Genomic DNA, 55966 nt, shown 5'->3' with positions numbered 1-55966 from the left:
GCCGCGAGCAGCGTCGCCGAGATGATCCGCGCGGCGTCCTCGGCGTCCAGCCTGCCCGCGGCGGTGTCTTCGGCTGCCGCGTGCATCAGGCTGAACACCGTGGTGACGAGCCATCTCTCGGGCAGGTCGTCGCGAAAGACGCCGACGCGTCGGCCGCGGTCGACGATCGTCTGGACCCGTCGCAGGATCCGGTCGTGGACGGCACGGATCCGTTCCGCGGGCAGTTCGCGTTGGGCGGCCTGAAGCACGGACCGGAACTGATGGACGATCTGCCACGAGGCGCCGACGAGTCGCGTCAGCGCCTGGCGTGGGTCACCGGTGGTGTCGGTGGCGTCGAGCGCCACGTCGGCCTGTTCGACGGTGCGCGTGAGTACGGCGTCGACGAGGTCCGCCCGGGTGCTGAAGTGCCCGTAGAGCGTGACCCGGCCGACACCGGCCGCCTTGGCGATGTCGGCGACGCTGGCGTCGGTGTCCCGGGCCAGGCACGACTGGGCCGCGTCCAGGATGGCCATGATGTTGCGCCGGGCGTCGGCCCGTCGTTCCGTGAGCGGCGTCGCCGCGCGTTGCGCGGACGACCTGCCGCCGGCGCCGCGCGGTGTGGCTGCCATCCCTACTCCTGTGCCGCATGAGCTGATGTCTCCGAGTAACTCGAACAGTGTAGTTCAGGTTGTCGCGCGTTCTCCCCGGCGACGGCGTCGGTGAGCTCCGCCCAATAACTTGAACATCAGTGTTCAACTTAGTGTGTTAGCTTGCAACTCGAACACGCATGTTCAGGTTGATCGGTCCGAGTCGATCGTGCATCGGGCTGTTGACATCAGAAGGAGCAGGTCATGGCGCCTACGTCACCGTCGCCGGTCACCGCTGACCGGGAGCACGGGTCGACCGGCCCGCACCGGTGGGGTCTGCTGGGGCTGTTGGGCGCCGCGCAGTTCATGCTCGTTCTCGACGTGACCGTCGTGAACGTCGCGTTGCCCGACATCAGCGCCGACCTGCCGCTGCACCGGGGAGCCGTGCCATGGGTGCTGACGGCCTACACGCTGGCGTTCGGTGGCCTCATGCTGCTCGGCGGCCGGGCCGCCGACCTGTTCGGTGCTCGCCGGCTGCTGCTCGGCGGTCTGGCGATCTTCGTCGCCGCGTCGCTGGTCAGCGGACTGGCAGTGGACGCGGCGATGCTGCTGGCCGGTCGTGCGGCGCAGGGCGTCGGCGCGGCGTCGATGTCGCCGGCGGCGCTGTCGGTGGTCACGACGACCTTCGCCGGCAAGGACCGGGCCCGAGCGCTGGGCGTGTGGGCGGGGATCGGCGGCGCCGGTTCGGCCCTGGGTGTGATCCTCGGTGGCCTGCTGACCTCTGGTCCGGGCTGGCGGTGGGTGTTCTTCATCAACGTACCGGCCGGGCTGATCGTCCTGGTGCTGCTGCCCATGGCGATTCCCGCCGGGCGGCGACACGGATCCGGAACCGCTCCGGCGGATGTCGCCGGTGCGCTCTCGGTCACGCTCGCCACCGGCGCCGCCATGTACGGGCTGATCAACGCCGGCGGACACGGCTGGCTCGCGGTGTCGACGCTCGCGCCGTTGGCCGCGGCGGTCCTGCTCTGCGGAGTGTTCGTGGTGGTCGAGCGCGTGGCCGCCGCACCGCTGATGCCATTGCGGGTGCTGACCCGTCGCCCGGTCGTGGCCGGGACGTTACTGATGTCGATCGCCACCGGCCTGATGGTGAGCGCGTTCTTCCTCGGGTCGTTCTACCTCCAGCGTCTTCATGGCCACAGCGCCGCGGGGACCGGCCTGGCCTTCCTGCCGATCGCGCTCGGCACCGTCATCGGGGCCCACGCCGGTAGCCGGGCCGTCACGAGATTCGACGGACGCGTACTCGCCACCGGCTCGTTGACCGTCACCGCGGCGGGTTACGGGCTGGCGGCCGGCGCCGGCGGTCCCGCCTGGCTCGTCGCGGGGCTCAGCGTGGCGGCGATCGGTGTCGGCGCCGCACTGGTCACGGCGGTCACCACGGCGCTGACCGCCGTCGCCCCGGGCGAGGCGGGAACGCGCTCGGGGATCGTGAACACCTCCCACGAACTCGGCGGCACGCTCGGGGTCGCCGTCCTGTCCACCGTCGCCGCCGGCGGCGTGGCCGGCGAGGTCAGCGCGACCGGCGTCACCCTGGCCTTCGCGGTCGGCGCCGTCGCGGCCCTGGCCGCCGCCGGGCTGAGCGTATTCGTCATGCCCCCAGGCGTCGCGCCCGCCAGCGCGACACCACACGCCCACTGATGCCGCGCGTCGGGCCCGCACCGCACCACTCGAACAACCGATGAGGAGAACACCGATGGATGCCCACCACCCGGCGCAACGCGAAGCCGGAATGACGACTCCCCACGGCGCCGTTGACCGACGCGACGCCGAGGACGACACCCGGTATGTACGGATGATGGTGAAGCTCACCGCGATGATCGGGGGGCCGCTGTTCCTGCTCACCGTCATCCTGCACCCGGCGCGCGACGGCCACGACATCGCGGCACATGCCGAGTGGTACGCGTTCACCCATTCCATGGAGGCCATCAGCCTGCTGGTGCAGGCGATCTGCCTGGCCGGTGTCCTGGCTCTGGGCCTTCGCGGGTTCGGTCCGCGCGGGCTTCCGGCGCTGTACACGGCTCTGATCGGCACCATCCTCTGGTTCGGCCTCATCGTCTTCGACGGCGGCCACAATCCGGTGACCGCCAGGTACGCGCCCGATCTCGTGCACACCTCCAAGGACCTGGACATCGAGGGCGGCATCATCGTGGTGGCGGCGAACGTCCTCTTCCCGGTGGGATACGTGATGCTCGCCCTGCTGCTCAACCGGTACGGACGGCGGTGGGCCGGCCTACTGCTGGGATTCGGTGGCGTGGTGTACGCGATCGGCGGCACCGCGGCGCTGTTCGGCTTCGGACCGCATTCGGTGGTCACGTCGGTCTTCGAGATCGCCGGCGCCGCACCCTACGCGTACGGATACGTGCTGCTCGGCCGCGCCTTCGGACGAGTCCGGAATCTGCCCGCCTGATGCCTGTCACGCCGTGTCACGGAATAGGGGACAAGGACGCGGGGACGATCATGGAGGCCCTCCTGGCGCCCGCGGGACGTACCGATCCTTTCCCGCTCTACGCGGAGGCGCACCGGATGGGACCGGTCTCGGCCATCGCCGACGGCCTGTTCCTGGTCTGCGGTTACGCGGCGGTCAACCAGGTGCTGCGCGATCCAGGGTTCGGGTTGCCCGACACGGCACCGCGCCGGCGGGAAGAGACCGATACCGCGGGTGATGACGCGTTGCGCTCGATGAGCCGGTCGATCCTGCGGGCCAATCCGCCCGACCATGAGCGTATGCGTTCCTTGATCTCCCAGGTGTTCACCCCCGCCGCATCATCTCCATGCGACCGGCGATCGAGGACGCGGTGGACGATCTGCTCGACCGGCTCGGCGAGGCCGGAGCAGACGGTCGGCCGGCCGACTTCATGAACGAGTTCGCCTTCCCGCTGCCGGTCACGGTGATCTGTGAACTGCTCGGCGTCCCCCGAGCCGACCGGCACCGTTTTCGTCCGCTGGCCACCGATCTGACCGAGGCGTTGGAACTGTCGGGCACCACCGTGGCCCCGGGGCCGGCCGATGCCGCCGCACGTGAGCTGGGCGGGTACTTCACCCACCTGATCGATGAACGCCGCGCGGCGCCAGGCGACGACCTCGTCAGCGTCCTGGTCGCGGTCCGAGACGCGGATGACGGCCGTCTGTCCGATGAGGAACTGCTCGCCAACCTCATCCTGCTCCTCGTCGCAGGCTTCGAGACCACCACCAATCTCCTCGGCAACGGTCTGGCGATCCTGTTCGGCCACCCCGGCGTCTCCGCGGCACTGCGCTCCGAGGAGATCGCGATATCCGCGTTCGTGGAGGAAGTACTGCGCTACGACTCCCCGGTGCAGGTGACCACCCGCCTGGCACGCGCCAGTGGCCTGGTCGTCGAAGGCATCCCCATTCCCGAAGGCAGCGACGTGATCCTCCTGATCGGTGCCGCCAACCGCGATCCCCACCGCTACCGCGATCCCGACCGCTTCGATCCCGCCCGCTCCGACATCAAACCCCTCAGTTTCGGCGCCGGCCCGCACATCTGCATCGGCAACAGCCTGGCCCGGCTTGAAGCATCCGTCGCCTTCCGCCGGCTCCTGGCCCGCTTTCCGACACTGTCCGCGGCACCCGCCCCGGCACGTACCCGCCGCGACCGGCTCGTCCTCCGCGGCTACGAGACCCTCCCAGTGAGCGGGCGGCGCCGACTCCCACATCAGAAAGGAGCGCGGGATGTCTGAACGCGCTGGAGAAGGAAGAATCACGACCGGCAGTCTCATCGCCGCACACGAGCTCGTCACCATAACGGGTGAGAGAATCGGCGTTCCCGACGCCGGACGGCTCGTTCACCTGCAGTTCCGGCGTTTCGCCGGCTGTCCCGTTTGCAACCTGCACATGCGGTCCATAGCGCAGCGGCACGACGAGATCGCCGCGGCGGAGATCAGGGAGATCGTGGTGTTCCACTCGACCGCCGAGGACCTCCTCGTTCACGCTGCCGAGCTGCCGTTCGCCGTCATCGCCGACCCGGACAAGCGGTTGTACGTCGAATTCGGCGTGGAGTCGGCGCCTCGGGCGCTGCTCGACCCGCGGGCCTGGATGCCGCTTGTTCGCGGATTCTCACACGACCTGTGGAAGATCATCCGCAGACGGCAGGCGGCCCCCTCCCTGAATCCGGAAGGGGGCAGTATCGGCCTTCCGGCTGATTTCCTCATCGCCGCCGACGGTCACGTTGTGGCATGCAAGTACGGCGAGCACGGCTATGACCAGTGGTCGGTCGACGAGCTGCTCGAACTCGCTCGTACGGAGAAAAGCCGGCCGAGATACCGGGAGAACGCGAGATGAGCACGGACTGGACCTTCGGTGGTCTGTGGCCGTACGAGCCGCGCTGGTTCGACACGGCCGATGGGCGTATGCACTACGTGGACGAGGGCCCGCGCGACGGGCGGCCGGTGGTGCTGTTGCACGGCAACCCGACCTGGGGCTTCCTCTACCGCGACTTCATCGGTCCGCTGGCCTCCGCCGGCCATCGCGTCATCGTGCCCGATCATCTCGGGTTCGGGCGCTCGGACAAGCCGTCCCGGCGCGAGAGTTACCGGATCGCCGAGCACGTACGCCGCATGGACGCTCTGCTGGAGTCGCTCGACCTGCGCCGGACCACCATCGTTCCTCACGACTGGGGCGGTCCCATCGGGCTGGCCTGGGCGGTCGCCCACCCGGACCGCGTACGCGGACTGTTCATCCTCAACACGGCGGCGCACGTCCCGAGGGAGAGATTCAAAGTGCCCGCCGCGCTCCATCTCTTCCGACTTCCCGGCATCGGTGCGGTGATGGTCAAGGGGTTGAACATGTTCCACCGGGCCTTCCTCTTCAGGGCCGGGGTGGTCGACCATTCGCGGCTGACGCCCGCGGTCAGAAGGGCCTATCTGGCACCCCATCCGACATGGTCCAGCCGGACCGGCGTGCTGGCTTTTCCGCGCGCCATTCCGATCACCCCGGCAGAGCAGCCGTGGGCGGCGTTCGCCGGGGAACTGGAGGCGGACCTGAAACGACACTTCCGGGACCGGCCCATACGGATCGTGTGGGCGATGCGCGATCCGTCCTTCGGCCCAGAGGTTCTCCAGTCGATGTGGCTGGACACCTTCCCGGACGCCGGCGTTCTGCGTCTTGAAAACGCCGGCCATTACCTTCAGGAGGACGCTCACGAACAGATCATCGGCGAACTGCTGGAATTCCTGAAAATGGATGCGTGAGGTGTCAATAGCGCGAAGTAACGCCCTATGAGCTGTCCGGATGGATGCCGTGGTGTCGTCAGGGTCAGTCGGCCCAGTTGAGCGAGTGGCTGAGGCCGAGTTCGATCTCGGCGGCGGCCTCCTGCACGACCGGGACCAGCGCCCGCATCTCCTCCACCGACTTGCGTCCGATGTGGGTGGACAGGTTGATCGCCGCGCGGGCCCGCCCCATCCGGTCCCGTACGGGCACGGCCACGGCGACGAGGCCCTCTTCGAGCTCCTGGTTGACCAGGGCGTACCCCTCCTCACGGACCTTGCGGAGCTCGGCGCGGAACTCCTTGTGGTCGGTGATGGTCCGGGGCGTGGAGGGCGTCAGCTCGTACGTGCTGAGGTAGTGCTCCAGCTCGGGCGCCGGCAGGTTGGCCAGCAGCACGCGGCCCATCGCGGTCGAGTGCGCGGGCCGGCGCGCCCCGACGTTCACCGAGATCGTCATCAGCGCCGGCCCGGGCACGCGCACGACGTAGACGACGTCGCCGCGGTCGAGGATCGACCCCTCGCTCGCCTCCGACGTCTGCGCGACCAGCTTCTCCAGGGTCGGCAGCGCGATGTCGGGGAAGGACAGCGCGGACAGATAGGAGTAGCCGAGCTCGAGGACCTGGGGCGTCAGCTCGTAGCGGTTGTTCCTCGTGTGGACGTAGCCCAGCTCGGACAGCGTCAGCAGGAAGCGGCGTACGGCGGCGCGGGTCAGGCCCGCCTCATGGGCGATCTCCGAGACGGTCATCGACGGCCGGTCGGCGTTGAACACGCGGATGATCGCCAGGCCGCGTTCGAGAGAGCGGACGAAGTCGCGCGAGCGTTCGTCCTCACCACCGTTGTCCAGGTCGTCGGACGGTGCGCCACGAACCACGAGATGACCTCCGGAGTGGGAAAGGGCCAGGCGGCGGACCACAGAGTGGTCATCTGATGTAGGAGGCACCGTTGATGTCCAATGTGGCCCCCGTGAGACTAGGGCATTCGCCGGTCGCGAGAAAAGCGACGAGAGAGGCGACCTCGCCGGCCTCGACGAGCCGTCCCATCGCCAGTCCGTCGGCGGTCGCGCGCCGGGCCGGCTCGTCCTTTCCGGCGACGGACATCCCGGTGTCGACGACCCCCGGCGCCACGATGTGCACCCGGAGGCCCTGCCGCGCGAAGTTGCGCGCGAACGTCTGGGCGAGGTTGCGGATCGCCGCCTTGGACGCCGCGTAGGAGGAGACGTCGAGTATGCGGGAGCCCTGTTCGGCGGCCCAGCTCGACAGCACGATGATGGTGCCGGACCCGCGCGCGGCGAAGTGCCGGGCCGCCTCGCGCATCAGGGCGCCCGCGCCGATGACGTTCACCTGGAGGGCGTCCTGCCAGCCGGCGTCCCACAGCTCGTCCGGCCCGTCGAACGGGGTGTCGGGGATCACCGCCGCGTTGAGCACCACGACGTCGACGTCGTAGTGCCAGGCGAGCGCCGAGCGCCAGAGGCCGCGTGCGCCGGCCGGCGTGCCGAGATCGGCCTGGAGCAGCAGCTTGCGGTCGTCCGGCAGCGCGTCGACCGCCTGTTCGGCGCCGTCCCGCTGCGTGCGGTACTGCGCGATGACGTTGGCGTCGGCGGCGGCGAGCGCGCGTGCGGTCACCGCGCCGATGCCACGGGAGGCGCCGGTCAGCAGGACGGTGCGGCCGGCGAGCGCGTTCTGGGCGAGGTACACGTGTCTCCTACTGGATTCCGCCGTCGACGTTGATCATCTGTCCGGTGACGCCCGACGACAGGTCGCTGGTGAGGAACGCGATCGTGTCGGCGACCTCCTCCGCCGTGGCGATCCGCCGGAGGGCGGTCGCCCGCGCGGCCTGGTCGAGCGCCTCGGTCACGTCCAGGCCGGTGGTCTCCCGGCGGCTCGCCATGCGGGACCGGAGAGCGTCGGTGGCGATCGGACCCGGTGCCACGGCGTTGACCCGTACCCCGTCCGGCCCGAGCGCGAGCGCCGCCGACCGCACGATGCCGAGCACCGCGTGCTTTCCGGCCGCGTACGAGGCGATGTTCGGGTCTCCCCGCCAGGCGTTCAGCGACGCCACCGCCGTGACGGTCGAGCCCGTGCCGAGCAGGGGAGCCGCATGCTTGATCGTGGCGGCGACGCCGCGCGCGTTGATCGCGAGCACCCGGTCGAAGTCCGCGAGGTCCAGGTCCGCGAGGCGTTGCCACGACGGGACGACGCCGGCCGCCGCGACGACCCCGTCGATCCCCTCCAGCAGCGCCGCCGACTCGGCCAGCGCCGCGCGCACCGAGTCCTCGTCGCGAACGTCGACCGCTGCCGCCTGCCAGCCCGGAGGCAGGTCGGACGGCGGCGCGGACGGCAGGTCGAGCACCGTGCCGCGCGCGCCCATCGCGGCGAAGCGCCGGACGACGACGGCGCCGATGCCGTTGGCGCCTCCGGTGACGACCACCCGGCGGCCCGTGAGCAGCGCCGCGGCGGTCATCGGGCGCCCGCCGCGTCGCGCAGGAGGTCGTGGTCCGCTCGCGCGTCGCCGTCCACCGGGTCGACGTCGACGATGATCTCGTCGACCCCGGCCCGGCCGAGGTCGGCGATCCGGCGGGCGACCTCCGCTGAGCGGCCGGTGGAGGCGACGAGCCGCAGCGCGACGTACAGCGACGACGGGTCGCGCCCCGCGCCGGCGGCGGTGGTGCGGATGGTCGCGATCTCACTCGCGAGCCGATCCGGGTCCAGTTCGGGTACCGCCTGCTGGGCGAGCCAGCCGTCGCCCAGGCGTGCCGCGCGCCGCAGCGCGGCCGGAGAGTGGCCCCCGACGTAGAGCGGAACGGCGTGGGCGGGCGTGGGCAGCACGATCGTTCCCGGCGGAAGGTCGTAGTGAGGGGTCGAGCGGCCGGCCGGGCGGCCCGTCCAGCACTCGCGCAGCAGCGTGATCCACTCCTCCATCCGCGCGGCGCGCCCGTCGAACGGCATGCCCAGTGCGGCGAACTCCTCGCGCATCCAGCCCGCGCCGACGCCGAGTGCGACCCGGCCGCCGGACAGCGCGTCGACGCTCGCGACCTGCTTGGCGAGCAGCACCGGGTTGCGCTGCGGGAGGACCAGCGCGGCGGTGCCGAGCCGGACCCGTTCGGTCACCGCGGCCGCGGCGGCCAGCGCGACGAGTGCCTCCACGTACGGGGTGTCCGTCGGCCAGGTCGCCCTGCCGTCGGCGGCGAACGGGTACCGCGACTCGATGACCTCGGGCTGCACGACGTGGTCGCTGACCCAGAGGGAGTCGAACCCGGCCCGTTCCAGCTCTCGCGCGCGCTCGGCCACCGAGGCCGCCGGCACCGCGGTGCCCGTGTGGGGAAGCTTGACGCCGATCCGCATGGTCACTGACCACGACCTTTCTCTCCGCGCCCGTGTCCGGCGCGGGGACGGCGGCGTCCTCGCGTGGTGTGCGTGAGCTGCGCCGATGTCGCCGCCGATGCGATGCCGGGCGGCCTGATGGCCCGTGATGCTAGTTACGGGGCGTGATGTGCGTCAAGCGCGCAAATGTTCGCTATGAATACCGCTGTGCGTCTTGCGTGCAATCAAACGATCTGCGAACATCGCCGGACATGTAGGGCCAGACGGTGCTGTAGCGACGTTTGCGCTGGTCCGACCGCCAGGAGGTAGCGGAAACAGTATGGTCACCACCCTTCGCAGACATGGGACGCTGGTCGGTCTGGACCACATCGGCATCGGTGTGTCGGACATGACGGCGTCGCTGGAGTTCTACGCAGAGCTGGGATTCACCGACGTCGCGTTCGACTACACGGGCCCGCTGCCGGGCCTGAGCGCGGTCACCGGGTACGACGAGACCGAGGCGCGGGTGGTCTTCCTCCGCACCGGCAACCCCACGGTCCTCGGCCGGGCGTCGATCAAGCTCGTGCAGATCACGAACCGGACGCAGCCGCCCGCCCCGGAGGGACAGGCGTGGGGCGAACCCGGCATCTGCGAGGTGTGCGTCCACGTCCACGGGCAGGAGGCGTTCTACCGCGACCTGGTGTCACGAGGGCACACCGGCCTGATGGAGCCGAACGAGTCCGACCTGCCGCCCTACGAGACCCACTGCGGCCTGTCCTACGTCGCCGACCCGGACGGCGCCAAGATCGAGCTGATCGAGTGGTCGACGCTCGAGGCCGGGTGGCCGGTCGAGCCCGGCCCGCAGGGCGTCAACCACGTGGCGTTCGGTGTGGCCGACATCGAGCGCACGCGGGACTTCTACCGCCGGCTCGGGTTCACCGGGCAGCTGTTCGAGTCCGACGGCTACTTCGAGCCGATGCGCCCGTGGTTCCACCCGCGCACGCCGCCGCGGCAGCGGATGATGCTGCTGACCAGCCCGTTCGGCGGAGCGCTCGAACCCGTCCAGCACTTCCCCCCGTCGCCGGACATGCGCGGCGAGTGGGGACACCTGGGCACCTTCGAGTTCGCGGTGGGCGCGCGGTGCATCGACACCGCCATCCGGCACCTCGCGGACGGCGACATCGCGCTCGTCGGAGACCCGGTCACCATCGACCTGGGCGACGGGGCGACCTGGCGCTACGCCTACTTCCGGGATCCCGACGACCTGTACGTCTGCGTCACGGAGGTCCGGGCGTGACCGGCGGGCGGCGCACGCGCGGAGAGCGAGCCGGCCGATGAGCGCCACCGACCGGACCGCGCCGATCGTCGAGCTGCGCGGCATCCGCAAGTCGTTCGGCGAGCTCGAGGTGCTGCGCGGCATCGACCTGGAGATCTTCGCCGGCGAGCACGTCGTGATCTTCGGCCCGTCCGGGTCCGGCAAGTCCACCGTGCTGCGCAGCATCAACCTGCTCGAACCGCCCACCTCCGGATCGCTGAAGGTCGCGGGCGTCGAGTACGGACCGGGCGTGCCCGGCGAGAAGGCCGGACGCCGCGGCAAGCCGTTGGAGCTACGCCGCACCGTCGGCATGGTCTTCCAGCAGTTCAACCTCTTCCCGCACCTCACCGCGCTGGACAACGTGGCGCTGCCGCTGCGGTCGGTCCGCGGGGTACGCCGGGCCGACGCGCAGGTGCGCTCGGCGGAGGCCCTGCGCCGGGTCGGGCTGCTCCAGCGCGCCGCCCACTATCCGCAGCAGTTGTCCGGCGGCCAGCAGCAACGCGTCGCGATCGCCCGCGCCCTCGCCCTCGACCCGAAGGTGATGCTCTTCGACGAGCCGACCTCGGCGCTGGACCCGGAGCTCGTGGGCGAGGTGCTCAAGACGATGCGGGAGGTGGCCGAGACCGGGATGACGATGGTCGTGGTCACCCACGAGCTCAGCTTCGCCAGAGAGATCGGGGACCTGAACGTGTTCATGGAGGACGGCGTCGTCGTCGACAGCGGCCCGCGCGGCTTCTTCGAGGAGACCACCAGCCCCCGGGCCCGTGAGTTCATCATGGCGGTGCGCTGATGTACGACTGGGGACTCATTTGGCAGCACCACGGCATCTTGGTGAACGGCCTCCTGGTCGCGTTCAAGGTGTCACTGTTCGCGCTGGTCATATCCGTCGTCGGCGGCCTCGCGCTCGCCATGATGCGGATGTCGCGGCCGCCCGTCTCCTGGATCGCGGTCGCCTACATCAACATCTTCCGCGGCGTGCCGGCGCTGGTCAGCGTGATCTGGGTGTACTTCGGCGTCTCGCTGCTGCTCGGCGTCGACTTCAGCGTCTTCGAGGCGGGCGTCATCGCCCTGTCGCTGCTGTACAGCGCGTTCATGGCCGAGATCTTCCGGTCGGCGCTCAGCGCCATCCCGAACGGTCACCGTGAGGCGGGACACGCCCTGGGCATGCGCCCGATCCGCGTGTTCTTCTCGGTCATCCTGCCCCAGGCCGTCAAGATCGCGCTGCCGAACATCGGCAGCATGTTCATCGGCATGCTGAAGGACACCTCGACCTTCACCGTCATCGGCCTGCTCGAGGTCGTCCGGGTCACCCAGAACCTCGTCTCCCAGACGTTCCAGCCGTTCGTGCTCTACACGGCGGCCGCGGCGATCTACGTCATCGCGGCGTTCCTCATCGACCTGGTGTTCCGCCTCATCGAAGGCGCGTACGCCAGCCCGCCGCGCGGCGCCGTCTCCCGGCTGCTGCGGTCCCGGCGGCAGCGGCGCATCCAGAGCCTCATGGCCGAACTCGGTTCGTGAGCCCGGCATCCGCCGGACCCTTCCATCCCTCTCGCCATCGAGCACTGAGCAACTCAGCACTGAGCACTGAAAGAGGAAACCCATGGTCAGAAGCATGAAGCCGTGGTCGGTGGCGAGGCGTGGCGCGATCGCGTGCGTCGCCGTCGTGTCGGCCCTCTCCCTGGCGGCGTGCGGCAAGTCCGGCGGTGACGGAGGCAGCGGCCTCAACCAGTCCGGCACGCTCACGGTCGGCATGAACCTGCAGTTCAAGCCGGAGATGTACCTCGACTCGGCGAACAAGCCGGCCGGCTACGACGTCGACCTGCTCAACAAGCTCGCCAAGGAGCTGAACGTCAAGCTCGTCATCAAGAACCTGGACTTCAACGGCCTCATCCCCGGCCTGCAGAGCAAGAAGTTCGACCTCGTCTCGGTCGGCCTGACCGCGACCGACGCGCGCAAGAAGGTCATCGACTTCACCCGGCCGTACGTGCCCTACACCAGCGTGCTCGCGGTCCGGCAGAACGACGACTCGCCCGCGCAGATCGCCACCTACAACGCCTCCGGCAAGATCATCACGGCGCTGCAGGGCTCCACGGGCGAGCAGCTCGCCAAGAAGTCCTTCCCCAGCGCCAAACTGCAGACCTACAACGACCAGAACTCCGCCCTGCTCCAGGTCGCGACGGGACGCGCGAACGGCAGCGTCCTGGAGGACTACATCCTCGCCCAGTACCAGAAGAGCAACCCGAACCAGCTGAAGAAGGCGGCCCTGCCCAAGCCGCTCGACCTGTCGTACGGGGCGTGGGCCGTGCAGAAGGGCAACTCGACGCTGGCGGGGAAGCTGAACGCCTTCCTGTGCAAGGCGCAGAACGACGGGTCGCTCGCCGGGCTGTACAAGAAGGACTTCGGGGTGACGGACGCTCCGGCCATGCCGGCGGGCTGCTGAACGATGCCGGTGAGCGATCAGAGCATCGACCTCCTCGTCGTCGGCGGCGGACCGGCGGGCATCTCGGCCGCCCGGTCCGCCGCCGAGGCGGGCCTGGACGTCCTGCTCGCCGACGAACGCCCGACGCTCGGCGGCCAGATCTACAAGCAGCCCGGCCCGGGTTTCACGGTCACCGACCCGGCCGCGATGGACCGCCAGTTCCGCCAGGGCAGGGCGCTCATCGACTCCCTCGACGGCACCGGCGTCGAGGTGCTCCTGCGCACGAGCGTCGTCGCCGTCGAGGATCGGCGGGTCGTACTGGTCACGGAGGGATCCGCGGCGCGGACCGTGACGGCGCGGCGGATGGTGCTCGCACCCGGGGCGCACGACCGGCCGGTCGCCTTCCCCGGGTGGACGCTGCCCGGTGTGATCACCGCGGGCGGGCTGCAGACGCTGGCCAAGACCCAGCGCGTCCTGCCGGGGGAGCGGATCCTGTTCGCCGGCTCCGGCCCGGTCGCGCTGGCCTTCCCGGCGCAGCTCGCCCACTACGGCGCGCACATCGTGACCGCGCTGGAGGCCGGACCGGCGCCCCGGGCCGGGGATCTGGTGAGGCTCGCCCGCGCGGCGCGCGGCAACGGCGCGCTCCTGCGCGACGCCGCCCGCTACCGCGGCATGCTGCTCCGGCACCGGATCCCCCTGCGCTACCGGCGGATCGTGGTGCGGGCCGAGGGCGACGGCCGGGTCGAGCGGGTCGTGCACGCGGCCGTCGACCCGGACTGGCGCGTGCTGCCCGGCACCGAGGAGACCGTCCGGGCCGACGTGCTGTGCGTCGGCTACGGGTTCGTGGCCTCGCTGGAGCTCATGCGCCTGGTGGGCTGCGAGTTCGACCATCGGGAGGACCTGGGCGGCCACGTCGTGCGCCGCGACGAGTGGCTCCGTACGACCGTCGACGGCGTCTACGCCGCGGGTGACGGCGCCGGAGTCGAGGGGTCCTTCGTCGCCATCGACGAGGGTCGCGTCGCCGGGCTCGCCGCGGCGATGGACGCGGGCGTGCTGAGCGCGGCCGACGCCGCCGCGGCGGCCGCGCCCGCGCGCCGCCGTCTCGACCGGCGCCGCGCGCTGAGCGCCGCCACCGCACGGCTGTACCGCGTCGGACCCGGCGTCTACGAGCTGAGCGACGACGACACGGTGATCTGCCGGTGCGAGGCGGTCCGCCGGCGGGACCTGGCGCCGGCGATCGCGTCCACCGACGACATCAACCTGGTGAAGGGCTACACCCGTGCCGGGATGGGGCCGTGCCAGGGACGGATCTGCCAGCGGCAGGTCGCCGGCCTCATCGCCCGGCACCACGGCCGTCCCATCGAGGAGGTCGCGCTGGCCACGCCCCGCATGCCGGTACGGCCGGTGCCGATCGGCGCGCTGGCCGACCACACGATCCAGGGCCCGACGCTGTTCCTCGCCGAGGACGCGGCGGCCGAGGACGGGACGAAGCCGTGACCGCCGGACCGCTGGAGTCCCGGCACTGGGTGCCGGCCGGGCACAGCCACGCGCCGCTGCCGTCGAGCACCGACGTGCTCGTCATCGGCGGCGGCATCGCGGGCACCGCGATGGCGTACTACCTCGCCCGGAGCGGGGTCGAGGTCACGCTCGTCGAACGCGGCGAGCTCAACCGGGAGGCGTCCGGCACCAACGCCGGCAGCTTCCACCTCCAGCTCGCCATCCACCAGCTCTCCGGCCAGGGCGCCGAGGCGGACCGCGAGCGGCTGCTGGACGAGGCGCGGCTCAGCCTGGAGGCGTACTCGGTCTGGAAGGAGCTCGGCGACGAGCTCGACGGCTCTCTCGACCTGCACGAGACCGGCGGCTGGATGGTCGCGGAGACCCCCGAACAGGTGCGGACACTGCGGGACAAGTACGAGCTGGAGCGTCTGGCCGGCATCGAGACCGAGGTCGTCACGGGCGCGGAGCTGCGGCGGCGCGCGCCGTACCTGGCCGAGACCGTCATCGGTGCGACGTACTGCCCGATCGAGGGCCACGCGAACCCGCTGGTCGTCGCGCCGCTGTACGCGCTGCGCGCCGTGGAGCACGGCGCGCTCATCCGCACCGGCACCGAGGTGCGGCGCATCGACGTGAACGGCGACAGCGGCGCGCGGCGTTTCACCGTGCACACCGACGCCGGGCGGATCGACGCGCACCGCGTCGTCGACTGCGCGGGCGCCTGGTGCGGCGAAGTGGCCGCGATGGTCGGCCTGCGGCTCCCCGTACGCAACGAGGGCCTGCACGTGAACGTCACCGAGCCGCGGCCGCGCCTGCTGACGCCCATGGTCCAGCACATCGGGCGGCGGCTCACGCTCAAGCAGACCGACCAGAACACCTTCATCATCGGCGGGGGATGGCCGACGCCGGACGCCCCGCGTCCCCGGCGTTATCCGACGAGCTGGCACAGCGCGGCCGGCAGCACGGCGGTGGCGGTGTCGGTCCTGCCGGCGCTCGCGGACGTACGGGTGGTGCGCACCTGGTCCGGAGTGATCGTGTTCACGAACGACTTCTCGCCCGTCGTCGGGGAGTCCGCGCTCGTGCCCGGCTTCCACGCCTGCGTGTCGTCGACCGGGTTCACCTTCAGCCCGTACTTCGCCCGCCGCCTGGCCGAGCAGATGACCTCGCCGGTGGCCTCGCCCTTTCCCGAGCGGTACTCGCTCGACCGGGCGACCACCGGCACTCTTCGAAGGGAGAATCGATGAATCGCGACGACGTCGACTGGCAGGGGTACTACCCGGCCTTCGTCACGCCGTTCACCGAGGCGGGGGACCTCGACCTGGACACGCTGCGCGCGCTCGTGGACCACTACGTCGCCGAGGGCATGCACGGCATCGTGGTCAACGGCACGTGCGGCGAATGGTTCTCCCAGACGCCCGAGGAGCGCCGGGCGGTCGCCGAGACCGCCGTCGAGCAGGCCGCCGGGCGGCTGCGCGTGCTCGTCGGCAGCACCGCCTACACGGCCAGGGAGACCGCCGAGTACGCGCGCCACGCGCTCGCGGCCGGCGCCGACGGTGTGCTGGCGTCGCCGCCGCCGTACGCCAAGCTCTTCCCGGACGAGGTGATCGCGTTCTACCGCGACCTCGACGCGGTGGTGGACGGCCCGATCGTCGTCTACAACTGGCCGCACGGCAGTGGCGTCGACATCGGCACGGAGCTGGCGGACAAGCTCGCCGACATCGACCAGATCGTGGCCATCAAGGACAGCACGCCCGACGCCGACCAGTTCTTCGCGACCTCGCGGCGCGTACGGGACCGGGTGCGCGTCTTCGGCCCGTACATGAGCGTCCGTGGCCTGGAGGTGCTGCGCACCGAGGGCGGCGACGGCACCGTCGGCGGCGGCTCGCTGTTCGGGCGGCCCGACCCCGCGTTCTGGGAGTCGTACTGGCGCGGTGAGTACGAGGGGCCGCGGGAGCACGCGGTGGCGAGTGACCGGCTCTTCCCGAAGCTGTGGCTGCCGGGCGGCTGGGCGGGCAAGTACGGCGCCTACCAGAGCCAGCTCAAGGCGCTGATGACGATGCTCGGCCAGCCCGCCGGGCACGTGCGCCGGCCACGCCTGCCCATCACCGACGCCGGCAGCCTGCGCACCATGCGCGCCGTGCTGGTGGAGGAGGGGCTGCTGGCGGAGGCGGCCGAGCAGTGACGATCGAACGGCCCCGGCTGCCCGCCGGGCACGGGCTGGAGCGCGGGCCGGCGGTGACCGTGACGGTCGACGGCCGGCCCGTGACCGCCTACCTGGGGGAGAGCGTCGCCGCGGCGCTGATGGCCGCGGGCGGCCTGGACACCCGGACGACCCGCGCGGGCGAGCGCCGCGGCCTGTTCTGCGGCATGGGCGTGTGCTTCGACTGCCTGGTGATCGTCGACGGCGTGCCGGGGACCCGCGCCTGCGTGACCTGGGTGCGCGAGGGGACGGACATCGCCCGGCAGGACGGTCCGGGCGATCGCCGTGAGACCGGCGACGGCCCGGACCGTGCCTGAGAGACCGGACGGCTCAGCCGACGCCGTCCACGCAGAGGTACTTCAGCTCGGTGAACTCGTCGATGCCGTGCCGCGAGCCCTCGCGGCCGAGCCCGGACTCCTTGACGCCGCCGAACGGCGCCCCCTCGTAGGAGATCAGGCCGGTGTTGACGCCGACGACGCCGAACTCCAGCGCCTCGCCCACCCGCCACGTCCGGCCCAGGTCGGTGGTGAAGAAGTACGCGGCGAGGCCGAACGGCGTGTCGTTGGCGATCGCGATCGCCTCGTCCTCGGTGTCGAACGCGATGACGGGGGCGACCGGGCCGAAGGTCTCCTCCCGGGAGATCAGCATGTCCGGCCGCACCCCGGTGAGCAGCGTGGGCTGGAAGAACGTGCGGCCGAGCTCGTGCCGTCCGCCGCCGGCCAGGACGGTGGCGCCGGCGCCCACCGCGTCGCCGATGTGCCGCTCGACCTTCGCGACCGCGGCCGGCGAGATCAGCGGCCCCTGCTCGGATCCCTCCTTGAAGCCGTTGCCGACCTTCAGCGCCTCGACCGCGACGCGGAGCCGCTCGACGAACGCGTCGTGCACGCCGGACTGCACGAGGATCCGGTTCGCGCACACGCAGGTCTGCCCGGCGTTGCGGAACTTCGAGGCCATCGCACCGGCGACCGCGGCGTCCAGGTCGGCGTCGTCGAACACGATCAGCGGCGCGTTGCCGCCGAGTTCGAGCGCGACCTTCTTGACGGTGCGCGCGCTCTGCGCCATGAGCAGCTTGCCGACCTCGGTGGAGCCGGTGAAGCTGAGCGCCCGCACCGCCGGGTGCGAGGTCAGGATCTTCCCGATCATCGCCGGCTCGCCCGACACGACGCCGAGCACACCGGCCGGGATGCCCGCCCGGACGCCCAGCTCGGCGAGGGCGGTGGCCGACAGCGGCGTCTCCTCGGCGGGCTTGATGATCATCGGGCAGCCGGCCGCGAGCGCGGGCCCGGCCTTGCGCAGGATCATCGCCGACGGGAAGTTCCACGGCGTGATGGAGGCGCTCACGCCGACCGGCTGGCGCACCGCGAGGAGCCGGCGGCCGGCCGCGTTGGTCGGGATGACGTCGCCGTAGGTGCGCTTGGCCTCCTCGGCGTACCACTCGACGAAGCCGGCGCCGTACAGGATCTCGCCGCGGGCCTCGGCGAGCGGCTTGCCCTGCTCGGCGGTGAGGATCGTCGCCAGGTCGTCGGCGTTCGCGACGATCAGCTCGTACCACCGGCGCAGGATCCGGGCGCGCTCGGGCGCGGTGACGCGCGCCCATCCGGGAGCGGCGGCCTTCGCCGCCTCGACCGCGCGGACCACGTCCGCCTCAGTGGCGGAGGCCATGCGGGCGACGACCGCGCCGGTCGCGGGGTCGAGGACGTCGGCGCGCTCACCGGCCGAGCCGGGCGTCCACTCGCCGTCGATGAAGAGGTCCTCGCGCAACAGGCCGGGATCGCGCAGACGAGTGCGGTCAAAGGTCGAGTTCACGGCGTTCGTCCTCCAAATCCGAAGCCCCGGCATGTCCCGCGAAACAGCAGCTTGTTCGCGGTTTGGCCGGATTGCGGGCAAGTGTACGCTTTGCGGCCATTCCTTGCTACATTGACCGCGCGGTCGCCGGCCCGGCGCCCGACCCGTCTCCTCTCCGACACCGACTCACACGAATGCGGGTGCCCATGACGATCGAGGACATCGACAAAGAGTTCTTCTTCCACCCGTTCACCCAGCTGCGTGAACACCAGCAGCACGGCCCGCTGACCATGGTCGAGGGGCACGGGTCGACGCTGACCGACACGCGTGGCCGGACCTACCTCGACGCGATGGCCGGCCTGTGGTGCGTCAACATCGGCTACGGCAACACCGAGATGGCCGAGACGCTGCGGGTCCAGACCGAGCGGCTGCCCTATTACCACACGTTCGCGTCGATGGGGAACGAACCGGTCGCGCGGCTCGCCCAGCGGCTCATCGCGATGGCGCCGGGGGAGATGTCGAAGGTCTTCTTCGGCAACAGCGGCTCCGACGCCAACGACACCCAGGTCAAGCTCGTCTGGTACTACAACAACGTCCTCGGCCGGCCGGAGAAGAAGAAGATCATCTCGCGGCGCCGCGGCTACCACGGCGTGACGGTGATGTCCGGCAGCCTGTGCGGCCTGCCCGGCATGCACGCCGGGTTCGACCTGCCGCTGCCGATGGTGCACTTCGTCCGTGCCCCGCACCGGCTGTGGGAGCAGCAGGAGGGCCAGAGCGAGGAGGAGTTCGTCCGTGACCTCGCCGACGAGCTGGAACGCCTGATCCTCGCCGAGGGACCCGAGACGGTCGCGGCGTTCATCGCCGAGCCCGTCCAGGCCGCCGGCGGCGTCATCGTCCCGCCCGCGTCGTACTTCCCGGCGATCCAGGAGGTGCTGAGCCGGTACGACGTGCTGCTGATCGCCGACGAGGTGGTGTGCGGGTTCGGCCGTACCGGCGACACCTTCGGCTCGGAGGTCTTCGGGATCCGGCCGGACCTCATCACGGTCGCCAAGGGGATCACCTCGGCGTACGTGCCGCTGTCGGCGTGCATCGTCTCCGCGCCCGTGTGGGACGTGATCGCCAGTGGCGCGGACAAGTACGGCGTCTTCAGCCACGGCTACACCTACTCGGCGCACCCGCTCGCCGCCGCGGCGGCCATGACCAACCTCGACATCATCGAGCGGGACGGGCTCATGCGGCAGGCCAAGGCGCGCGGCGACCACCTCGCCGAACGCCTGCGCGCCGAGTTCGCCGACCACCCGCTGGTGGGCGAGGTCCGCGGCTACGGGCTGCTCGGCGCGGTCGAGTTCGTCAAGTCCAAGGCTCCGTTCACGGCGTTCGACCCGGCGCTGAAGATGTCGGCCGCGGTCGTCCAGCGCGCCCGCGAGCTCGGCGTCATCAGCCGCGCCCTGCCGGCCTCGGACTCGATCGCCTTCTCGCCGCCGTTCGTGGTCACCGAGGACGAGATCGACGAGATGGCCGCGCTGGCCCGGCAGGCCCTGGACGACGTCGCACGCGACCTCCGCCTGCTGCCATGACCGAGCGAAGCGAGGGAATCGGAAGGCGCGTCCCAGTGGTCACTTCCTCCGACGTAGGAGGACTTATGACCGAGCGAAGCGAGGGAATCAGAAGGCGCGTCCCAGTGGTCACTCCCTCCGACGTAGGAGGGCTCATGACCGAGCGGAGCGAGGGAATCGGAAGGCGCGTCCCAGTGGTCACTTCCTCCGACGTAGGAGGGCTCATGACCGAGCGGAGCGAGCAAACGGCGTTCGCGGTCGCCGCCGTGGCGCGGGAGGGCGCGTGACGCCACGGCTCGGTCTCGTCGTCAACCCGATCGCCGGCATGGGCGGCCGGGTGGGCCTGCACGGGACCGACGGGCCGGCGCTGGAGGCGGCGGTACGCCGGGGCGCGGTCGCCGTCGCACCGCACCGCGCGCGCCGCGCGCTGGAGCGCCTGCGCGCTCTGGCGCCGGACGTCCCGGTCCTCGCCGCCGAGGGCCCGCTGGGCGGTGACCACGTGACCGGGGGAGTCGCCGAGATCCTGCCGCGGACGCGAACCGGCCCGACCACGGCGGAGGACACCCGCGAGGCCGTACGGCGGATGGCGGACGCCGGCGTCGCGCTGGTGCTGTTCGCCGGCGGGGACGGCACGGCGCGCGACGTCGTCGAGGCGGCCGGGACCTCGGTGCCGGTGCTCGGCGTGCCGTCCGGGGTCAAGATGCACTCCGGGGTGTTCGCGACCGGACCGGAGGCGGCCGGGGAGACCGCGGCCCGGTTCCTCGCCCGGCCCGGCGCCTGCCGCGACGCCGAGGTGGTCGACCTGGCCGGCGACGGGCCGCGCGTGTTCGGCGTCGCGCGCGTGCCGGACGCGGGGAGCGCGTTGCAGCGGGCCAAGGCGTTCACCGCGCGCTCCGGCGACGCCGACCTCGCCGCGCTCGGCCGCGAGGTGGCCGGGGAGATGCGCGACGACCGGGTCTACCTGCTCGGACCGGGCACCACCGTCGCGTACGTGAACGCCGCGCTCGGCCTGCCCGCGTCGCTGCTCGGCGTCGACGCCGTCCTCGGCGGGCGGCTGGTCGCCGAGGACGCGAGCGAGACCGAACTGCTGGCGCTGCTCGCCGAGCACCCGGCGGCGACGCTGGTGCTCGGCGTCGTGGGCGGCCAGGGCTTCCTGCTCGGCCGGGGAAACCAGCAGCTCAGCGCCACCGTGCTCGACGCGGTCGGCGCCGGCCACATCGAGATACTCGCCGACCGCGGCAAGGTCGCCGCGCTCGACCCGCCGGTGCTGCGGATCGACGTCGGCGACGAGCACGCGACCGCCCCGATCACGGGCTACCGCAAGGTACGCACCGGGCGCGGCCGGAGCACCGTCCTGCGGATCGTCGCCGAGGGCCTGTCTCGAAGTCCCGGTCCGTAGCAGTAGGACGCGGGGCTTTGAGACAGGCCCTAGCGGCGAACAACGTGCACAGAAAGGAGTGGGCGTGGCACATCCGTACATGCCGAACTCGACGCCGGACGCCAGGGCCGCGATGATGCGGGCGGCCGGCGTCACCGACGTCGACGAGCTGTTCGAGCAGATCCCGGCCGACCATCTCGCGGCCGAGCCGATCGCCCTCGGCGACGGCGTCCGCGCGGAGGCGAGCGTGCGCCGGCACGTACGGCGGCTGCTCGACCGCAACGACAGTTGCGCGGAGAACCTGAACTTCCTCGGCGCGGGTTGCTGGCAGCACTACGTGCCGGCCGTCTGCGACGAGATCGCCTCGCGCAGCGAGTTCCTGACCCCCGTCTGGGGCACGCCGTCCTCCGACCACGGCCGCAATCAGGCCTGGTTCGAGTACGCCTCGCAGCTCGGTGAGCTGGTCGGCATGGACTTCGTCGGCCTGCCGGTCTACAGCTGGGGCGCCGCGGCAGGGCACGCGATCCGGATGGCGGCGCGGATGACCGGCCGCCGTGAGGTGGTCGTGCCGGCCACACTCGACCCGGAGCGTCTCGCCGTGATCCGCACCTACTGCGGGGGCGAGGGCGGCGAGGCGATCGCCGTGGTCGTCGCCCGGCACGACCCGGACACCGGACGGCTGGACCTGGCCGACCTGGAGGCCAAGGTCGGCGACGCGACCGCGGCGGTGTACCTCGAGACGCCCAACCACCTCGGCGTGGTCGAGGCCGACGCCGCCGCCGTGGCCCGGCTCGCGCGCGGGCACGGCGCGGAGACGATCGTCGGCGTCGACCCGATCTCCCTCGGCGTGCTCAAGCCGCCGTCGGAGTACGGCGCCGACATCACGGTCGGCACCACCCAGCCGCTCGGCGTCCACATGAACGCCGGAGGCGGTGTCGGGGGCTTCATCGCCACCCGGGACGAGGAGCGGTACGCGCGGGAGTACCCGACGTTGCAGGTCAGCCTCGCGGACACGAGGGTCCCGGGCGAGCGCGCGTTCGGCATGACGCTGTTCCACCAGACCTCCTACGGATCGCGCGAGGAGGGCAACGACTGGACCGGGAACTCGGTCTACCTCTGGACGGTCGTCAACGCGGTCTACATGGCCCTGATGGGACCGCGGGGATTCGCCGACATCGGCGCGACCATCGCGGCGAACAGCGCGTACGCCGCCCGGCGCATCGGCACGGTCCCCGGGGTGAGCGTGCGGTGGCCGTCCGGGTTCTTCAAGGAGTTCGTCGTGGACTTCACCGCCACGGGCCGGACCGTGGCGCAGGTCAACGCGGCACTGCGCGCCCGGGGGATCTTCGGCGGCAAGGACCTGTCCGCCGACTTCCCCGAGCTGGGCCAGGCGGCTCTGTACTGCGTCACCGAGATCCACACGGACGATGACATCACCGCGCTGGTCAGCGCCCTTCACGAGGTGGTCGCCGCATGAACAGCTTCCCCCGCCGCTACCACGCCGCCGTCTGGGACGAACCTCTGATCATGGAGCAGGGCGCGCCCGGCCGCCGCGGCACCGTGCCGCCCGGCCCGATCGAGGCCGCCGGGGACCTGCTGCCGGAGGGCATGCGGCGTACGACGCCGCCGGCGCTGCCGGAGGTCGCCGAGCCCGACGTGCTGCGTCACTACCTGCGGCTGTCACAGCAGACCATGGGCATGATCGGCATCAGCCTGTTCGGCACGTGCACGATGAAGTACAACCCCCGCGTGGGCGAACTGCTCGCGGCACGCGACCAGCTCGCCGAGATCCACCCGCACCAGGACGACGCCGCCATTCAGGGGCTGCTCGAGATCGTGCACGAGTTCGACCTGATGCTGCGCGAGCTGTCGGGGATGGGACGGTTCATCTTCCAGGCCGGCGGGGGCGCGGCGGCCGCCTACGTCCACGCCTGCGTCACCCGCGCGTACCACGAGTCGCGCGGTGAGCTCGCGCAGCGGCGCGACGTGATCACCACCGCCCAGGCCCACCCGTGCAACCCGGCCACCGCGGCGGCCGCCGGATTCAACGTGATCACGCTGCCGGTGGAGCGGGACGGCTACCCGTCCCTGGACGCGCTGCGCGCCGTCGTCGGCGACGGCACCGCCTCGCTGATGATCAACAATCCGGACGACATGGGCATCTACAACCCGCACATCAAGGAGTGGGTGGACCTCGTGCACGAGGCCGGCGGCCTGTGCTTCTACGACCACGCCAACTTCAACGGGGTGATGGGCCGCATCCGGGCGGCGGAGCTGGGCTTCGACGCGTGCATGTTCATGCTGCACAAGACCTTCGGCGCGCCGAAGGGCGGCGGCGGCCCGGCCGTCGGTGCGTACGGCTGCACGCCCGAGCTCGAACCCTTCCTGCCGGGCCCGCTCGTGGTCCGCACGGACTCCGGGTACGAGCGGCGGGAGAACGAGGCGGGCGTGGGCCGGGTCCGCGAGTTCCTGGGGAACCTGCCGCAGGTCGTGAAGGCCTACTCGTGGACGCTGGCGATGGGCGCCGACGGCATCCGCGAGGCGGCCGACATCTCGGTGCTGGCCAACAACTACATGGAGACGCGACTGCTCGCCATCCCCGGCGTCACCAAGTCGTTCGACCACCTCACCGCCCGGCGGCTGGAGATGACGCGCTACAGCCTCGGCGAGTACACGGAGGAGACCGGCGTGACCGCCGTGGACGTCCAGAACCGGATGACCGACTACGGCGTGGACGCGTTCTGGCTCAGCCACGAGCCCTGGATCGTGCCGGAGCCGTTCACCCCCGAGGCCGGTGAGGGGTGGTCGAAGGAGGACATCGACTACTGGATCGACGTGCTGGCCCACGTGATGGAGGAGGGACGCACCGACCCGGAGCTGGTCAGGTCCGCGCCGCACAACCAGGTCGTGGCCCAGATCGACACCGCCTCCCTCGACGACCCGGCCCGTTGGGCGACGACGTGGCGCGCGTACCGGCGCAAGAACGAGCGACAGAACGAGCGAGAGGTCACGGCGTGAGCGACGTGTCATCGCCGGCCGTCACGGTCGTCGGCGCGGGCAGCATCGGGGTGGCGTGGGCGATCGTCTTCGCCCGCGCCGGCCATCGCGTCGCCCTGTACGACCTCGACCCCGGCCGGGTCGCGGCGGCGCGGCCGGAGGTGGAGCGCCGGCTGGCCGAGCTCGCCGGGTTCGGTCTCGCCGACGAGGCGGCGCTCGACCTCGTCACGGCGACGGCCGACCTCGGCGAGGCGCTGGCGGGCACCGCGTACGTCCAGGAGTGCGTGGTCGAGTCGCTGGAGGTCAAGCGGGAGCTGTTCGCCGAGCTCGACCGGCGCACCGGGCCCGAGGTGGTGCTGGCGAGCTCCACGTCGATGATCCCCTGCTCACGGTTCGCGGACGCGCTGCCCGGCCGGGCGCGGTGCCTCGTCGTGCACCCCGGCAACCCGCCGTACCTGTTGCCGATCGCCGAGCTCGCCCCGGCGCCGTTCACGGCCCCGGAGACGGTCGAGCGCGCCCGAGAGCTGCTGTCCGCGGCCGGCATGGTGCCGGTCCTGGTCGGCAGGGAGAACGAGGGCTTCATCTTCAACCGGCTGCAGGGCGCCCTGCTGCGAGAGGCGTACTGCCTGGTGCGCGACGGCGTCGCCACACCGGCCGACGTCGACCTCGTTGTCAACTCGGGGCTGGGCCGGCGGTGGTCCGTCCTCGGGCCGTTCGCGACCGCGGAGCTGAACACCCGGGGCGGGATCGAGCGCCACGCGGAGGTGCTCGGTCCGGCGTACGCCCGGATGGGCGCCGAACGCGGACAGCACGACCCCTGGACCCCGGACCTCGTCGCCCGCGTCGCCGCGGAGGTGCACGCGACCCTGCCGCCCGAGGACTGGGCCGACCACGTCGAGCGTCGCGACCGCGCACTGATGCGGCTGGAACAGGCACGCCGCGCCGACCCCGAGTCGTTCGGCGGGTTCTCTCCCTCCAGCTGAACCCCCGCGATGAGCCGGCGGTGCTCGAGGGAGTACGGACAGGCACCTTCCGGCACGCTCGGATCGACCCAGGGGCGGACTCCGGACAATCTGAACGATTTATGAAGATTCTCCTGGTCACAGGCATGCACATGGTTTGACACAGTGAGCCGGGTCCGCTCCCTCCGGGAGATCGGTGTCGATCGTTGGAGGTGCCGTGCCGGCCACGCGTACCGCACGACCGCAGGCGAGCCCGCACCCTCCGGGGGCGACGGCGGGCCTGCTTCCGAGGCCCGGGCACGTGTGGGAACGAATGCTCGTCCTGGTCATCGCCGCCGGGGCGGGAGCGGTGCTCGCCGTCTGGTGGCAGGACACGACGGCGGGCTCGCTGCACGGCACCGGTGACTATGTGACCGCGGCGGGGCGGATCGCCGGGATGCTCGGCGCCTATCTGTTGCTCGTGCTGGTGGCGTTGATGGCCCGCGTCCCCCTCCTGGACAACCGGGTCGGCTCCGACGTCGCGGCCCGCCACCACCGGGCACTCGGCGAGTACACGGTGATCCTGCTGGTCTCCCACGCTCTCCTGCTCGTGGTCGGCTACGGGATGCAGTCGGGCACCGATCCGGTCACGGAGACCGTCACGGTGGAGGTCTCCTACCCGGACGTGCTGATGGCCACGGCGGCGCTCGGCCTGCTGGTCATGGTCGGGGTCCTGTCGGCGCGGACGGTTCGCCGCAGGCTCTCCTACGAGACCTGGCACTTCGCCCACCTGTACGTCTATCTGGCGATGGCGCTGGCGTTCGCCCACGAGTTCGCCAACGGCGCCGACTTCTCCAACTCCGTACGCAACCGGGCCATCTGGTCGGCTGCTCACATCGCGGTCCTCGCCGCCGTGCTGGTCTTCCGTCTCGTCCTGCCGGTGTGGCGGTCGGTCCGGCACTCGCTGCGCGTCGCGGAGGTCGTGACCGAGGGGCCCGGCGTCATCTCCATCTACCTGACCGGCCGCCGCCTGGACCGGCTCGGCGCCGAGCCCGGGCAGTTCCTGCGGTGGCGGTTCCTGTCCCGCGGGCTGTGGTGGGAGTCCCACCCGTACTCCCTGTCGGCGGCTCCGACCGACCGTACGATGCGCATCACCGTCAAGAACCTCGGAGACGGCAGCGGGCGGCTCGAGCGGTTGCGGCGCGGCACCCGGGTGTGGATCGAGGGGCCGTACGGAGCGCTCACGGCCCGCCGCGGCGCGATCCGTTCCGGTCTGCGGCGCCCGACCCTGCTGATCGCGGGCGGTGTGGGCATCACACCGATCCGCGCGCTCTATGAGACCTTGCCGGGGTTCGGGGCGGACGTGATCCTGCTGTACCGGGCGGCGCGGCAGGAGGACCTGGTCTTCTGGCCGGAACTGCAGGCCATCGCCCGCAACCGGCGCTTCGGCCTCTATCCGATCGTCGGCGGGGACACGGTACGGGGCCGGAACCCGCTCGACGCCAGGGCGCTATTGAGAATCGTGCCCGACGCGGCCCGGCGGGACGTCTACCTGTGCGGGCCTCCAGGACTGGTCAAGGCCACGACCGAGCAGCTCAAGCGCGCCGGCGTACCCCGGCGCCGGATCCACGTCGAAGCCTTCGACCTGTGAGCCCGGCGGAAAGGTGAACAGACATGATCAAGGTAGCCGTCTCGCTGGTGTCCACGGCCGTCGGCCTGGTGCTGTTGCTGTCATTCAAGTCGCACACGGCGGGTGCGCCGAAGTCCGCGCTCGCCGGCACCGGCTCCACGCCCGCCTCGACCGCCGGACCGGGCGGTGCGGCCGCTCACTCCCCGTCGCCCCGGCGAACGAAGCGTCCCCGGGGAGCGCACGGCACCTTCACCGGTGATCCGATCGACACCCCGTACGGCACGATGCAGGTGGCGGCGGTCGTCTCCAACGGCAGGCTCACCGGCGTCACGGTGCTGCGGCACACTGACGTCGGCGGCCGCAGCGCGCAGATCGACGCCGCCGCGCTCCCGGTCCTGAAGTCCGAGGCGATGTCCGCGCACAGCGCCGACATCGATGTCGTGTCCGGTGCCACCTACACCTCACGGGGATACGCCAGGTCGTTGCAGTCGGCATTGGACAAGGCAGGCATATGACCGGCCGGCGCACGGCGACCGCCCCGATCATGGGGACGGTCATGTCCATCGCGGCGCCGGGCGACACGGATCCGGACCTCTTCGCGACGGCGGCGGAGGCCGCGTTCGCCTGCCTGCGCCACGCCGACGAGGTCTTCTCTCCCTTCAAGACGGACAGTCCGGTCAGCCTGATCAGGGACGGTGCGCTGCGGGTCGCCGGACTCGGCGACCACCCGGAGGGCGCGCGGATCCAGGAGATCCTCGACCTCTGCCATGCGCTCAAGACCGAGAGCGGAGGCGCGTTCGACGCGTGGGCGGTCGGCGACCCGCCCGCCTTCGACCCGTGCGGCGCGGTCAAGGGCTGGGCCGCCGAGCGAGCGAGCGCCGCACTGACCGCACACGGCCTGACCGGCCACACCCTTGGGGCCGGCGGTGACGTCCGGGTCCGCGGTGGGGCCGGCGACCGGCCCTGGCGTGTGGGCATCGCCGATCCTCGCCGGCCGGGGCGGGTGCTCACCGTCGCCGAACTGGCCGACGGGGCCGTGGCGACCTCGGGCACCGCCGAACGCGGCGCGCACGTCTGGGACCCCCGCACCGGCCGCCCCGCCTCCGGCCTGCTCCAGGTCTCCGTCATCGGACCGAGCCTCACCTGGGCCGACGGGTACGCCACCGCCGCGATGGCACTCGGGCCGCAGGCGTACGACTGGCTCACCGACCTCGCCGAGCGGACCGGCTATGAGGGGCTCGTCGTGGATCGCGAGTCCCGCATGCGGTGGACGCCGCGCATGGCGCGGTTCATCCCCGCCCTCGCATCGTAGCTCTCAAAGAGAGATGTTCATTTTCTTGATTCGTTCTTGTTTTACTGCATAGCGTGCTGACCATGAGTGCGTATCGGCTTGCTCACCCGCCGTGGCCAGGGCTTTTCCGTCGGCCGCGTGATCGCCGGCGGTGGGGCTGGCTGCTCGTCGTCGTGACCGCCTGCATCGCGGGAGAAGCCGCCGAATCCGTCGTGCCGGCATCGCACCTGCTAGTGCCACTCGTCGTGGGCTTCGCCGCGGCGATCAGCGGGCTCGTCGCCGGCAAGGTCCCGCCGTCCGTGAACCGCGGTTCCCAGGCCGTCCTCGGCGTGATGATCGGCGCCTCGCTGAGCCCGACGGCGCTGCGTCAGACCGTGACTGCGGCCGTTCCCCTGACCATCGTCACGGCTCTGACCGTCGCGCTCAGCCTGGCCGCCGCCGCGCTGCTGGCCGTGGTCGCCCGGCTCGACCGCCCCACCGCCCTCCTCGGCATGATGGCGGGAGGCTCGGCGGCGGCGGTCGCCTGCGCGGAGGACATGCGCGCCGACGCGCGGCTGGTCGCCGTCATGCAGTACCTTCGCGTGGCTCTGATCGCCGCCACCGCCCCCGTACTGGTGGGCCGGCTTCTCGCCTCACCCGCGCCGTCCGGCGGTTCACACCCTGTCAACCCCCCGGCCTGGCACCTGGTGACCGGCCCGCACCAGGGCGCCGGGCTGGTGCTGGTCGCGGTCATCGCGTTCGCCGGAGCCGTCGCCGCAGGCCGGCTCCGGCTCCCCAGCGCCGCCCTGCTGGGGCCCATGCTGCTCGCGGCGACGCTCACCATGAGCGGAACGACCACCGGTTTCGCCCCGTCCGGTGCGCTGCGAAGCGCGCTGCTGACCGTCATCGGCCTGGACGTCGGCCTGCGGTTCACCCGTTCGGCCCTCACCCGGATGGGCCGGCTGCTGCCCCTCGCCCTGGCCTGCTCCGTCGTCGTCAGCGTCGCCTGCGCGATGCTCGCCTGGCCGCTGTCCAGGCTGGTGCACATCCCGTTGACGGACGCCTATCTGGCCACCACCCCCGGCGGGATCAACGCCGTCATCGCCACCGCGGCCGCCTCCAACGCCAACATCCCGTTGATCTCCAGCGTGCAGAGCCTCCGCCTGTTCTGCATGGTGTTGCTCGCCCCGCTCCTCATCCGCCTGGCGGTGCGGTGGCAGGACCGATCCGCCGGCGGAGCCCTCACCGCGTCTCCGGCCGAAGGCCGCCGAGCTGAGCGGGCCCGACCGCAAGCGGCGCGCTCCGCCGAATGAACCGGTCGTACGGCCGGTCCTGCCCAAAGGGGACCTTCGTCCCTGTCCGCCTGATCGACGTCCGCACAGACTGGAAGCCGCCCCCTCCGTGACCGTCGCGTCGGCACGATGACAGGGGGGAGACCCGATGATCCATCAGACGGCCTCGACCGGGCTCAACGTCCTCCTGCGACGGACGCGGGTCCCGCTGTGGCGGCGGATCGTCTCACCACTGCGCGATCCGCTGATCGTGGTGCTGCTGGTGACCGCCGCGCCGACCGTCGCCACCGGTGACCGGACCGACATGGCAGGAGATCCGCGCCGACCACGCGACCAGCGCCCTGTCCGACCTGACCGCGCCGGCCGCGCGGGTCCTCCCGATCGCCGTCGTCCTCACCGCTGTCACGGTCGGGGTGGCCGTCTGGGCGCACCACACCGGCCGGCCCTGGCAGAGCATGGCCTTCTTCACGCTCGGCGCCGCCCAGCTCGGGGTCGCCGTCGGTTCCCGCTCCCGGCCGCGATCCTGGGCCAATCCGATGCTTCTGGTCGCCGTCGCCTCCGCCCTCGCGCTGCGACTGGCCGGGCTCTACCTGCCGCCGCTGCGCGATCTCCTCGGCACCCGGCCGCTGACCGGCCCCGACCTGGCGATCGCGATCGCCCTGTCCGTCCTCGGCTGCGCCGCCGTACGCCTCGACCGCATCCTGCGTCCGGGTCGGCCCTCACCACCGGATCGCCTCGCCTCCACCGGCGAAGAATTCCATCCTGAAAGGCGGGCAGATGTCCTTCTTCCACGTCGTCAACCCACATGTCGAACGCCATGGCGCCGGGCGTTCCGGCTGGCTGCGCGCCGCCGTCCTGGGCGCCAATGACGGGCTGGTGTCGACCGCCGGCCTGATGGTCGGCGTCGCCGCCAGCCAGGCGAGTACCGGAACCGTCGTCACGGCCGGCCTGGCCGGTGTCGCCGCGGGTTCGATGGCCATGGCCGCCGGCGAGTACGTCTCGGTCAGCTCGCAGGCCGACCTGGAACGCGCCGACGCGGCGAGGGAACGGACCGAGCTCCGGCAGGATCCCGAAGGCGAACTCGACGAGCTCACCGGCATCTACCAGGCGCGCGGGATCCCGTACGAGCTGGCCCGGCAGGTCGCCATGGCCCTCCACCGGACCGACCCGCTCCACGCGCACCTGCGAGACGAGCTCGGGCAGAGCGAGACGACCGCCGCCCGTCCCCTGCAGGCGTCCGCCGCCTCGGCGGCCAGCTTCCTGATGGGCGGGCTGATTCCCTTCCTCGGCCTCCTGGCGCCGAGTTCCGCGACGCGGCTGTGGCTCATCGTCGCGGTGACCCTCTGCGGCCTGGCCGTCGCCGGCGTCCTCGGCGCCGTGGTCGCCGGCAGCCATCCCCTGCGCCCCGCGCTCCGCGTCGTGATCGGGGGAGGTCTGGCGATGGCCGTCACCGCGGCCGTCGGCCACCTCGCCCACATCTCGGGGATCTGACCGCTCATCCGGGTTCTGCGATGAAAGCGTCAGTGGTGGAGGCGGTGTTCGACGACGGCGGTGAGGTGGCGCACCTCGTGGAGGGCGGCGGCGGAGACGCCGATCGGCCGGGCGTGGTAGCGGTCGCGGGCCTGGTCGAGCTGTTGGGCGCTGTCGTGTCCGGCTTCGGCGGTGCTGAGCAGGGCCGCGGTGAGGAGGGCGAGTAGGAGCGCCGCGATGGCGGGGCGGCGTCGTGGAGTGCCGGCGAGTAGCGCGCGTACCCGGTCGCCGACGCCTGCCTTGCCGAAGCACAGCACCGCGTCGCCGGGGGAGGCCCGCTGTTTCTCTTCGTGGGCGGCGAGCGCGGCGCGGGCGAGTGCCCGGGCGGCGAGGTGCCGGTCGTCGGTGGTGGCCGCCGCGTCCTCGTCGGCCCAGCGTTCGGTGAGGTGGTGGACGGCCGCGGGGAGCGTGGCCAGGATCGGGTTGGCCGCGGCGATGAGGGTGGCCAGGGTGCGGTGGCGGTGGTGACGGTGGTTCAGGTGTGCGGTCTCGTGGGCCAGCAGCACGCGGCGTTCGTCGTCGGTGAGGGTGCGCAGCATTCCGGTGGAGACCACGATCCGGCCGCCCCGCTCGTCGCGGGTCGGAACGGCGAACGCCTCGATCCCCGGCTCGTCGATGACGACGAGATGCCCGTCTCCGAGCCGCCGGGCTTCGCGCCGTACGTGGTGCAGCGCGCGCAGCCGGCGTGCCGTCGCGAAGGCGAGCGCGCACGCCAGCGCGGCGAGCGTGACGCAGGCCGCCTTGGCGGCCGGTGCCGGGACCGGGTCGTGGTGGTGAAGGTGGTCGCCGGACCAGGCGCCGACGGCGGCCACCAGCGGCAGTCGCGCGATCAGCGTCCACGCCAGCAGGCCCAGCGTCAGCGGCACGGTGACCGCGCAGCCCAGCGCGGCGGTGAGCAGGAGGCGCGTGCCGGCCCTGGGCGGCATCCGGCGCGCCAGTCGTGGTCCGGCGATCGCGAGGAGCGCGGAGACCACGAACGGCAGGTAGACGATGACGTGCATGTCAGGGGCCGTCTTCGCCGCGGAGCAGCCGTTGCAGCAACGCCTCGTCCTCCGGGGGCAGGGAGGAGACGAAGCGGGTGAGCACGCCGGCGCGGTCGGTCCGGCGGCTCAGCAGCTCGGTCATCGCCCGGGCGGTGTGGTCGGCCTCGTTCACCGCGGGGGTGTAGGTGTAGCCGCGTCCGGTCGGTTCCCGGGTGACCAGGCCTTTGCGATACAGGCGGGTGAGGGTCGACATCACGGTGGTGTAGGCGAGCCGGTGGCCGAGGTGGACCTGCACGTCGCCCGGGGTCATCGGCCGGCCGGTGGCCCACAGCACCGCGAGCAACTCGTCCTCCAGCATGCCCGGCGGGCGCCGGCCGGGCGGGCTTTCTTCCGGCGATGCGTTCATCGAGCCTCCCCATCCATGTCGGCATCATACGCATCAGCTAGTACTATCCGCCGAGTACTACTCCAATAGTAGATAGGTCGTCGCGGCGGACGCGCCCCGCAGCCGGACCCATACGACTCGGAGACACACGTGACCATGCCGAACAATCCACTCGGAGCGCGGGCGGCGCCATTCGCCGACGACGAGGCCGCCTTCCACGCGCGCCGGCTGGCGGCCTATCGCGACGACGGGCCGATCGCGGGCGTCCTGGGCCGGCTGGCCCGCGGGCAGTTGCCTCCCCTGCCGCCGCTGATCGTGGCCGCCGTCGTCACGCTCGTCCTGCTGGTCGCCGGTGTCGGCGGCCAGACCAGTCTCGTGCTACTCGCCCCCGTGCTGGCGCTGCTGCTGGCCGGCCCGGGCTCGGCGCACCCGCACGGCGGGCGGCTGGACTGGGCGGCGCCCATCATCATCCGGCTCATCGAGTACGGCTACCTCGCCACCGTGGGCTTCTCTCACGCGGTTCCCAAGCCGCTGGTCTACGTGCTCCTCGGCGTCCTGGCCTTCCATCACTACGACACCGTCTACCGGACCAGGCAACGGCTGTGGCCGGCCGCCTGGGTCTTCGACGCCGGACTGGGCTGGGACGGCCGGATGCTCATCGGGGGCATCGCCGCCATCGCGCACATCGCGTGGCCGGCTTACGCGGTGCTCACGTTCTACCTCGGCGTCCTTTTCGTCGCCGAGAGCGTCCATGCCTGGAGCCGTACCGACCAGCGCGGAGTCATGGCCGACCTCGAAGAAGAGGACGTCACCGAGACCGCTCCGCCCGACGTCGACTGAGGCCGTCGACGATGCTTGCGGCGGTCGGTCCTGGCCATGCGGGCGCCACTTCGGCTCCGGCGACGTGCCGCCGCCCGGCCCGATGACGCGCGCCCGCACCGGCCGCAGATGCTCCCTCGGGGCGTGGTTCCTTCAGGCCGGGAATGCGGTCGTACGGTGCGCCGCGACCCGGCCGCTTGGCGTGAGAGCGGCCTGACCGGTGTCGATGGAATCCTTGCCACCGCCTGCGCATCGCCTTGTTGCGTTCCAGAGCCCTGAACGACGCTTCGTTGCGCGGTGCGCGGCCTCGAGTTCGATGGGAATGGAACAGGCAAGCTCGATGCGGGCAATGAGGTTTTCGCGGATGTCGATCAGGTGCGTTCGCTGGGCATGGCGGCATCTCACGCTCCCGGCTCTATGGCCGGCCTGATGTCCGAGCCGAGATCGAATGGCTCCGTGACGTGAGCCGCCCCGGCGACTCGCAGAGAGAATCAGCGTCTGTGTCGGCACTCACGCGCTCGGTGACCAGCGGGAATCCGCACGCCCAGGCCCCACATGGCTTGGACTATCGGTCAGCGCGGATTGTGTTGTGACTCGTACAGGCCCGGTGAAAGAATGCGTCGGCGGTCGGCACCGACCTGGCGGAGTACCTGGGAGAAGAATGAAGGACTGGATACCTTTTCTGCAGGCTCTGATCTGGCCGGTCGTGGTGCTGACCTTCGCATTCAAGTTCCGCGTCGGCTTGGGGCGACTCATCGAAGCGATCAACAGCCGAGTCGAGCGCGGCGACTCCTTCGAGGCGGGGGCATCAGGGATAAAGCTCGGACCCTCGTCCCCGCGGACCGCGGCCGGGGTCGAGCCCCAGCCGGGCGCGCAGCCCGTTCTTGAAGTGCCGCCGCCACTGGCCGAACTCACCGAGCCCTCGACCGATGCCGCTCCCAGAGTCCATCTGGTCCACAGCGCGCACCGCGACAGTGCACTCGACCGCAACGGCTACAGATACTTCCGGCTCCGCATCGCCCTTGAGGGCGACAGCGACTCCGATCTCGACCGTGTCACCAAGGTCGTCTACCATTTGCACCCGACTTTCCGAGACCCCGACCGCGTCGTCACGAATCGCTCGACCGGCTTCGAGCTCACCACGGCGGCCTGGGGGATGTTCAACCTGACGGCCGACGTTTATGTGAAGGGCAGCACCGAGCCCATACGGCTGGAGCGTTACCTGAACTTCTGACCGTGCGCGACCACGCGCGGCCGTGGCGGCGGTTCAGCGGTTCGGTCATCGCGCGGGCGGGTGAGCGGAGGCGGCCGGCGGAAGGAAGGCGTACCAGTGGCCGGTGCCGGTGACGCCGGTGAGTTTGCGGCGCTGCCAGGTGGTCAGGAACGGCGCCGGCGCCTTCTTCGTCCGGCTGATGACGGCGACGTGCCGGCCGGCCGCGAGCGCGGCCGTGATGGCGGTGGGGGTTTGGGCACCGCCCCAGTCGGACCAGATGCCGCGTGACGAACAACGCGCGTAGTAGGCGATCTGGACGGCATCGTGCCCGTACAACAGGCACGGTGCGGTGACGCCGAGCCGTTCGACCCGGTCGGCGACCTGACGGTCGGCGGATCGAACGCGGACCTCGTACGGCACCAGGCGCGCCAGGGTACGGGCCTGCAGACCGGCGTAGGCCGCGATGCTCACGACGGCGACGACGACGGCTGGGACGCGCAGCCGGCGGGGAGGCAGCCGGCACAGTCCGGTGATGCCCTCGGCGACCGGCAGCGCGGCCAGCGCGTACGCGGGGAGGAGGAAGCGGGGCGCGGCGTAGCCGACGATCAACAGGTAGGAGGCCGCGATGGTGGCGGCGGTGGTCGTCGCGAGCGCGGCGGCGGGCAGGTACGGGGATCGCTGGTGGCGCAGGACGGCCAGACCCGCCATCGCCAGGACGGGGATCGCGGCGAACCACAGAACGTCCAGGCGCGGGACGGCGCCGCAGTCGACGGGTGGGCGGCACAGCAGCGGCCCGTCGAGTGCGCGCAGGTGGGCGACGAGGCTGAAGTGCAGGCCGGTCTCGTTCTCGGCCCCGGCGCCGTGCAGCCGCGCGAGCGGTCCGCCGTACGAGACGTACGCCTCGACGATCCACTCGGCCCATCCGACGGCCAGACCGCACAGCGCCGACAGCGACGGTCCCCGGCGCCGTTTGACCGCGCCGGCGGCCAGCAGCGGCAGGGCGATCCAGACGGCGTCGAAGGGCCGCATCAACGCGGTGACGGCCAACGCGGCGATCAACCCCACCCGCGGCGTCCACGCCCGGGGTTCGGCGACGGCGCGGAGGAACCACCCCACGGAGGCCACGGCGCCGAAGGCGACGTAGGGGTTGGGCATGGCCTCGTTGCCGTAGAAGATGGTCAGCCACTGGACCGCGAACAGTGCCGCGGCCAGCGGCACGATGAGGCTGCGGCGGAGTCTCAGCCAAGGCCAGAAGGCGGCGGCGAGGCAGGCCGCCGACACCAGGCTCAGATACACCCGGACCGCGATCACCGAGTCGGTGATCAGCGAAACCGGTGCGACGAGCAGCACGATCCCGCGGGCCCGCGGGGCGGAGAAGACCGCGGCCGGCACCCCGCGCGCGACCTGGCTGACATAGACCGTCTCGTCCCAGCCGAGCGGCACGCGGCTGGTCACGAGGAGCTGGACGAGTCCGTAGCCGACGGCGACAACGCCCAGAGCGAGCACCAGACGCCGGGAGTGCGTACTCGGTCCGGCCGGCGGACTGACAACACCGCGACCGAGGTCCTCGCGCGCAGAACCGCGGCCCGCCGGAGAAGGCGTCGCCGCTTCCTCGCCGTTAACCATGGACATGCGACCCTCATTCACTACCGCGACGGACACGAATGCCTACTACTGCAGTAGTACGCTTTCGATAGTAATGCGGACGTAAGCGGATCACTCGGATCGGGGCAGGTCCCTGGTCTACGGCGGTCGCAGTAGGCCGGTCTGATAAGCCAGTACGACGGCCTGGACACGGTCGCGGAGGCCGAGTTTGGGCAGGATGCGGCTGACGTGTGTCTTCACGGTCGCCTCCGACAGCCCGAGTTCGGTGGCGATCTCGGCGTTGGAGAGTCCCTTGGCCATCTCGATCAGCACCTCGCGTTCCCGGTCGGTGAGCCGGCCGAGGCGCGGGTCGTCGGCCGGGCCGGGCCGTGCGGGGTTCCGGCGGGTGAACGTCTCGATGAGCACGCGGGTGAGCCGGGGCGCGACGACGCCGTCGCCGGCGGCGACCGTACGGATGCCCGCGATCAGTTCGGCGGGCTGGACGTTCTTGAGCAGGAATCCGGCGGCACCGGCGTGGAGGGCGGCGAACGCGTACTCGTCGAGGTCGAACGTCGTGAGGATGAGGACGCGCGAGCCGGCGTGGTCGCGGGTGATCCGCTCGGTGGCCTCAAGGCCGTCCATGCCCGGCATCCGTACGTCCATGAGCACCACGTCGGGGCCGGCCGAGGCGACCTGGGCGAGGGCCTCGGCGCCGTCGCCGGCCTCACCGACGACGGCGATGTCGGGCTGGGTCTCCAGCACCAACCGGAAGCCCATGCGCAGCAACGGCTGGTCGTCGACGAGGAGAACGTTGATCATCGGGTGCTCCTCAGCTGGGACGGTTCGAAGCGCGCGTGGACCCGCCAGCCGCCGTCGGGCAGCGGACCGGCACGCAACCGGCCGCCGTACACCGCGACGCGTTCGCGCATCCCGGCGATGCCGTGGCCGGTGCGCCGCCCCGCCGGAAGGCGGGCGGCCGGCCGCCCGTCATCGGTGATCTCGACCTCCACGTGCGCCGTGGTGTACTCGAGCCGTACCCGGGCGCCGGTGCCCGGCGGGGTGTGCTTCCGGACGTTGGTGAGCGCCTCCTGGACGAGACGGTAGATGGTGAGTTCGGCCCCGGAGGCCATGGCGGGCGGTTGCCCGGTGACCACGAACTCCACCGGGAGCCCCGCGGCGCGGACCTCGGTGAGCAACGCGCCGAGCTGGCCCAGCCCCGGCTGCGGGCGCCGTAGCCCGGCGGAGGGCGGGGCGTCCTGGCGGAGTACGTCCAGGACGCGCTGCATCTCCGCGATGGCCTGACGCCCGATCTCCGACGACTTGGACACGGCCTCGGCGGCCCGCTCCGGTGCGACCGGGAGGGCGTACGCGGCGCCGTCGGTGAGGGCGACCATGACCGACAGGCTGTGGGTGACGATGTCGTGGACGTCACGGGCGATGCGCGCGCGTTCCTCGGCGGCGACGATCTGCGCCTGCTGGTCGCGCTCCTTCTCGAGGCGGGCGGCGCGGTCTTCCACTGACGCCAGGTAGGCGCGGCGGGTGCGCATGTTCAGCCCGATGACGGCGGCGGCCGTGGTCATCCCGGACAACAGGACGAAGACCTTCTGCAGGTGGCCCGGCGGGGCCCACTGAACGGTGGCCAGCGCGACGCCGAGTTCCACGATGCCCGCCGCGACGAGCAGCCGCCGCAGCGTCGAGTGGGCCGCGACCGAGTACAGCGCGATGAGCACGGCGACGTCTCCGGTCGACAGGAGTACTCCGCCGAGCCACTGGGCGAACGCCAGCGCCGCGACCACGCTGAAGGCCGTGAACGGCGTACGTCGCCGCCAGATCAGCGGCACGAGCAGCGAGATCTGCAGCGCCCAGCCGAGAAGAGGCTGCTTCGGCGGCTCCCGGAACAGGTGAGGTACCCCGAACAGAAGCACGACGAGCGCGAACGCGCTGTCGACGGCGGCGGGATGCCGTCCGGCGAGCGCACGCAGGCGAAGGCCCCAGCGCACGACGAGTGCGCCGGGGCCGGCCTCGGGCGAAGAAGCGATCATCGATCGTCAGGCGTCCCTGCGCTTGAGCAGGTACGCGGCCACCGCCATCGCGATGGCGGTGTAGAGAACGAAGACCCCGAACCCCGTCCACGGGCCGAGCGATCCCGGGTCGGGGGTGTTGGTGAGCAGGTCGCCACCGGCGTTGCTCGGCAGGTACGGCGAGACGTGCTTGCCCCAGGACGTGAGGTTGAGCACCTCACCGAGGACCGGGAGCACCAGCAGGATGCCGAACAGCGCGGCGATGGCCCCGGCGGTACTGCGGATGATGGCGCCGAGCGCGGTGCCCAGCAGCCCGACGACCGTGAGGTAGAGCCCGACCCCGGCGACGATCCGGAGTGCCTGCGGCGAGGAGAGCGTGGCCTGGACGTGGTGGGTGGACAGGATCGCCTGACCGCCGAGGAAGGTCACGAACGACACGATCTCCATCAGGACCAGGACGACCACGCTGAACACCGCGGCCTTGGCCCACAGCACGGGGAGCCGGCCGGGGACCGCGGACAGGGTGGCGCGGATCATCCCGGTGGAGTACTCGCCGGTGATGACCATGACGCCGAGCACCCCGACGGCGAGCTGGGCGATGACGTACGGCCGTAGCGGCACGGTCACCGCGATGGTCGCGGCGTGCTCGATGGGGTGGCGGTGGTCGCCGAGCCGGCTGGCGAACCCCCAGCTGAAGAGCATGCCGAGGCCCACGGTCGCGACGATCGCGGCGAACAGCGACCAGAAGGTGGAGCGCAGGGTCCTGAGCTTGATCCACTCGGAGTTCAGGACGCGCAGCTGGGTGACCCTGCCGGTCCGAAGGGGAGTGGTGGCGGTGGTCATGCCGCGGACCTTTCTGCGGTACGGGCGGGGGCCCGGTATTCGACGGACTCGCCGGTCAGCTCCATGAACGCCTCTTCCAGCGAGGCCTGCTGCGGCGCCAGCTCGAACAGCGTCACGCCGTTGTCTCCGGCGATCGTGCCGATCTGGTCGCTGGTCAGCCCGCTGACGAGCAGGGTGCCCTCCGCGATGTCCGCCACCGTGACGTCGGGGCCCGCCAGCAGGTCGCGCAGCCGCGCCGCCTGGGGAGAGCGGACCTTGACCCGGCCGGCGGAGGCGCGCTCGATGAACTCGGTGACGGAGGTGTCGGCGATCAACTTCCCCCGGCCGATGACGATGAGGTGCTCGGCGGTCAGGGCCATCTCACTCATCAGATGCGAGGAGACGAACACGGCGCGTCCCTCGGCGGCCAGATCCTTGAGCAGGTTACGGATCCACAGGATGCCCTCCGGATCCAGGCCGTTGACCGGCTCGTCGAGGATCAGCGTCCTGGGATCGCCCAGCAGCGCCGACGCGATCCCGAGACGCTGGCCCATGCCGAGAGAGAAGCCGCCGGCGCGCCTGCGGGCGACGTCGCGGAGGCCGACCAGATCGATGACCTCCTCGACCCGGCCACGGGGGATGCCGGTGGTCGCGGCGAGCGCGAGCAGGTGGTTGTAGGCGGTCCGGCCCGTGTGGATGGCCTTGGCCTCCAGCAGGGCGCCGACCTCGTGCAGGGGCGCCGCGTGGTCGGCGTACGGCCGGCCGTTGACGGTCACCGAGCCGGAGGTCGGCTGGTCCAGGCCGAGGATCATACGCATCGTCGTGGACTTGCCGGCCCCGTTCGGGCCCAGGAACCCGGTGACGACCCCGGGTTTGACGGTGAACGACAGGTCGTTCACCGCTGTCTTGTCGCCGTAGCGCTTGGTCAGGCCCTTGGCCTCGATCATCATCGGTTCCTTGGAAGGTTCAGGGGCGTACTCAGGGAGAACGCTAGGCGTCGCCGTGGGCGCATTCGTCGCCCGCCCGGACGATTCCGGCAGGTGGCGGAGCTACACCGGCCGATGTACACGTACATCGCGGGATGGACGGGGCCGCGCCGGGACGCCGCCACAGGCTCGGCGTCGTGCCGGTCTCCGAGACCGCGTGCCGTCAGGCCGGCTGGAGCCCGGTGCGCCGTTCCTGGAGGTGTGCCCAGGCCATCAGACCGAACAGAACGGCGAGGAGAACGGCGGATGAGCCGGCGGTCCCGAGGTCCAGCCCGCCTTTCGCGGCCGGCTTGGTGAGCAGATCACCCGCAGTGGCGCCGAACGGGCGGGTCAGGACGAAGGCGAGCCAGAACAGCAGGACGTTCGGTACGGCGGGCACGTACTTGAGCGCGAGGAGCCCCGCGAGCAGCCCGGTGATCAGCAGGGCGCCGCCGCCGTAGCCGAGCCCCGAACTGTCGGACAGAAAGTCGCCCATGGACGTGCCCAGTGTGTTGGACACCAGGATCGCCGCCCAGAACAGTCCTTCGCCCCGGAACGTGTCGATGTCGCGGATCTGGAACGTCAGACCGGTGAACTTCCAGATGACGAAGATGACGATCAGCACCGAGACCAGAATCGCGGCGCCGGCGGGGTAGCCCAGGCCGAGGCCCTGTGGTCCCCAGCCCAGCGACTTGTCCCCTTTGGGGAGGTATTCGGCGCTCGCTTCGCGGTTCATGAAGTCCGACATCGTCGTCCCGGCCATGCTCGTGGACAGGATGACCGTCCAGTAGAAGAACGGGTTGTACCGCTTGGACGCGAGCTGGATCACAAGCGTGGCGACGAAGATGAGGAAGAGCGCGATGGTCGTGACGAAGTAGCCGAGCTTGAGGGTCTGGGAGAACAGGTCGCCTGCCGTCTCGCCGAGCGTGGTCGCCGCGATTTTCATCACCCAGAAGGCCAGGGTGACCTCGGGGAGTTTCTTCATCACGTACTTACCGGCACCGGCGATGTCGGCCTCGGTGAGAAGTTCCGATCGTGTCACTGAATCTCCAGACGGCTTTTTCGGGTTTCGGTGTCGCTTCGGCGTACGGCGATCTCGCTGCTGGCCGGCCGCGATGCCGTGAGCAGGCGAAGACGGTCACCGGCGTGCACCGACGGTGACGGCTACGTACCCCTCCGCGATCTACTACCGCAGTAGTTGTACTACATCTCGAGGCGAGACCGTTACTCGGCGGTGATATGTCTGGGTAGTCGCGATTCTTTGCTTATGCGTAACCCTGTGCCTGGCCGGCCGGCCATGGAATTGCTGCTGATCCGGTTCGTGGCTGATTGGCTCGGAGCGGAAGGCACGGTCGCCGATGAGGGACGGGAATGGCGATGGCGGAAGGGCGAAAGTGACGTACAACGACGGCGCTCAGGATCGTCGTATGTGATCCGGCGAGGCTGAGGTCTGGCGGCGAGGACCGCAGGGGCCTTCTCGCGTGGTGCATGGCGGTGGCCACGGCCGGTGGGTTGTTGAAAGAAGCGGTCGGCTTGGGGACGGCGAGGTCGGCGCGGTGGTGGTGGCCGGCGGGGGTTCGTCGTGGCATGCCGGCAGCGGCGGCCCGTCATTGAGGACCCCGCCAGCGAGGCCGCCAGCGAGGCCGTCAGTGAGACGCCGTCCGTGAGAGGGCGTCCGTGAGAGGGCGTCAGTGAGAGACCCGTTGACTGCGGGCCGGTCGGTCGGGCCGCGGGGCGGTCTCAACGGATGGTGTCCATGGGCGGTAGGTCGTTCGGAGACGCGGTCGCCTGGCGGACCGTGAGGTCGATGCGATAGGGCCGCGGTTGGAGGCTCGTCGTCTCGCGTAGGGGATGGTTCGGCGGTGAAGCCGGTGCTTCCACTGGGTGATCTACAACGTAAAGGAGCTGGCCTGCAAGCCACCGTTGCGATTCGCGAGGTACAGGACTGCGGCTAAGGAAGCGCAGCCCTCTCAGAGGGGCAGGCGGAGGTGGCCACGGCTGGGATCCGTCGGAACGCGTGGTCGGCCGAGGTCTGTCGGAAGGGGCGGTCGGCAGGGGACGGTGAGCTTGAGGCGTGAGCTTGGGCGGTAGGGGACGGCGAGCTCGGACGGTGAGGTGGCGTGGTGGGGCGTCGGTTCGGGGGCTTGGGGTCCGGGGGGTGGGCGACAGCCCGCTGAGGCGGCGCTGCGGCTCAGAGGGCTGGGCGGCGTTCGCCGTGGTGGGTGGCCTGTTCGAAGGCGTGGCCGGCTTGGAGGACGAGCAGGTCGGCGCGGTGGGGGCCGATTACCTGGAGGCCGATCGGGAGGCCGTCGTCGGTGAAGCCGCCCGGGACCGACAGGGCCGGGCAGCCCGTCGCGGAGATGAAGTAGGCCGAGCGCATCCAGTCGACGTACGACGTCATCGGCTCGCCGGCGATCTCCGTTGGGTACTCCAGGCCGGCGTCGAACGGAGGGACCTGGCTGACGGGGGCGAGCAGCACGTCGTAGCTCTCGAAGAAGCGGCGCACGTTGTGGTACAGCCGTGTGTGCAGGACCTCCGCGCGGCCGACCTCGGGGCCGGTCAGGCGGCGGCCCTCCTCGATGTTGGCGACGACCGACGGCTTCAGCTGGTCGCGGTGGCGGTCCATCACCGTGCCGAGCGCGAGCTCGAACTTCCACGCCCGCAGTACACGGAAGACCTCGTCGGCCCCGCTCAGGTCGGGGCACGCCTCCTCGACGACGCAGCCCAGCTCGGTGAAGACCTTGGCGGTGCCCTCCAGCGCGGAGATCACCTCGGGGGCGAACGGCATCGAGCCGTCGAGGCGGGGGGCCCACGCCACCCGGAGGCCGGTCAGGTCACGTTCGAGTGGCACCGCGAACGCCGATCCCGGGGTCTCCAGCGCGATCGGGGAGCGAGGGTCGGGGCCGGCGAGCACGGACAGCAGCAGGGCCACGTCCGCGACGTCGCGCGCCATCGGCCCCTGGACGCCCATCGTCGCCCAGGCCGCGGCGTCCGGCCAGCTCGGCACCCGGCCGGGCGACGGGCGCAGCCCGACGACGTTGCAGAACGAGGCCGGGTTGCGCAGCGAACCGCCCATGTCGCTGCCGTCGGCCAGCGGGTGCAGCCCGGCGGCGAGCGCGGCCGCCGCCCCTCCGCTGCTGCCGCCCGCCGACCGTGAGAGGTCATAGGGGTTGCGGGTCGTCCCGAACAGGGGGTTGAAGGTGTGCGACCCGGCGGCGAACTCCGGGACGTTGGTCTTGCCGAGCATGACCGTGCCGGCCGCGCGCATGCGCTCGATGACGAGCTCGTCGAGCTCCGGGACGTTGTCGGCCAGCAGCGGAGACCCGGACGTCGTGAGGACGCCGGCGGTCTCGTGCGTGTCCTTGTGCGCGACCGGAAGGCCGAGCAGGGGCGGCGGCTCCGTGCCGCTCGCGAGGAGCGCGTCGGCCTCGTCGGCCTCCCGGAGGGCGCGGTCGGCCGTGAGGGTAACGATCGCGTTGATCCGGGGGTTGACCGCCTCGATCCGCGTGAGGTGCGCCTCGGTCACCTCACGCGCGGACAGCTCGCGGTCGCGGACGCGGCGGGCCAGCTCACGCGCGCTCAGGAAGTGGATCTCCTCCGCCAACGGGTCTCCTCCGAGGTCGCCCCGGGGCGTCGCCGCCCGAGGGGTGCAGATTCGCAGAGCTCCAACTTTGGCCTCCGGCGGAACCCGTGTCCATGCTGATTCAGGGCTGTGGGTAAGTCTCGAAGACGCCGTCCGGGTCGTAGCGCGCCCGCAGGTCCTGGAAGCGTTCCCAGGCCGCGGCGGTGAAGGAGCGCCGGGCGCGCTGCGGTTCGGCGGCCAGGTCCGTCTCCGCGACACAGCGGCCGGTGGCCTGTGGCTCGGCGGCGGCGGTGAGCTCGCGCAGCCAGGCGAGGTTGGCTCCGTCGGCCGACCGGTCCGTCCACATCGCGTAGCAGCCCAGGCGGATCCGCCCCAGCGGGGCGAACGCCATCTCCGGCACGGCCGGACCGCCGGGGGCCGGCTCCGCCACCACGATCGACTCCGGGGACGGCGCGTTCTCCACGTACCGGGCGAGGCCGGGCAGCAGGCCGCTGAAACCGCCGTTCAGCCACAGGGAGTCCGCGGCGGTACGGCGGCCGCCCGGCCACAGGGCGGCCGAACCGGTGAACAGCACCGCGAACGGCGTCGGCTGGTCCACCTGCCGGATCAGCGCCCGCCCGGCGAACGGGCACTCGCGCAGCGGTTCCAGGCACCGGATCGCGTCGTTCCACGCGCAGGAGAAGGCCGTCGCGGTGACGACCACGACCTGCAGCGGGGAGCCGCCGTCGGCCGTGGTGAGGGCCACGCTGAGCTCCACGTTGGCCGGTATCGCCCCCGTGATCTCATCGGCCCAGTACGCGACGTCCTCCACGTCGGCGAGCGGGAAGACGTACCGGGTCGTCATGATCGCCGGCGGCAGGTGCCGCAGCCGGAGACGGAACGAGGTCACCGCGGCGAAGAATCCGGGCCCGCCTCCGCGCGCCGCCCAGAGGAGGCCGGAATTCTCGTGATCGTCACAGTGGACGATCTCGCCGGTCGCGGTGACGGCCTCGATCGCCTCCACGCTCGCGCACGCGGGCCCCCAGGCGCGGGAGTTCCACCCGATCCCCCCGGCCAGCACGAACCCGCTCAGCGCGACCGAGCCGCGGTGCGCCACGGGGAAGGCGCGGTCGCGGTCCGCGAGGGCGCGCGTCAGATCCTGGCAGCTCACCCCGGGCTGTACGGTCGCCGTGCCGTTCTCGACGCCGCATCCCCGCAGGCGGGACAGGTCGATCAGCATGCCGCCGTCCCGCAGGGGCGCGCCGCCCCAGCCATGCTCGCCGGCCCGTACGGTGACCTTCATGCGGTGGGCGCGGGCCAGCGCGACGGCCTCGCGTACCTCCTCGGCGCAGGCGGCCTGGACGATCACGTCGGGGCGGCGCGAGGGCGCGCACTCGTTCGCCGCCATGCTCGCCCGGGCCTTCTCATAGTCCGGATCGCCCCGCTCGACCAGTACCTGTTGGATGTCCCGCGCCGCTATGCCCACGGTTCGCCCCTCTCGCCGCTCGACTGCCGCCCGCCGGCTGCCTCCCGTACGTCTCCTGGGCCCGATCGGGCGTCGCCGGAGCACGGCGACGACCCGGCCGGCGTCCCTCGGCCGGTCCGATCGCGCCATCGGCGCGGTCGCCCCTGGCGTGCCCGTCCTACCGGTCGGCGAGATTGACGTGCTCGTGGGTCACGGCCTCGATGTCGGCCGCCGCCGCGTCGAGCAGCCGGTGCGCCAGGTCGGACAGGGCACGCGCGGCGGCGAGCTCGGCGCCGATCTCGGGTACGTCCCAGTCGGCCGGGTTGCACCGGGCCTTGCCCCGCCCCCGCATGCCGTCGGCTTCCCGCGTGGCCAGCCGCGCCTCGGCGTGCGTCTCGCCGTCCGTCTCATCCAGGTAGATGTCGACCGACCAGCGGTCGATGGTGTTCATGACTCCTCCGGAACGAATTCGTCTCCTACCTAGAGACTCGCCGCTGACCGCCGGGCCGGGCAGGGCCAAAGGTCCCAGATCACACCGGCCCCGGCGGCCCCGCGCGCGACGCCGGCCCTTCAGCTCGGAGGCCCGAGCGCGGGGCGGGTGCCGCCGACGCCGGATCCCAGGTCGGCGAAGCGGCCGGCGTCGCGGCCGGCCGTGAAGCCGTCGCTTCGCACGCGCTGCCGCCGGGCCGGGCCCAGGGCCGGGAACCGGTCCGTGAACTCCGCGCGGACGCGTTCGTCGTCGCGGGCCAGCACGAGCGCCGCCGACCCGGAGCCGGTGTCATCGTCGCGCAGCCGGCCCCGGGCCGCCTCGACGCGCTCGGCCACCCGGTCGCCGTAGCCCACCAGGAACGCCTTGAGGTAGCCGTTGCGCCAGCGTGTGCGGTCGGCCTTGCGGCGGAACAGCTCCTCCGGATAGGCGCTCATGTGCGCGTCGGCGGCACGCGTCCCCGCACCGTCCATCTGCAGGGTCAGCGACGGCAGGAGCAGCGTCAGGGCGTCACGGGCCGACTCGGTGGCGACCGCCAGCAGCGCGATGTCCTGCCGGTAGGCGCCGTTGCCGCGTAGCGCGCACGCGCCGCCGTACGCGCGGACGACCGCGGTGAGGCCCGCCGCGCGGGCGCGGGCGTGGCCGTCGCCGCCCCCCACGACGTGTTCCCAGTAGACGACCGGCTCCGGGCCCTCGCCCCGCCGGGCCCGCAGTGCCGCCTCGTCGATGGCGTGCCGCATCATCAGCTCGGCGGCTTTGGCCGCGCACGCCTGCGCCTCCGCCTCCGGGGTCTCCGGATGCTCGGCGCGGTCCAGCAGCGCGCGGACCCTGCCCTCGTGGTCGATCGTCATGCCGACGGAGCGTAATCGCACACTCCCGTACCGGCGAGCCGCCAGTCATGAGGAGAAAACACGTGGTAACCGCCCTTAGAGGTCGCATGTGGAGATTCGGGGATTAGCGCGGAGATCTTCGCGTAGCGTGGTTCCGGTCCCCGCTCCGCCGATCATCCAGGAAGCCGTCCACCTCCCATGGAAGCGTCCCACCGGTTCGAGATCCCGCGCCTGCCCCACCTCGCGCTGCACGCGCTGCCCCGGGTCCTCGAAGGCATGATCGCACCGGTGGTCGTGTTCTACGCCGGGCTCGTGCTGCTCGGCCTCGGTGGGGCTCTGATCACCGCGGTCGCGTGGGTCTATGGCGGCATCCTGGTACGGCTGGCGCGACGCCGCCCGGTCCCCGGCACGCTGTTGCTCGCGGCGCTCGGCGTGACCGCGCGCGCCGCGATGGCCGCCCTGACCGGCAGCGCCGTCGTCTACTTCCTCCAGCCGACGCTGGGCACGCTGCTCGTCGCGATGGCGTTCCTCACCTCGGTGCCGCTGCGGCGCCCGCTCGCCGCCAAGGTCGCGAACGACCTGGTGCCCCTGCCCGCCGCCTTCCTCGCCCACCGGCGCGTCCACCGGTTCTTCCTGCGCGTGTCGCTGCTGTGGTCGCTGGTCTTCACCCTCAACACCGCACTGAGCGTCTGGCTGTTGTTCCGGCACTCGATCGCCGCCTACCTGTGGATCCGCACGCCCGCCGTGGCGCTTCTCGGCGTGACCGCGGTGGTCATCTCGCTCTGGGGCTTCAAGCGCTGCGTACGTGGCGTCACGGCGGCCACTCCGTAGGGCCCGAAGCTAAAGAACGAACAAAACGACGGCCACGAACGTCTGTGGTTACGAGGCGGTTTTACTCGGGCCCCATACGATTACGGGCGAATCCAGAGGATATGAGGGTTTCTGTGGTGCTCAAAGGCGTAGTGACGAGTGCGGCCGCGGTCCTGGTGACCGCGGGATGCGGTCTCGTCGGCGGCCACGAGCAGGCCGCGAAGGTCTCCATCACCCCTGCGAACGGCACGTCCGGCAGCCGTCCCGACCTCCCGATCGTCGTCACGGCCTCCACGGGCCGGCTGGGCGACGTCGCCGTCCAGGGCGGGGGAGCGCGCATCACCGGCGCGTTCGACGCCGCACACCGGCAGTGGAGGTCGAGCCGTACCCTCACCCCCGCCACCAGGTACACCGTCCGGGCGACGGCGAAGGCCGGCGGGAAGACCACCACGGCCACCAGCGCGTTCCAGACGCTCACCCCGAAACAGACGTTCTCCGTCGCCGACATCACCCCGATGCCGAACGAGACGATCGGCGTCGGCATGCCGCTCATCGTCAAGTTCAGCCGCCCCGTGTACAACCAGGCGGACGTCGAGCGCGCGCTCCACGTCACCTCCGACAAGCCCGCCGAGGGCGCGTGGCGGTGGTTCGGCCGCCAGGAGGTCGTCTACCGCACCAAGGAGTACTGGCAGCCGCACCAGACCGTGCGCCTGACCGCCGACATGGCCGGCATACGCGGCGCCAAGGACACCTACGGCACCAAGGACTACGCCCGGTCCTTCACGATCGGCGACTCCCACATCAGCGACGTCGACGTCCGGTCACACCGCATGACCGTCCAGGTCGACGGCAAGACGGTGAAGACCACGCCGATCAGCGCGGGCAAGGGCGGCCAGCGCAAGTACACGACGACGAACGGCGTCCACGCCGTCATGGGCAAGCACAGCCCGGTCACCATGACGTCCGGCTGGGAGGGCGTCACGGACAAGAGCGACCCCGATTACTACAGCCTCACCGTCTATCAGGCGGTACAGATCTCCTCGAGCGGCGAGTACGTCCACTCCGCGCCCTGGTCGGTCGGCTCCCAGGGGCGCGAGAACGTCAGCCACGGATGCGTGAACGCCCCGCCCGCGTTCGCCAAGTGGTTCTACAACCTGTCCCGCCGCGGCGACATCGTCAAGGTCAGCGGCACGGACCGTGAACTGGAGCCGACCAACGGCTACGGCTACTGGCAGCTCTCCTGGACCGACTGGCTGAAGGGCAGCGCACTGCACTGACCCGAGTTCACCGCGCCGCCCATGCCGGGCGGTGCCCGACATGGAACCACTGGCAGGATGGATCTTGTGCTTGACGTTGTTGGCTGGGTGCATGTCTCGGACGGGCGGCTCCTGGCCGTACGGGCACGCGCGCGTGACCGGCTGTACCTCCCCGGAGGCAAACGCGAACCCGGTGAGGACGACTGGACCGCGCTGTCCCGCGAGGTCCGCGAAGAACTCGGTGTGCACCTCGACCGGGGCAGCTTTCACGGCATCGGCGTGGTGGAGGCGCCGGCGCACGACCAGCCGGCCGGCACGCGCGTCCGCATGGCCTGTTACACCGCCGGGTACCACGGCGAGTTCACCGCGACGGGGGAGGTCGACGAGTGGATGTTCGTCGGCCCCGACGAGCGTCACCGGCTCGCCCCGGCCGTCCAGGCGGCGCTGGAGCTGACGCGGTGAAGGTCAGCGTCATCATCCCGGTCTACAACACGGGCGAGGACATCTCCCGCTGCGCGGAGTCGGTGCTGGCCCAGACGATGGACGACTACGAGGTGATCTTCGTCGACGACGGGTCGAGCGACGGCACCGAGAAGCGTCTCGACGAGCTCGCCGCCGAACACGACCGGATCCAGGTCATCCACCTGCCGCCCAGCGGCGGCCCCGGCGGCCCGCGCAACGCCGGCATCGACGCCGCCCGCGGCGAGTACGTCTACTTCCTCGACGACGACGACTGGCTCGGGGAGGAGGCGCTGGAGCGCATGCACGCCATGGCGCTCCGCAACGACGCCGACATCGTCATCGGCAAGATGGTCGGCCACGGCCGCCGCGTGCCCCGGCTCATGTTCCGGACCGACCGCGACCGTGCCGACGTCCTCGAGGACAACCTCCTGGGCATCCTCACCCCGCACAAGCTGTTCCGCCGCTCGTTCCTGGCCCGGCACGGGATCCGGTTCCCCGAGGGCCCGGTGCGGCTGGAGGACCACCGGTTCGTGCTGCGGGCCTACTTCAACGCCGGCACGATCTCGGTGGTCGGCGACTACCCCTGCTGCCACTGGGTGAAGCGGCCCGGCAGCTACTCCCGCGCCCTGCCCGAACCGGCGCACTACCACGCCATGCTGCGCGAGGTGCTCGACATCGTCGACGAGCACGTGCCACCCGGGCCCGTACGCGACCGGTACTACGCGCACTGGTACCGGGGCAAGCTCCTCAAGCGGTTCGGCGAGAACGGCTTCCTGGACGCCCCGGCCGACTACCGCCGGGCGTACTACGACGAGGCGGTGCGTCTCACCGGCGAACGGTTCGGCGCCGGCGTCGACGAGTGGCTCCCCGCGCGCTTCCGCGTGCGGTCGGAGCTGCTGCGCGCCGACCGCCACGACGAGCTGTTCGACCTCGTGCGGGCCGAGCGCGACATGCGGCTCGACGCGGTGCTGGACGGCGTACGCTGGCGCGGCGACCGGCTCGCGGTGCGCTTCACCGCGCGTTTCGTCTACGCGGACGGCGAACCGCTGGCGTTCCCCGACGGCCGTTGGGACCCCCGGGTGCCGGTCGGCGCCCGCCCGGAGGCGTTCGCGCTCGACGACCGCCCGTGGCGGCTCGACCTGTACATCCGCCGGCGCGGCGACAGCGCCGACCTGCCGCTGGCGATCAGCACGGAGCACCTGAGCGACGGCGCCATGGCCGGCGAGGCCCTCGTCGACACGCGGGCGCTGCCGTGGCTGCCGGACGACGTGTGGGACCTCTTCGCGCGGATCGACGGGGGCGGCTGGACGTACGAGCGGCGCCTGCGCGGGTACGCCGAGCAGGTGCCCGCGCGTGGACGGCTCGAACCGTACCGGACGGTCAACGGCAACCTCAGCGTCCGCGTGCACGCCGCCAAGGCACCGTCCAAGAGCCCGTTCCGGCGTGCGGTGCGTTGGCTGCCGGGCGCCCGGCTGGGCGGCCGCCGTACACGGGCCTGAGAGCACCGCCCTCGCCCGCCGACGGCGGGCGAGGGCCTCGCGCCCCGGCGGAATAAGCGCCGCTCCGGGCGGTTCCGATCAGGTGTGACCGACCACGAGATCTTCGAGTTGGGCGACCTGGCCCTCCAGCGCGGCGGTACGCTGCCCGGCGCACGGCTCGCGTACGCGACCTACGGTGTGCCGGGCCGCGCCGCGATCCTGTTCCCGACCTGGTTCGCCGGCACGCACGAGGCCAACGAGTGGCTGATCGGTCCGGGCCGGGCCCTGGACACCGACCGCTACTTCGTCATCGCGCCGAACCTGTTCGGCAACGGCCTGTCCAGCTCGCCGAGCAACACCCCGCCGCCCTTCGACCGGGCGCGGTTCCCCCAGGTCACGATGGCGGACAACGTCGCGGCCCAGTATCGCCTGGTGACCGAGCACCTCGGCGTCGACCGGCTCGCCCTCGTGCTCGGCGCCTCGATGGGCGCCGGGCAGGCCTACCAGTGGGCGGTCGGCCACCCGGAGATGGTCGAGCGTCTCGCGTCGATCACCGGCTCATCGCACACCAGCCCGCACAACCAGGTGTTCCTCGAAGGACTGCGAGCCGCGCTCACCGCCGACTCCGCGTACGCGGGAGGCGACTACACCGAGCAGCCGCGAGCGGGCCTGCGCGCCTTCTCCCGCGTCTACGCCGGCTGGGGCCTGTCCCAGGCCTTCTACTGGGAGCGCGTGCACGAGCGGCTCGGCTTCGCCACGCTGGAGGACTTCATCACCGGCGTCTGGGAGGCCAACTTCGCCGGCTGGGACGCCAACGACCTTCTCGCGATGATGTGGACCTGGCAGCACGCCGACGTGGGCCGGACCCCGGGCTTCGACGGGGACACCGTGGCGGCGCTCGCCTCCGTCAAGGCACGGGCGCTGCTGCTGCCGTCGCGGAAGGACCTCTACTTCCCGCCCGAGGACGAGGAGTGGAGCGCCCGGCACCTGCCGGACGCCGAGGTGCGCGTCATCCCCGGCATCTGGGGCCACCTCGCGGGCGGCGGCGCCGACCCGGAGGCCGCCGCCTTCGTCGACGCGGCCCTGCGCGACCTCCTGGCGACCGGCTAAGTGCGCTCAGGCGTTCTCGCGGGTGAGCGTCAGGCCCAGAGAGGCGAACTGCTCGGCCGGACGGTGGTAGCCGCGTTCGATGTGGTGGACCCCGCGCAGGGTCGACGGGCCGTCGGCCGCCGCCGCGGCCAGGACCGCGGAGAAGCCCGCGCGGACGTCCGGCATCGTCACGTCCGCGCCTCTCAGCTTGGACACGCCGCGGACCACGGCGGAGTGGACCGAGTTGCTGTCGTGGAACCGGCAGGCCGGGCCGCCGAGGCAGGCGTTGAAGACCTCGATCTCACAGCCCATCTTCTTCAGCGCCGGGACGTACACCAGGCGATTCTCGAACACCGTCTCGTGCAGCACCGACATGCCCTCCGCCTGGGTGAACAGCACCATCAGCGGCTGTTGCCAGTCGGTCATGTACCCGGGGTGCGTGTCGGTGTGGACCGCCGCCGGGCGCAGGCCGTCGGGGGCCGACGCGGTGATCCAGTCGTCGGTAATCTCGAAGCGGGCGCCCATCCGGGCGAGCGTGGTGATAGCGGTGACCAGGCGGTCCTGCGAGCAGCCGTGCACGCGGACCTCGCCGCCCGTGATCAGGCCCGCCACCAGGTAGGAGAACGCCTCAAGGCGGTCGCCGGCGAGGCGTGTCGACGCGCCCTTGAGCCGGGGCACGCCCTCGATGACGATACGGCGATCCGGGCTCAGCTCGATCTGGGCGCCCATGCGCTGCAGGAACAGCGCCAGCTCCACGACCTCCGGCTCCATGGCGGCGCCGCGCAGCACGGTCTTGCCCTCGGCGAGCACGGCCGACATCAGCACCGTCTCGGTGGCGCCGACGCTGGGGTAGGGCAGGTCGATGCGAGCGCCGTGCAGCCGGGTGGCGCGCGCGGAGATGCCGGTCTCGCCGACCTCGACCTCGGCGCCCATGGCCCGCAGCGCCTCGACGTGGAAGTCGACCGGCCGGCGGCCGATCGGGTCGCCGCCCACGAGCGGCACGAACGCCTCGCCGGTCAGGTGCAGCAGGGGGCCCACCATCAGGATCGGAATCCGGTTCAGACCGGTGAACGCCTCCGGCACCCGGGGCTCGGCCACCGGGCCCGGCGCGATGCGGATCTGCGACCCGTCACGCGTGACGGCGTGCCCGAGCGCCTGGAGCATCGCCCCGGTGATCTCGACGTCACCGACCTCCGGCGCGTTGCGGATCGTGCTCTCGCCCTCGCCCAGCATGGCCGCGACCATGTGCTTCGTGACGGCGTTCTTCGAGCCCCGCACGTGAATGTCGCCACGCAGCGGACCGGACGGTTCTACCTTCCACACCTCTTCAGCCACGCCGACCACTCTAAACGCGCCGGTGAGCGGTGGTACCTCCGGTGCCAGCAAAACCGGAGAGTTGCGGCAATACGGCATGAACCGCACGCATCTTACATCCGGTACGGCCTGCGGCCCGCTTCTGCTTCGATGGACGCATGGACATCAGCGCCGTTGTCGGAATGTGGCTCGATCGTCCCCCGGAGGAGGCGCTGCACACCGCCGTGCTCGCCGACCGCCTGGGGTTCGGCGAACTCTGGATCGGGGAGACGGGCACCTGGGACGCCTTCGCGCTGGCGACGGCGGTCGGACTGGCCACCGACGCCATCGCGCTGACCGTCGGCCCGGTGCCGGTGGCCGTACGGGACCCGGCCATGATCGCGATGGGCGCCGCGTCGGTGACCGCGCTCACGCGGCGGCGGGTCGGCGTGGCACTGGGCACCTCCAACCCCACGCTCGTCGAGGACTGGCACGGCCGCTCACGCTCGGGCGCCGCCGGCACTCTGGAGGAGAGCGTACGGGCGGTGGCCACGCTGCTGGGCGGTGGTCGGACGAACGGCGAGAGCGGTTTCCGGCTCCGCCTGGCCCCGCCGGAGGGCCCGCTCACGGTGGCGGCGCTCGGCGACCGCGCGATCGCGACCGCCGCCGCGCACGCCGACCGGATGGTGATCAACCTCGTCACGCCGCAGCAGGCCGCCGATTTGAAGGAGAAGCTGGACACCGCGGCCAGGAAGGCGGGCCGCCCGACGCCACGGCTGGCCGCCTGGATGCCGGCGGCGGTCGACCCGGTGCCCGAGTCGTACGCCCAGCTGATCTGGGGCCTGGTGCCGTACCTGAGCGTCCCCGGCTACTCCGCCAACCTCGCCGCCGCCGGGTTCTCCGACGCGGTCGAACTCGCGCGCGCCGGCACCGCGCCGCGCGACCTGCTCACCGCGCTGCCGCTGGAACTGGCCGGCACGATCGGGCTGGCGGGCGACACCGCCGCCGTACGCTCGCGGCTGGCGGCCTACGCCGACGCGGGCGTCGATGAGGTCGCGGTGGTCCCGGTCACCGGCGGCGACCCGGGCGGAGAGCGTACGTTGAGCGCGCTACGGAAACTCTGAACGAGCCCCCTGACACGTCGTTCCCAGGACGAACGGCCGGTGCCGGACGGCACCGGCCGTTCGCCTTTTAGGCAGCCCGCTTTTACGGAAAAGGCGTTGCCCGTACTTGTGTGAGTGATTCATGCTGTTCGGGAATCCGGACGGCGGAAAGGAGGGCACCGTGTCGCAGCACATCGACGGCGCGCCGGACACCCCGGGCGACGCGCCGATCACGCCCCAGTGGCGGTCACGCCTGCTCACCTCGACGCCGGGTCGTGCCGGCGAACCCGGCGAGGGCGGTCCGGAGCGACTGACCCGGCATGAGCGAATTCCGGAAGAAGGCCGCCGGCGGGGGCGTTAGCCGTCCCCGCTGTCACGCCGTTTCCGGAATGAGGAGACGGCGTTGTTTGTTTTTCGCGGTGAAATGGGGAGCCCGGTGAACGTACTGGTTCTGAACGCCTCGTACGAGCCGCTGCACAAGGTCGACGTGCGGCACGCCGTACGCATGCTGGTGCGCGGTGTCGCCGTCGTCGAAGAGGCGGTGGAGGGCCGGCGCATCGGGCACTTCCCGTTGCCTCGGGTGCTGCGCCTGGTCCGCTACGTCACGATGCGCTGGCGGTACGGCCGGGGCCCGGCGTGGACCAAGCACGGCCTGCGCCGCCGCGACGGCGGACGCTGCGGCTACTGCGACGCACGGGCCGACACGGTCGACCACATCGTGCCGCGTTCGCGCGGCGGCGCGACGAGCTGGGAGAACACCGTCCTCGCGTGCGGACCGTGCAACGGCCGCAAGGGTGACCGCACGCCGGCCGAGGCGGGGATGCGGCTCCTGATCGTGCCACGGGTGCCCCGCTGGAACGAGCTGGTCGGCTGAGACCCGCCCGGGCGGACCCCCGGGAAAGACGATGTCGCATGAGAGGGAGGTGTTTCCCTCTCATGCGACGATGGGATTGACGCGGCGATCCTGCCGGGCCACCTGCCGTCGCGATGCGCTCCGTCAGGTGATCCGCACGGAACCGCGGCAGGTCCGGGTGCTGCCCATGAAGACCTCCGGCGTTCGGCGTGCTCTACTTCCCCGAACACTAGGACGGCGCGCTTACCGATCACTGACCTCCGGGTCAGGCTCGCGGTTTCCGGGTGAAGCGCCGCGCCGTGGACCGCAGGGGCGGCCCGTCAGCCGTGCTCGAAGGCCACGCGGGCACTGATCGCGAGCAGGGCGCAGCCGGCCACGCCGTCGAGCACCCGGCGCGAGCGGCGGCCGCTCAACAGCCGGGAGATCGGGCCGATGGCCAAGGAGAACGTCCGCCACCACAGCACGGCGGTGCCGAGGAAGACCAGTGCGAGTGTGGCGGTCGTGCGCAGGCGCGGCTCGCCGTCGGCGACGAACTGGGGGAGCAGGGTGAGGAAGAGCAGCGCGATCTTGGGGTTGAGGAGGTTCGTCACCAGCCCCTGCCGGAACGCCGCGCCGGTACGGCCCGCGGGGTGTACGCGCGTCTCCTCCGTCGGCGCGTCCCCCGACATGATCGCCGAGATCAGCAGCCGGACGCCGAGGTAGGCCAGATAGGCGGCGCCGGCGAGCTTGACCGCCGCGTACGCGGTCGCCGAGGCGGCCAGGATCGCCGAGAGCCCGAGAACCGCGGCGGTCGCGTGCACCGCGATGCCCAGGCAGCAACCGAGGCCGGTGAGCCAGGCCCCGCGCACTCCCGCGCTGAGCCCGTTGCGGACCACCAGCAGCATGTCGGGACCGGGCGTGACGGTGAGGACCGCGACGACACCGAGAAACGGCAGGAGCAGATCGGGCACTGCGTCATGTTAGCCACGAAGCGGGCGGCTTCGCGGCCGGTACGAGGAGCCCGGCGCCCGGACGTCAGGGGGCATCAGTGTTGGCCGGGCCGTCGTGAGTGTCGTACCCGCGGACTAGCTTGAGGGAAATGTTCGAGGGTTTCGACGAGTTCGACATCGCGACGTCGCAGACGACGATCCATGGTGTCCGGGGCGGGTCCGGGCCGCCGGTCCTGCTGCTGCACGGCATTCCCGAGTCGCACCTGATGTGGCACCGCATCGCGCCGGCCCTGGCCGAGCGGTTCACCGTCGTCGCGACCGACCTACGCGGCTACGGCGCGAGCGGTAAGCCGCCCAGCAGCCCTGATCACGAGCCCTACCGGATGCGGACGATCGCCGCCGACCAGGTCCAGGTGATGGCGGCACTAGGCTTCGACCGGTTCGCGGTGGTCGGCCACGACCGCGGCGCCCGGTGTGCCTACCGGATGGCACTCGATCACCCGGCCGCGGTCAGCCACCTGGCGGTGCTGGACATCGTGCCGACCGGTGAGGCCTACACCCGCGCCGACGCCGACTTCAGCCTCGGCTTCTGGGTGTGGTCGTTCC

Annotated in this window: 57 protein-coding genes (2 of these 57 cut by a window edge); 36 read left to right on the top strand and 21 right to left on the bottom strand. The window is 71.5% G+C overall.

What is annotated here, in order from left to right; genetic code table 11:
- A protein-coding gene (locus tag ACQEV1_RS30875) for a TetR/AcrR family transcriptional regulator (protein WP_285622570.1) crosses the window boundary here: on the bottom strand, positions 1-608 show its 5' portion. 43 nt of this gene lie to the left of the window's left edge; the window shows 608 of its 651 coding nt (coding positions 1-608); its start codon is at positions 606-608; the stop codon falls past the left edge of the window.
- 222 nt (positions 609-830) lie between these two features.
- On the opposite strand from ACQEV1_RS30875, the gene ACQEV1_RS30870 reads away from it, so the two are divergent.
- The 5 genes from ACQEV1_RS30870 to ACQEV1_RS30850 all read left to right on the top strand — a co-directional run bounded on the left by ACQEV1_RS30870 (position 831) and on the right by ACQEV1_RS30850 (position 5830).
- Positions 831-2261 carry an MFS transporter gene (locus tag ACQEV1_RS30870; protein WP_433398081.1) on the top strand — a complete coding sequence of 477 codons (1431 nt, stop codon included), beginning with the start codon at positions 831-833 and terminating at the stop codon, positions 2259-2261.
- 91 nt (positions 2262-2352) lie between these two features.
- On the top strand, positions 2353-3030 hold the full coding sequence (locus tag ACQEV1_RS30865; RefSeq protein ID WP_433398079.1) for a hypothetical protein: 678 nt from the start codon (positions 2353-2355) through the stop codon (positions 3028-3030).
- 364 nt (positions 3031-3394) lie between these two features.
- Positions 3395-4321 carry a cytochrome P450 gene (locus tag ACQEV1_RS30860; RefSeq protein WP_433398077.1) on the top strand — a complete coding sequence of 309 codons (927 nt, stop codon included), beginning with the start codon at positions 3395-3397 and terminating at the stop codon, positions 4319-4321.
- A complete protein-coding gene (locus ACQEV1_RS30855; protein ID WP_433398075.1) occupies positions 4314-4922 on the top strand; it encodes a peroxiredoxin-like family protein in 609 nt (202 codons plus the stop codon). The genes ACQEV1_RS30860 and ACQEV1_RS30855 overlap by 8 nt, the downstream gene beginning before the upstream one ends.
- A 68-nt stretch (positions 4923-4990) precedes the next feature.
- On the top strand, positions 4991-5830 hold the full coding sequence (locus ACQEV1_RS30850) for an alpha/beta fold hydrolase (protein ID WP_433398073.1): 840 nt from the start codon (positions 4991-4993) through the stop codon (positions 5828-5830).
- A gap of 64 nt (positions 5831-5894) precedes the next feature.
- Here the strand turns inward: ACQEV1_RS30850 and ACQEV1_RS30845 are convergent, their stop codons facing one another.
- Genes ACQEV1_RS30845 through ACQEV1_RS30830 form a run of 4 tightly spaced genes read right to left on the bottom strand, consistent with a single transcriptional unit; the run spans position 5895 to position 9186 of the window.
- Entirely contained in the window at positions 5895-6716 is an 822-nt protein-coding gene (locus ACQEV1_RS30845; protein ID WP_349497971.1) for an IclR family transcriptional regulator domain-containing protein, read from the bottom strand.
- Between the two features lie 49 nt (positions 6717-6765).
- Positions 6766-7539 (bottom strand): SDR family NAD(P)-dependent oxidoreductase, encoded by a 774-nt coding sequence (locus tag ACQEV1_RS30840; protein ID WP_433398071.1) that lies wholly within the window; start codon positions 7537-7539, stop codon positions 6766-6768.
- A gap of 7 nt (positions 7540-7546) precedes the next feature.
- On the bottom strand, positions 7547-8305 hold the full coding sequence (locus ACQEV1_RS30835; protein WP_433398069.1) for an SDR family NAD(P)-dependent oxidoreductase: 759 nt from the start codon (positions 8303-8305) through the stop codon (positions 7547-7549).
- Complete coding sequence (locus tag ACQEV1_RS30830) at positions 8302-9186, bottom strand: TIGR03619 family F420-dependent LLM class oxidoreductase (RefSeq protein WP_433406011.1); 885 nt, start codon at positions 9184-9186, stop codon at positions 8302-8304. Before ACQEV1_RS30830 ends, ACQEV1_RS30835 begins: the two co-directional genes overlap by 4 nt.
- 298 nt (positions 9187-9484) lie before the next feature.
- Between ACQEV1_RS30830 and ACQEV1_RS30825 the strand changes: the two genes are divergently transcribed.
- From ACQEV1_RS30825 to ACQEV1_RS30790, 8 genes are all read left to right on the top strand, one after another.
- Complete coding sequence (locus tag ACQEV1_RS30825; RefSeq protein ID WP_433398067.1) at positions 9485-10441, top strand: VOC family protein; 957 nt, start codon at positions 9485-9487, stop codon at positions 10439-10441.
- 37 nt (positions 10442-10478) lie between these two features.
- Positions 10479-11249, top strand: coding sequence for an amino acid ABC transporter ATP-binding protein (locus tag ACQEV1_RS30820; protein ID WP_285622546.1), 771 nt, complete (start codon positions 10479-10481; stop codon positions 11247-11249).
- Positions 11249-11977 (top strand): amino acid ABC transporter permease, encoded by a 729-nt coding sequence (locus ACQEV1_RS30815; RefSeq protein WP_285622544.1) that lies wholly within the window; start codon positions 11249-11251, stop codon positions 11975-11977. Before ACQEV1_RS30820 ends, ACQEV1_RS30815 begins: the two co-directional genes overlap by 1 nt.
- 82 nt (positions 11978-12059) lie before the next feature.
- Complete coding sequence (locus ACQEV1_RS30810) at positions 12060-12899, top strand: ABC transporter substrate-binding protein (protein ID WP_285622541.1); 840 nt, start codon at positions 12060-12062, stop codon at positions 12897-12899.
- A 9-nt stretch (positions 12900-12908) separates the two neighbouring features.
- Positions 12909-14375 (top strand): FAD-dependent oxidoreductase, encoded by a 1467-nt coding sequence (locus ACQEV1_RS30805; protein ID WP_433398064.1) that lies wholly within the window; start codon positions 12909-12911, stop codon positions 14373-14375.
- Positions 14372-15616 (top strand): NAD(P)/FAD-dependent oxidoreductase, encoded by a 1245-nt coding sequence (locus ACQEV1_RS30800; RefSeq protein WP_433398062.1) that lies wholly within the window; start codon positions 14372-14374, stop codon positions 15614-15616. Before ACQEV1_RS30805 ends, ACQEV1_RS30800 begins: the two co-directional genes overlap by 4 nt.
- Entirely contained in the window at positions 15613-16554 is a 942-nt protein-coding gene (locus ACQEV1_RS30795) for a dihydrodipicolinate synthase family protein (protein ID WP_433398060.1), read from the top strand. Before ACQEV1_RS30800 ends, ACQEV1_RS30795 begins: the two co-directional genes overlap by 4 nt.
- Positions 16551-16889 (top strand): (2Fe-2S)-binding protein, encoded by a 339-nt coding sequence (locus ACQEV1_RS30790; RefSeq protein ID WP_433398058.1) that lies wholly within the window; start codon positions 16551-16553, stop codon positions 16887-16889. Before ACQEV1_RS30795 ends, ACQEV1_RS30790 begins: the two co-directional genes overlap by 4 nt.
- 13 nt (positions 16890-16902) lie before the next feature.
- Here the strand turns inward: ACQEV1_RS30790 and ACQEV1_RS30785 are convergent, their stop codons facing one another.
- The gene (locus ACQEV1_RS30785) at positions 16903-18378 is read right to left on the bottom strand and encodes an NAD-dependent succinate-semialdehyde dehydrogenase (RefSeq protein ID WP_433398056.1); all 1476 of its coding nucleotides are present in this window, start codon (positions 18376-18378) and stop codon (positions 16903-16905) included.
- A 185-nt stretch (positions 18379-18563) separates the two neighbouring features.
- On the opposite strand from ACQEV1_RS30785, the gene ACQEV1_RS30780 reads away from it, so the two are divergent.
- The 12 genes from ACQEV1_RS30780 to ACQEV1_RS30725 all read left to right on the top strand — a co-directional run bounded on the left by ACQEV1_RS30780 (position 18564) and on the right by ACQEV1_RS30725 (position 30912).
- Entirely contained in the window at positions 18564-19934 is a 1371-nt protein-coding gene (locus ACQEV1_RS30780; protein WP_433398054.1) for an aminotransferase, read from the top strand.
- A 65-nt stretch (positions 19935-19999) separates the two neighbouring features.
- A complete protein-coding gene (locus ACQEV1_RS30775; RefSeq protein WP_433398052.1) occupies positions 20000-20200 on the top strand; it encodes a hypothetical protein in 201 nt (66 codons plus the stop codon).
- A complete protein-coding gene (locus tag ACQEV1_RS30770; RefSeq protein ID WP_433398050.1) occupies positions 20197-21312 on the top strand; it encodes an ATP-NAD kinase family protein in 1116 nt (371 codons plus the stop codon). Before ACQEV1_RS30775 ends, ACQEV1_RS30770 begins: the two co-directional genes overlap by 4 nt.
- A gap of 64 nt (positions 21313-21376) precedes the next feature.
- Positions 21377-22768, top strand: coding sequence for an aminomethyl-transferring glycine dehydrogenase subunit GcvPA (gcvPA, locus tag ACQEV1_RS30765; RefSeq protein WP_433398048.1), 1392 nt, complete (start codon positions 21377-21379; stop codon positions 22766-22768).
- Positions 22765-24309: an aminomethyl-transferring glycine dehydrogenase subunit GcvPB gene (gene gcvPB, locus ACQEV1_RS30760; RefSeq protein ID WP_433398046.1), complete on the top strand. Its 1545-nt coding sequence runs from the start codon at positions 22765-22767 to the stop codon at positions 24307-24309. The genes gcvPA and gcvPB overlap by 4 nt, the downstream gene beginning before the upstream one ends.
- Positions 24306-25271, top strand: a complete 966-nt coding sequence (locus tag ACQEV1_RS30755; protein WP_433398044.1) for a 3-hydroxyacyl-CoA dehydrogenase — start codon at positions 24306-24308, stop codon at positions 25269-25271. Before gcvPB ends, ACQEV1_RS30755 begins: the two co-directional genes overlap by 4 nt.
- Positions 25272-25467: 196 nt before the next feature.
- On the top strand, positions 25468-26880 hold the full coding sequence (locus ACQEV1_RS30750) for a ferredoxin reductase family protein (protein WP_433398042.1): 1413 nt from the start codon (positions 25468-25470) through the stop codon (positions 26878-26880).
- Positions 26881-26903: 23 nt separating this feature from the next.
- A complete protein-coding gene (locus ACQEV1_RS30745) occupies positions 26904-27374 on the top strand; it encodes an FMN-binding protein (RefSeq protein ID WP_433398040.1) in 471 nt (156 codons plus the stop codon).
- Positions 27371-28171 carry an FAD:protein FMN transferase gene (locus tag ACQEV1_RS30740; RefSeq protein WP_433398038.1) on the top strand — a complete coding sequence of 267 codons (801 nt, stop codon included), beginning with the start codon at positions 27371-27373 and terminating at the stop codon, positions 28169-28171. Before ACQEV1_RS30745 ends, ACQEV1_RS30740 begins: the two co-directional genes overlap by 4 nt.
- Positions 28172-28323: 152 nt before the next feature.
- Complete coding sequence (locus ACQEV1_RS30735) at positions 28324-29442, top strand: AbrB family transcriptional regulator (RefSeq protein WP_433398036.1); 1119 nt, start codon at positions 28324-28326, stop codon at positions 29440-29442.
- A gap of 269 nt (positions 29443-29711) precedes the next feature.
- The gene (locus ACQEV1_RS30730; RefSeq protein ID WP_433398034.1) at positions 29712-30290 is read left to right on the top strand and encodes a cation transporting ATPase C-terminal domain-containing protein; all 579 of its coding nucleotides are present in this window, start codon (positions 29712-29714) and stop codon (positions 30288-30290) included.
- Positions 30199-30912 carry a VIT1/CCC1 transporter family protein gene (locus ACQEV1_RS30725; RefSeq protein WP_285571549.1) on the top strand — a complete coding sequence of 238 codons (714 nt, stop codon included), beginning with the start codon at positions 30199-30201 and terminating at the stop codon, positions 30910-30912. Before ACQEV1_RS30730 ends, ACQEV1_RS30725 begins: the two co-directional genes overlap by 92 nt.
- Before the next feature lie 29 nt (positions 30913-30941).
- On the opposite strand, the gene ACQEV1_RS30720 is transcribed toward ACQEV1_RS30725, so the two are convergent.
- Positions 30942-31952, bottom strand: coding sequence for a M48 family metalloprotease (locus ACQEV1_RS30720; protein WP_433398032.1), 1011 nt, complete (start codon positions 31950-31952; stop codon positions 30942-30944).
- 1 nt (position 31953) lies between these two features.
- Positions 31954-32340 carry a BlaI/MecI/CopY family transcriptional regulator gene (locus tag ACQEV1_RS30715; RefSeq protein WP_285622493.1) on the bottom strand — a complete coding sequence of 129 codons (387 nt, stop codon included), beginning with the start codon at positions 32338-32340 and terminating at the stop codon, positions 31954-31956.
- A gap of 135 nt (positions 32341-32475) precedes the next feature.
- Here ACQEV1_RS30715 and ACQEV1_RS30710 point away from each other — a divergent pair, with 135 nt between their 5' ends.
- Complete coding sequence (locus ACQEV1_RS30710; protein ID WP_433398030.1) at positions 32476-33159, top strand: DUF5941 domain-containing protein; 684 nt, start codon at positions 32476-32478, stop codon at positions 33157-33159.
- Between the two features lie 132 nt (positions 33160-33291).
- Here ACQEV1_RS30710 and ACQEV1_RS30705 read toward each other — a convergent pair whose 3' ends face one another.
- Positions 33292-33543 (bottom strand): hypothetical protein, encoded by a 252-nt coding sequence (locus ACQEV1_RS30705; RefSeq protein ID WP_433398028.1) that lies wholly within the window; start codon positions 33541-33543, stop codon positions 33292-33294.
- 256 nt (positions 33544-33799) lie between these two features.
- Between ACQEV1_RS30705 and ACQEV1_RS30700 the strand changes: the two genes are divergently transcribed.
- Positions 33800-34372, top strand: a complete 573-nt coding sequence (locus ACQEV1_RS30700) for a pYEATS domain-containing protein (protein WP_433398026.1) — start codon at positions 33800-33802, stop codon at positions 34370-34372.
- 45 nt (positions 34373-34417) lie between these two features.
- Here ACQEV1_RS30700 and ACQEV1_RS30695 read toward each other — a convergent pair whose 3' ends face one another.
- From ACQEV1_RS30695 to ACQEV1_RS30650, 10 genes are all read right to left on the bottom strand, one after another.
- Positions 34418-35983, bottom strand: a complete 1566-nt coding sequence (locus ACQEV1_RS30695) for a hypothetical protein (protein ID WP_433398025.1) — start codon at positions 35981-35983, stop codon at positions 34418-34420.
- A 111-nt stretch (positions 35984-36094) separates the two neighbouring features.
- Complete coding sequence (locus ACQEV1_RS30690; protein WP_285622484.1) at positions 36095-36754, bottom strand: response regulator; 660 nt, start codon at positions 36752-36754, stop codon at positions 36095-36097.
- Entirely contained in the window at positions 36751-37977 is a 1227-nt protein-coding gene (locus tag ACQEV1_RS30685; RefSeq protein WP_433398022.1) for a sensor histidine kinase, read from the bottom strand. Before ACQEV1_RS30685 ends, ACQEV1_RS30690 begins: the two co-directional genes overlap by 4 nt.
- Positions 37978-37983: 6 nt before the next feature.
- The gene (locus ACQEV1_RS30680; RefSeq protein WP_285622480.1) at positions 37984-38799 is read right to left on the bottom strand and encodes an ABC transporter permease subunit; all 816 of its coding nucleotides are present in this window, start codon (positions 38797-38799) and stop codon (positions 37984-37986) included.
- Complete coding sequence (locus tag ACQEV1_RS30675; RefSeq protein ID WP_433398020.1) at positions 38796-39725, bottom strand: ABC transporter ATP-binding protein; 930 nt, start codon at positions 39723-39725, stop codon at positions 38796-38798. The genes ACQEV1_RS30680 and ACQEV1_RS30675 overlap by 4 nt, the downstream gene beginning before the upstream one ends.
- Before the next feature lie 202 nt (positions 39726-39927).
- Positions 39928-40785, bottom strand: coding sequence for a COG4705 family protein (locus ACQEV1_RS30670; protein ID WP_285622474.1), 858 nt, complete (start codon positions 40783-40785; stop codon positions 39928-39930).
- A gap of 1149 nt (positions 40786-41934) precedes the next feature.
- A complete protein-coding gene (locus ACQEV1_RS30665; protein WP_433398018.1) occupies positions 41935-43347 on the bottom strand; it encodes an amidase in 1413 nt (470 codons plus the stop codon).
- A gap of 100 nt (positions 43348-43447) precedes the next feature.
- The gene (locus ACQEV1_RS30660) at positions 43448-44791 is read right to left on the bottom strand and encodes an FAD-binding oxidoreductase (RefSeq protein ID WP_433398016.1); all 1344 of its coding nucleotides are present in this window, start codon (positions 44789-44791) and stop codon (positions 43448-43450) included.
- Positions 44792-44948: 157 nt separating this feature from the next.
- Positions 44949-45221 carry a DUF1876 domain-containing protein gene (locus ACQEV1_RS30655; RefSeq protein ID WP_285622467.1) on the bottom strand — a complete coding sequence of 91 codons (273 nt, stop codon included), beginning with the start codon at positions 45219-45221 and terminating at the stop codon, positions 44949-44951.
- Positions 45222-45340: 119 nt separating this feature from the next.
- Positions 45341-46108 (bottom strand): DUF2786 domain-containing protein, encoded by a 768-nt coding sequence (locus ACQEV1_RS30650; protein ID WP_285622465.1) that lies wholly within the window; start codon positions 46106-46108, stop codon positions 45341-45343.
- A gap of 177 nt (positions 46109-46285) precedes the next feature.
- Between ACQEV1_RS30650 and ACQEV1_RS30645 the strand changes: the two genes are divergently transcribed.
- From ACQEV1_RS30645 to ACQEV1_RS30625, 5 genes are all read left to right on the top strand, one after another.
- Positions 46286-46918, top strand: a complete 633-nt coding sequence (locus tag ACQEV1_RS30645) for a VC0807 family protein (protein WP_433398013.1) — start codon at positions 46286-46288, stop codon at positions 46916-46918.
- A 116-nt stretch (positions 46919-47034) separates the two neighbouring features.
- On the top strand, positions 47035-48174 hold the full coding sequence (locus ACQEV1_RS30640) for an Ig-like domain-containing protein (RefSeq protein ID WP_433398011.1): 1140 nt from the start codon (positions 47035-47037) through the stop codon (positions 48172-48174).
- 66 nt (positions 48175-48240) lie between these two features.
- Positions 48241-48615, top strand: a complete 375-nt coding sequence (locus ACQEV1_RS30635; protein WP_433398009.1) for an NUDIX hydrolase — start codon at positions 48241-48243, stop codon at positions 48613-48615.
- Positions 48612-50114, top strand: coding sequence for a glycosyltransferase family 2 protein (locus tag ACQEV1_RS30630; protein ID WP_433398007.1), 1503 nt, complete (start codon positions 48612-48614; stop codon positions 50112-50114). The genes ACQEV1_RS30635 and ACQEV1_RS30630 overlap by 4 nt, the downstream gene beginning before the upstream one ends.
- Before the next feature lie 84 nt (positions 50115-50198).
- Positions 50199-51203 carry an alpha/beta fold hydrolase gene (locus ACQEV1_RS30625; RefSeq protein ID WP_285622454.1) on the top strand — a complete coding sequence of 335 codons (1005 nt, stop codon included), beginning with the start codon at positions 50199-50201 and terminating at the stop codon, positions 51201-51203.
- Between the two features lie 6 nt (positions 51204-51209).
- Here the strand turns inward: ACQEV1_RS30625 and murA are convergent, their stop codons facing one another.
- Entirely contained in the window at positions 51210-52517 is a 1308-nt protein-coding gene (gene murA / locus ACQEV1_RS30620; protein ID WP_285622452.1) for a UDP-N-acetylglucosamine 1-carboxyvinyltransferase, read from the bottom strand.
- A gap of 137 nt (positions 52518-52654) precedes the next feature.
- Here murA and ACQEV1_RS30615 point away from each other — a divergent pair, with 137 nt between their 5' ends.
- The 3 genes from ACQEV1_RS30615 to ACQEV1_RS30605 all read left to right on the top strand — a co-directional run bounded on the left by ACQEV1_RS30615 (position 52655) and on the right by ACQEV1_RS30605 (position 54452).
- A complete protein-coding gene (locus tag ACQEV1_RS30615) occupies positions 52655-53599 on the top strand; it encodes an LLM class F420-dependent oxidoreductase (RefSeq protein WP_433398004.1) in 945 nt (314 codons plus the stop codon).
- Between the two features lie 160 nt (positions 53600-53759).
- Positions 53760-53939, top strand: coding sequence for a hypothetical protein (locus tag ACQEV1_RS30610; RefSeq protein ID WP_285622449.1), 180 nt, complete (start codon positions 53760-53762; stop codon positions 53937-53939).
- A gap of 75 nt (positions 53940-54014) precedes the next feature.
- Entirely contained in the window at positions 54015-54452 is a 438-nt protein-coding gene (locus tag ACQEV1_RS30605; RefSeq protein ID WP_285622448.1) for an HNH endonuclease, read from the top strand.
- A 299-nt stretch (positions 54453-54751) separates the two neighbouring features.
- Here the strand turns inward: ACQEV1_RS30605 and ACQEV1_RS30600 are convergent, their stop codons facing one another.
- Positions 54752-55381, bottom strand: a complete 630-nt coding sequence (locus ACQEV1_RS30600; protein ID WP_285571479.1) for a LysE family translocator — start codon at positions 55379-55381, stop codon at positions 54752-54754.
- Positions 55382-55509: 128 nt separating this feature from the next.
- Here ACQEV1_RS30600 and ACQEV1_RS30595 point away from each other — a divergent pair, with 128 nt between their 5' ends.
- Positions 55510-55966 carry the 5' portion of an alpha/beta fold hydrolase gene (locus ACQEV1_RS30595; protein ID WP_433398001.1) on the top strand. It continues 416 nt past the right edge of the window, so the window shows 457 of its 873 coding nt (coding positions 1-457); it begins with the start codon at positions 55510-55512; its stop codon lies off the right edge, out of view.

It is taken from the genome of Actinoallomurus sp. CA-142502 (genome assembly GCF_050936355.1).
Lineage (GTDB): Bacteria > Actinomycetota > Actinomycetes > Streptosporangiales > Streptosporangiaceae > Actinoallomurus > Actinoallomurus iriomotensis.
Note: the sequence above shows the minus strand (reverse complement) of the source record. Positions and strands in the feature narration are given on the sequence as shown.

What these genes read in the sequence shown, in the direction of transcription:
- ACQEV1_RS30830 (WP_433406011.1), bottom strand. Translation starts at nt 9,186, where the DNA reads ATGCGGATCGGCGTCAAGCTTCCCCACACGGGCACCGCGGTGCCGGCG.
- ACQEV1_RS30860 (WP_433398077.1), top strand. Translation starts at nt 3,395, where the DNA reads ATGCGACCGGCGATCGAGGACGCGGTGGACGATCTGCTCGACCGGCTC.
- ACQEV1_RS30710 (WP_433398030.1), top strand. Translation starts at nt 32,476, where the DNA reads ATGCCGAACAATCCACTCGGAGCGCGGGCGGCGCCATTCGCCGACGAC.
- ACQEV1_RS30780 (WP_433398054.1), top strand. Translation starts at nt 18,564, where the DNA reads ATGACGATCGAGGACATCGACAAAGAGTTCTTCTTCCACCCGTTCACC.
- ACQEV1_RS30655 (WP_285622467.1), bottom strand. Translation starts at nt 45,221, where the DNA reads ATGAACACCATCGACCGCTGGTCGGTCGACATCTACCTGGATGAGACG.
- ACQEV1_RS30825 (WP_433398067.1), top strand. Translation starts at nt 9,485, where the DNA reads ATGGTCACCACCCTTCGCAGACATGGGACGCTGGTCGGTCTGGACCAC.
- ACQEV1_RS30795 (WP_433398060.1), top strand. Translation starts at nt 15,613, where the DNA reads ATGAATCGCGACGACGTCGACTGGCAGGGGTACTACCCGGCCTTCGTC.
- ACQEV1_RS30850 (WP_433398073.1), top strand. Translation starts at nt 4,991, where the DNA reads ATGCACTACGTGGACGAGGGCCCGCGCGACGGGCGGCCGGTGGTGCTG.
- gcvPB (WP_433398046.1), top strand. Translation starts at nt 22,765, where the DNA reads ATGAACAGCTTCCCCCGCCGCTACCACGCCGCCGTCTGGGACGAACCT.
- ACQEV1_RS30695 (WP_433398025.1), bottom strand. Translation starts at nt 35,983, where the DNA reads ATGTCCATGGTTAACGGCGAGGAAGCGGCGACGCCTTCTCCGGCGGGC.
- ACQEV1_RS30810 (WP_285622541.1), top strand. Translation starts at nt 12,060, where the DNA reads ATGGTCAGAAGCATGAAGCCGTGGTCGGTGGCGAGGCGTGGCGCGATC.
- ACQEV1_RS30855 (WP_433398075.1), top strand. Translation starts at nt 4,314, where the DNA reads ATGTCTGAACGCGCTGGAGAAGGAAGAATCACGACCGGCAGTCTCATC.
- ACQEV1_RS30745 (WP_433398040.1), top strand. Translation starts at nt 26,904, where the DNA reads ATGATCAAGGTAGCCGTCTCGCTGGTGTCCACGGCCGTCGGCCTGGTG.
- ACQEV1_RS30740 (WP_433398038.1), top strand. Translation starts at nt 27,371, where the DNA reads ATGACCGGCCGGCGCACGGCGACCGCCCCGATCATGGGGACGGTCATG.
- ACQEV1_RS30690 (WP_285622484.1), bottom strand. Translation starts at nt 36,754, where the DNA reads ATGATCAACGTTCTCCTCGTCGACGACCAGCCGTTGCTGCGCATGGGC.
- ACQEV1_RS30870 (WP_433398081.1), top strand. Translation starts at nt 831, where the DNA reads ATGGCGCCTACGTCACCGTCGCCGGTCACCGCTGACCGGGAGCACGGG.
- ACQEV1_RS30700 (WP_433398026.1), top strand. Translation starts at nt 33,800, where the DNA reads ATGAAGGACTGGATACCTTTTCTGCAGGCTCTGATCTGGCCGGTCGTG.
- ACQEV1_RS30720 (WP_433398032.1), bottom strand. Translation starts at nt 31,952, where the DNA reads ATGCACGTCATCGTCTACCTGCCGTTCGTGGTCTCCGCGCTCCTCGCG.
- ACQEV1_RS30815 (WP_285622544.1), top strand. Translation starts at nt 11,249, where the DNA reads ATGTACGACTGGGGACTCATTTGGCAGCACCACGGCATCTTGGTGAAC.
- ACQEV1_RS30835 (WP_433398069.1), bottom strand. Translation starts at nt 8,305, where the DNA reads ATGACCGCCGCGGCGCTGCTCACGGGCCGCCGGGTGGTCGTCACCGGA.
- ACQEV1_RS30725 (WP_285571549.1), top strand. Translation starts at nt 30,199, where the DNA reads ATGTCCTTCTTCCACGTCGTCAACCCACATGTCGAACGCCATGGCGCC.
- ACQEV1_RS30685 (WP_433398022.1), bottom strand. Translation starts at nt 37,977, where the DNA reads ATGATCGCTTCTTCGCCCGAGGCCGGCCCCGGCGCACTCGTCGTGCGC.
- ACQEV1_RS30675 (WP_433398020.1), bottom strand. Translation starts at nt 39,725, where the DNA reads ATGATCGAGGCCAAGGGCCTGACCAAGCGCTACGGCGACAAGACAGCG.
- ACQEV1_RS30820 (WP_285622546.1), top strand. Translation starts at nt 10,479, where the DNA reads ATGAGCGCCACCGACCGGACCGCGCCGATCGTCGAGCTGCGCGGCATC.
- ACQEV1_RS30775 (WP_433398052.1), top strand. Translation starts at nt 20,000, where the DNA reads ATGACCGAGCGAAGCGAGGGAATCAGAAGGCGCGTCCCAGTGGTCACT.
- ACQEV1_RS30615 (WP_433398004.1), top strand. Translation starts at nt 52,655, where the DNA reads ATGGACATCAGCGCCGTTGTCGGAATGTGGCTCGATCGTCCCCCGGAG.
- ACQEV1_RS30645 (WP_433398013.1), top strand. Translation starts at nt 46,286, where the DNA reads ATGGAAGCGTCCCACCGGTTCGAGATCCCGCGCCTGCCCCACCTCGCG.
- ACQEV1_RS30715 (WP_285622493.1), bottom strand. Translation starts at nt 32,340, where the DNA reads ATGAACGCATCGCCGGAAGAAAGCCCGCCCGGCCGGCGCCCGCCGGGC.
- ACQEV1_RS30680 (WP_285622480.1), bottom strand. Translation starts at nt 38,799, where the DNA reads ATGACCACCGCCACCACTCCCCTTCGGACCGGCAGGGTCACCCAGCTG.
- ACQEV1_RS30650 (WP_285622465.1), bottom strand. Translation starts at nt 46,108, where the DNA reads ATGACGATCGACCACGAGGGCAGGGTCCGCGCGCTGCTGGACCGCGCC.
- ACQEV1_RS30865 (WP_433398079.1), top strand. Translation starts at nt 2,353, where the DNA reads ATGACGACTCCCCACGGCGCCGTTGACCGACGCGACGCCGAGGACGAC.